This is a genomic window from Chryseobacterium sp. sg2396, assembly GCF_042610505.1.
Classification (GTDB): Bacteria; Bacteroidota; Bacteroidia; order Flavobacteriales; family Weeksellaceae; genus Chryseobacterium.
Window position 1 is genome coordinate 115343 of the sequence record NZ_JBHGAQ010000007.1, and the last position, 57671, is coordinate 173013.

Here is a 57671-nt window from a genome sequence, read left to right on the forward strand (position 1 = left end):
CGCTTCTTTTGAAGCGGCAATATAGGCTAAAAACGGGTTAAGCCCTAAAAAATAAAAGTATCTCCCGTAATAATCGGCAGGTTTTATGGTATAATCTGCTCCTTTCACCTTGATTAATTTTACATGCAGTTCCGGCAGTACCACTTCTTTCCAGCCTAAGTTCTCCAGCAGGATGGCATCGATATTATCCCAGCCTAACGTTTCCCGAATTCCTTTCATCTGAACGAAGCATTCTTTACGGTACGCCTTCATCGGACCCCGGACATGATGTTTGTTGGAGTTCCCTTCATATACCCACTGCTCATCTTTTTCCACATACAATAAGCCGCCGACCAGTCCGTATTGCGGATTCTTCTGAAAAGAATCTTTAACGGTTTCAAGATAATCTTCTGGTAAAATAATATCGGCATCAAATTTACAGATAATATCAAATTCATCCATGTTCTGACTCTGAAGCCCGTTCTTAAATGCATTAACTACTTTAGAACCCGGCTGATGCAGAGACTTCTGAAGAGAAACCGATGTGAACCGGGAATCTTTATCCGCGTATTTGCTGATGACCTCCTGGGTGCCGTCCGTTGAACCGTCATTCACCACAACGATTTTAAAATCCTTCCAACTCTGATGAAGTAAGGAATCGAGGGTAAACGGAAGGTTATTTTCTTCGTTGTGGGCCGGAATGATGATTAAAAATTTCAAAAATTATTTGGTTTTATATTGTATCTGACTGAAACTAATGATTATTTAACCACAAAAGAGACAAAAGATAATTGTAATGTTTACGCTATTAGATAGTCAAAGTACTCAAAAGAAAAAATCACAGATTTTTAATTATTTTATCCATTCCTTATGTGTACTCATTAATTCCATTAAAAGCATTTAAATCTTTTGCTTCTTTTGGCTCCTCAAACTTCGGTTTGTATTTCATGATAGCATAAAATGATTAAATCTGAAAAATACCTTTCATCAATAATAACTTATCACTTATCACTTATATTATTTATTGTGCGGTTTCAGCATATTTTTAGGATCGAGGATCTCATCCAGCTTTTCCTGAGAGAGAATTCCTTTTTCCAACACCAGGTTGTAGACGCTTTTTCCCGTTTCCAAAGCTTCTTTTGCAATCGCAGTAGAATATTTGTACCCGATGTAAGGGTTCAGCGCCGTTACGATGCCGATGCTGTGCTTCACCATATTCAGGCAGATCTCTTTATTGGCCGTGATGCCTACGATGCACTTTTCACGCAGCGTGTCCAAGGCATTTCCTAAAAAGTGGATGTTTTCCATAATGGCGTGAGAAAGCACGGGCTCCATAACGTTGAGCTGCAACTGTCCGGCCTCTGCCGCAAACGTTACCGTAAGATCGTTTCCGAAAACTTTAAAGCAAACCTGGTTCACCACTTCCGGAATCACAGGATTTACCTTCCCAGGCATGATCGATGATCCCGGCTGCATCGGCGGAAGATTGATCTCCGAAAGCCCGGCTCTCGGCCCTGAAGCCAGCAGCCTCAAATCGTTGCAGATCTTTGATAATTTTACGGCAAGACGCTTCATCGCCGAAGAATAGATTACATACGATCCGGTATCCGGTGTCGCTTCTACTAAATCCGGAGCAGAAACTACCGGAAAGCCCGTAAGCTCTGCTAAATTTTTCGCACAAAGCGTGGCATATCCGACAGGCGCATTAATCCCCGTTCCGATGGCCGTTGCTCCCATATTGACTTCTACGAAAAGACCGGCATTGTTATTCAATTTGGAAATATCTTCTTCCAGCGTTGCGGCAAATGCTTCAAACTCCTGTCCTAAGGTCATCGGAACCGCATCCTGAAGCTGTGTTCTTCCCATTTTAATAACATCCTGAAATTCGCGGCCTTTTTCTCTGAAAGCCTCTACAATTTTTTCCAGCTTTTTAACCAGCGTAGTATTCATCTGCAGCAATCCCATTTTAATGGCTGTAGGATAGGCATCGTTGGTTGACTGGGAAAGGTTGATATGATCATTCGGCGAGCAGAATTCATATTGTCCTTTATTTTTTCCCATTTTTTCAAGGACTCTGTTGGCAATAACCTCATTGGCGTTCATATTTATTGAAGTTCCTGCTCCTCCCTGGATCATATCCACCGGAAACTGGTCGTGCAGTTCGCCGTTAATTAATTCATCACAGACTTCCGCAATAGCAAAGTATAGTTTCTCATCCAGCAGCCCCAGTTCGTAATTGGTCTTTGCCGCGGCCTTTTTTACGAAAGCAAGCCCCCTGATGAATTCAGGATAGGAGGATAAAAGCTGTCCTGAAATTTTAAAATTATCAATTGCCCTTTGGGTCTGTACTCCATAATAAGCATGTACCGGGACATTCAGTTCGCCCAATAAATCGCTTTCTTTTCTAAAATCTTCCATAATTTCTTAGTTAATGTAACAGTTTAAAAATGTAACAATTTAACAATAAAAGCATCGTATAATTCTTCTATTGACAGATTGTCTCATTGGTAAATTGATACACGGTTACATTTATTTTACCGGATATTTCTGGTTTAACGCCTGTAGGATGGAATACGTCTCCGCATCCATGATTCCGTCATAATTCTGCGGGCGGAAATGGTACTGGAAGGCTTCAATTGTTTTTTTCGTCGCATCGTCCCATTTCGCACTCAGATCCAATGCATAACCAAATTTCTGTAATTGCGTCTGTACATTCATGATAAAGGCCGCATCATTATAGGTTGCCTGAAAATCAGTAGAAGTTGCCAGGTCATAATACCCCTGTTTGATGGCATCATCGTACCACATTCCGATCTGGTATTCGTCATACAGTCTTTTCCACGGAAATAAAGGTCCGGGATCCTGCTTTCTGGTAGGAGCAATATCCGAATGGGCCAGGATATTTGTTGCCGGAATATTATATCTTGCCACAATATCTTTCACCAATGCGGCTACCTTCTTTACCTGTGCCTCATCAAACGGCATAAAAACCCTTTTTCCTGAAGCATCGGTCGTGAAACCTGCATTTACAATTTCGATTCCGATAGAGTTATCGTTCAGATTACGGTCGTTTCTCCAGGCACTTACTCCGGCGTGATAGGCACGTTTGTTTTCGTCCACCAGCTGATAAATTTCGTTATCCCCGGTATTGTTCACCAGGTAATGCGCACTCACCGACTGTTGGGAAAGCACCGTAATGGATTTATCATCCGGCAGAGCGGTGTAATGCAGGATCAGGTACCGCTGTCTGAAATTCTGTGCAATGGCCGGGAAATAGGTTTTCACCACTTTGTATCCTGCCGGCTTTGCAGAGACGATGGAACCGTAGCTTGCAGTATTGTCGTTTTTGGTAATATCAGCGATATTGGTCATGAAAAATTCCACACCGTGATCGGTAGTAATTTTCGGTTTAGGCTTATCTGCAGGAGTTGTTTTTCCGGCCGTTTTTGCCTGTACCACAGGTGTTCTCGGGATATACTGTTTATTTTTCGCATTCTGCCGGGAAGTACAGGAAAAAACAAGGGTGCTTAATCCGATGATATATAATGTATTACGCATAAGTTTAATTTTTTTGCCGTTTATTACCTCAAAAATACGGAAATTTTTCTTGAAAAATATTTGGTAAATAAAGAAATCTGTTCTATATTTGCACTCGCAATAACGGAGTAACGATCATTAAAAAACAAAGATAAACAGGAGGGTTGCCGGAGTGGTTAACGGAGCAGTTTGCTAAACTGTCGACGCGAAAGTGTCGCAAGGGTTCGAATCCCTTACCCTCCGCTTTCTTATATATCTTTTCGGGGCGTAGCGTAGTCCGGTCATCGCGCCTGGTTTGGGACCAGGAGGTCGCAGGTTCGAATCCTGCCGCCCCGACTTTTTTAAACGCGCTTAATTACTTACTAAGCGGGAATCAACTTTATAATGGGTGCGTAGCTCAGCTGGATAGAGCATCTGCCTTCTAAGCAGACGGTCAAAGGTTCGAATCCTTTCGCGCTCACAAAACCTTGCAACTTTGTTGTGAGGTTTTTTTGTTTTATATTATCTCTATGTGCTATTGTTATATTCTTTTTTCTGAATCTTTAAACAAATATTATGTCGGGCATTCCTGTGAAAATTTACAGGAAAGATTGCGAAAGCATATTTCTGATCATAAAGGATTTACTTCCAAAACTAAAGACTGGATCATTATCTATTATGAACTTTTCAATTCAAAATCCGAAGCATACGAGAGAGAACGAGAAATAAAAGCTTGGAAAAGCAGTTCTAAGATCAAAAAATTATTCAATAATTCAGCTGAATAAGAGCATCCCGATCGCAATCGGGACGGTCAAAGGTTCGAATCCTTTCGCGCTCACAAAACCTTGCAACTTTGTTGTGAGGTTTTTTTGTTTTATATTATCTCTATGTGCTATTGTTATATTCTTTTTTCTGAATCTTTAAACAAATATTATGTCGGGCATTCCTGTGAAAATTTACAGGAAAGATTGCGAAAGCATATTTCTGATCATAAAGGATTTACTTCCAAAACTAAAGACTGGATCATTATCTATTATGAACTTTTCAATTCAAAATCCGAAGCATACGAGAGAGAACGAGAAATAAAAGCTTGGAAAAGCAGTTCTAAGATCAAAAAATTATTCAATAATTCAGCTGAATAAGAGCATCCCGATCGCAATCGGGACGGTCAAAGGTTCGAATCCTTTCGCGCTCACAAAACCTTGCAACTTTGTTGTGAGGTTTTTTTGTTTTATATTATCTCTATGTGCTATTGTTATATTCGGATCAAGCATAAAAGTTGGGGACTAAACAAAAATGTTTAATTCAATCTGAAAAAAGGAGCAGATCATGTGCAAAAAGCCATGAGATAATAGTTTTTCCCCAACGGGGCTATTAAAATCAATGCTCTTGTCTGTATTCCATTAAAGGCAATCCCTATTTAAAGTTCCTTACTACTCCCTACTTTTTTCTCTTTAAATAAAATACCGAAAACAAATTAAATGCCCCAAATTTATATTCAATTACAGTTTTGAAATCCTTTGATTTTGAATAAAAAATCAAAAGGGTGATAACTGACAATTACTTTCAAACATTTTTTACGATTCGTAATGTAAATCGTTTTGTTCTGAAAAAGATAAAAATAGTCCTTTCTCACACGAAAGCTGCATTCATCAACATTCATTGTGATCAGTTCTCTTTTTAAATTTTCACCGATATTTTCGATTCCATATTTATAAAAATTTTTGTTGGATGTCTTTTCTAAATCCCGGGTGTTATCAACTTTCAGGCATTGGAAAACATGATTTAATTTATATTCAATATAAAAGTTGATACCAAAAGAAGCGGTAAGGCATCCCAAAACCCACCTGTAAATGTTATTTTTTATCATTAGAAATATAAAAGCAATTCAATCTTTGTATATCAGAATTTACATCAATCCCGCCCTGACGGCCTTCATAATAAGCTCAGCCAAATTCTTTACCTCAAATTTCCGGATCAGGTTCCGGCGGTGGGTATCTACCGTAAGGGAACTCAGAAATAATTCTTCTCCGATCATCCGACTTGTTTTTCCTTCCGCCAAAAGGGCCAGGATTTGTTTTTCGCGGCGGGTAAGCTTGAGATTATTTTCATATCCGTTCCTGGAGGGACGGCTGATCATTTCGATCACCTCACGGCTGTAGCAGATGTTTCCTTCCAACGCACCTGCAATACAGTCCCTCAGCTCATGAAGCGAACTGTTTTTTAAGAGGTAGCCGCTCGCGCCGTTCTGTATCGCCTGCAGAATAATACTGCGTTCCGTATGATTGCTGAGGATGAGTACAATAGTGCTTTCGGATATTTCTTTAATTGCAAGACAAAGATCTATTCCACTGATATCCGGCAGGCTGATATCCAACAGAACAAGGTCGACACGATGGTTTTTTAAAAATCCGAGCAGCTCTGTGCCATTGCAGAATCCTTCGAGAATTTCCAGATTGACCTCATGAGAAAGAAGGTTTTTAAGCCCTTCAATCACAATGGGATGATCATCAACAATTACGGTACGTAATTTATCCATCTGTAACAGTATTAAGTTCAATATTAACCGTTGTTCCCTCGCCGGGCGAAGAAACGATTTCGAGCTGCCCCTTCAGGTAAGCAATCCGGTTTTTCAGGTTTTCGAGACCCATTCCTTTGGTGTTCTTAAACGCGGAAGGATCATATCCGGCTCCGTCATCCTCAAAAGTAATAAAAATAACAGATTCGTTCTGGCTGCACTGCACCAGAATCCGGGCAGCATCCGCATGGCGTATGGCATTGGAAACGAGTTCCTGGATGATGCGGTAAATATTCAGCTGTACATTCAGAGGAATATCCTTCCTGATATCAAAAAATTCACAGGAAATTTCCAGCCCGTTCCGCATATAAAATTCGCAAAGGTCTTTGAGAGCGGTTTCCAGTCCGAATTTCAAAAGGGTTTCGGGAACCATATTCCGGGCAATGCGCCGGAGCTCAGTGACAGCAGAATCTAGCTGGTCTACAGTTTTCCTGAAGCGTTTATTTTCCTCTATTTCAGATTGATCTTCAGCCCATGAAGAAAGGCTGATCTTTACGCCGGCGAGCATTCCGCCCAATCCGTCATGCAGGTCACGGGCTACGCGTTCACGTTCACGCTCTTCTCCATCCAGCATGGCTTTGGTAACTTTCAGCTGCTGTTTTCTTTCCAATTCCTCGAGCTGCTGCCGGTAATTGATTTCTTTCTGTTCGGCAAGTTTTCGCTTGCTGCGGGCATTCACAATGGCAAAACCGAGTATGGCAAACAGCAGGAGACATCCGATGGCCAAAATCCCGCTGTACAGCCGTTCGTTTTTCGAATTCAGCGCGGCCTGGCGGTTCTGCGACTGAAGGTTCGCAATTTTCCGCCTGTTCTCCGCCGTACGGTATCTGGTTTCAAGCTCATTGATCTTCAACCGGCTTTCACCGGAATTGATACTGTCGTTTAATTTTTTCTGCACATCCAGCCAGGAATAAGCGGACCGGTAATCTTTCAGGGCGGCATTTGTTTTGGCAAGTTCACCGTAGATCATGGCTTTATCGATAGAATTACGCATCAGTGTCCGATCTTTAACGATATCCATGAGGATATGACGTGCATTCTGAAAATCTTTCTGACGGCTGTAAATATCATATTTCCGGAACAATAGCTGCTGAACCATCTGTTCCTGATGGTACTTTTCTGCCATGACAATTCCCATACCTGCACTTACCAAAGCTTTATCCAAAGCATTAACCGTTGTATAATATAAAGTTTCATTATAATAATAAAGGGTATTGTTCACCGAATCCGGATATGGTTCCAACAGTTTTTTTGCCTTGTGAAGCAGGTACAGCGCTTTTTCGCTCTGCTCTGTATAACAGCAGACACTTACCCCGTTTAGATAAGCAAATAACATCGCACTCGACTTCGGAGCTGCCTTTTCAAGAATGGAGACCGCTTTCCGATTATACATCAGGGATTTGGAAAACTGGGCATTATTCATGAGTATAGTCGCAAGCTGGGTATAATAATGACCGACCATTACGGGATTACGGGCACGCTCTGCATACGGAATGGCTTTTTCCAGCGTGATTTTGGTAATGAAGTCATATCCTTTCGCATCTTTATTCATCAGTGCGTAATTGTACCATGCAGCGGCCAGCTTTTCATAAGCTCTTTTATCACGGAAAGGAGTCAGTTTACGTATTGCCTCCTTAAACGCTGCCGAGGCTTTTCCCGGATCTGAATTAAAATAGTACTGCCCTTCATAAAAAGGAATCACCGCCTGTTCATAAGAGGATCTTCCGGCCAGCTTTTTTCCTGCAGCCAGATGGATTTTGCTTTTAAGGGCATCTTTAAATTTCCAGTAATCCACCAGCGTAAAATGTGCTTCAGCTTTTACGGTATCAGCGGCCCGATCCGACAATAAAACTTGTTCCAGGCTGTCGACATATCTTTTTTCATCCAGCGGAATCTGCTGCTGCGCAGACAACCCAAAAGGCAAGCAAAGGCAGATCAGAAGCCGATAATAATTTATCATTCTTTTTTTAGTACTTCTCAGCATGTGAGCATGTTTATATTTAAGAGTAATTCCTGAGCAGATGAAGATCTTAATTTTGCTCATCAATTTACATTTGGTAATAGGTTAAACGCTTAAAGTTCATTTTAAATTTTACTTTGATTTTATTTATTAACATTTTTCTTTTACTTCATTCAAATCCTGTGGGCATTTTATACCGGGATTACCGTTCATTACTGGTTTTATCTACAATGTAAAGATGCAGCAAAAATTATTATTATCCCTCATTTTCATGGTTTTCGGCTAAAAACTACTCAAAAACCAGTAGAAAAAAATTACATATAAACGGGTATTTTATGTCGTTTTTCAACCGCTTAATTTTGTGTAAACCTAATCCAAATACGCAAAAGTATGAATGTATTTTTTTTAACCGGCAGGGTATCCAGAATCTTTTTCCTGCTGATCTTATTATGCATGGGATTATCTTCCTGTTCAAATAATGACGAAGTTTCGGATCATTCCGAGGACTATTATTTCAGAGCCTCTTTAGACAACAGAAAGGTAGATTTTCATTCCGTAATATTTCAGGGTGGCGGAAATGATAACCGCTGGGAGCATATCGTTATCGGAGGGAATGAAAAATCTTCTCCTACCGATGGCAGCCTTCCTTCACCTTCGCTCGATTTCGAAATATGGAAACAGGGCGGTGATATCAAAGCGGGTACATATGCCACTCCGGAAGAACAGGGAATGATTGCACGCTACGCCGTACAAACCAATAACGGAACCTTACTCTACAATACCTCCACCGCTAATGATGTTTTTACGGTTCATATAGAAGCAATCAGTAAAGACGGCATTAAAGGAACTTTTTCAGGAAAAGTAAGATCCATGGAAGGCAATGTGATCAATATTACAGAAGGATCTTTCAATCTTCCCTATGATAAAATGATCAATCCTTAATAAAAACACCATCACATGAAAAAGATATTTTTAATCCTGCTCACCGCCGCAGGTACCGCCGCTCCACTGACTGCGCAATATAAAGAACCGGAGAAAAAAGATAAGAAAGAGGTTTTTTATCCTCAAGCCGTTTTCGATTCCCTTGAAGCTAAGAAAATGTTGGCCAGGGGCAAATCCACTATAAAAGGAATAGCATTTACGAAAACCCGAAACAATATGGGCATCAAGGCGGGAAACCGCATTTACGCCAATCAGATCAAAGTGGTACTGCTTCCGGTAACGCCTTATTTTAATGCATGGTACCAGCTACGAAAGGAAAAAGAGAATGCAAGGAAAAGACGGTATGTCTATCTTTCGGACAATGCTTACCGATACCGGCTGGAAGCGGTTACCAACAGCGACGGAGAGTTTACTTTTCCGGAAATGAAACCGGGAAAATATTTTCTGCAGGGTTTCCTTCCCTACACCAAAAACGGCTACTACCATGAATACACCGGTGCAGGATACAACAGCTACGGAGGCCGTACCAATTATTACGAGCTCAAACAGTATGCTGTTAACCATGAAGACCGGATTGAAGAGTTTGTTGAAGTAAAAGCAGACGGAGAAGTCGTAAAAGTACGGCTGCATTAAAAGTTGTCTATCATTTCTTTCTCAATATTTTTTTTGCCGGTTGCGCAGATCTTACAGTCTGGATACCAACTGAAATCTGCGTAACAGGCAAACCTATCCATTCCACCAAACCATCACTACATATATTTTAGTTACACCTCCAACACCAAATCACATTTATTTATGCTACATCCGAAGTTTCAGATCCGTATCCTGTGTTTACCGCTTATACTTTTACCACTGCAATCCCAGGCACAGCTGAAAGAATTGTGGAATAAAGCAAAGGAAAAAACAGAGAAAACCGTTGATCAGCTGATTACCAAAAAGAACAGCCAACGCGTTGAAGAAATCCGGGTCTCCGAAAATTTCATTACGGGAAATATTCCGGTTTTTTCAGAAGATTTTTCGGCTTACAAAGCGGGCTCCTCCATTTCTTCGATAAAGAGCAACGGACTGGCCGCCGTAAGCATACTGAAAGGATATCCGGGAAAATGGATGCCGCTTGAAGATAAAGCGACATATAAACTTTCAAAAGCCTTATCTTATCCTGATCATTTTACGGTAACGTTTGACCTGCTTGCAACAGGGGATCAGATAAAAGATATTGCCCCGCTGTCTTTTGGCTTTGCGCCGGACAACAGCACGAAGGAATACATGGGGATTTCCGGCACCTACGTAGAGCTGCAGTATTATGACAGCAATATGGTGAATACCGGAAGCAAAAATCCTGAAAAATATGCCAATCATACGTTTGATCTTGAACCCTATCTCAATAAAATCCTGCATATAAGTCTTGAAGTAGAAGGAGAAAGGATGACGGTTTACCTCGGCAACCGGAAATTAGCGGACGGAATATTCTTTGCTCCTTCGGCAGCTAAAAATTTTTACCTGTCTGCTCCCTGGGAATACCATAACGGTGCAAAGGTATTTCTGGGAAATATTAAGATCTCAGGTTTCGGTAAGTAAATTCCAGACGATTTGTCTATACTCTGAAAAGGACAAAATAATGAAAGTCATGAAACGAGTCCGTTTTCGCCCTGCTTGTGCTGATTATATCTCAAGAAATCTCAGGCATTCCTTTTTCTTAATATAATGGTAATGAATCAGGTAAAGCCGTTAAAATAATACTGTGAAAATATTATCTAAAATTTACCCTAAAATTATTTTCATAATTCAAAAAAACATTATACATTTGCAACCACAAAAAACAAGGTAATCTTCCTTGTTTCGATGACCTCAATCGGGGCGTAGCGTAGTCCGGTCATCGCGCCTGGTTTGGGACCAGGAGGTCGCAGGTTCGAATCCTGCCGCCCCGACTTCAAAAACACTTTAGGGTGCGTAGCTCAGCTGGATAGAGCATCTGCCTTCTAAGCAGACGGTCAAAGGTTCGAATCCTTTCGCGCTCACAAAACCTTGCAACTTTGTTGTGAGGTTTTTTTGTTGTAGGCAGAATGATTCAGCTGGATAGAGCATCGCGATTTCAACCGGAACGTTTAAAAATTCGAAATCGGAGATTCTGTGAAATCAAAGCAACTTCTGTTTCGAAATTCTCATTTTTTAATGGTTTTAAAATATCCGGTTTTTAGAATCAGTATAAGGACAGGACCAGTTTTTAAATCAATAAATTCAGTAGATAATAAACGTAACGGGCCTTTGAAACCCGTTAGGTTTGTGGCCGTCAATCTATATTTTTTTACTGATATTTTATATATTTATCGACTCTGCAGCAATTCGGCTTCAATAAATTGCAAAGCATCTTCATATTCGTTATCGGACCAATAACCAATTTCAATCTGTTTGTTTTCATTCCATAATATTATTTTTTCACGTAACGGATCAAGCTGAATACAAAATGAACTTTGACCATTATAGTATACGGCATAACTGTCTTCTGTCTGGATATTTATCCGTTGGTAATACTGAAAATCTTTGAAAACATCAGGCAACCGTTGTTCGATCTGTCTGTAAAGGTCTTTCCCGAAACCTGAATAACGCCTGTCAACTGCTTCAGGATTTTCAGGAACAAAATCTTCCATTATTCCCAGCATAGAATTTTTCATATTTATGACTTCGTTTTTCTTAATCCGGGCAAAAGATCAGTTCTTACATCATGTTTAATTTGGCATACATTTCCAGGCTGATGAATTTGCCGTCTTTCAGTTCACAGTCTCTCATGATGCCTTCTAGCTCAAAACCCAGGCGGGCCATTACTTTCTTGCTGTTGTTGTTTTCCGTTTCTACGACGGCTTCGATCCGATGGAGCGACATTTCCCGGAAGGCATAGTCACAGGCAGCCTTTCCTGCCTCTACGATGATTCCAGCACCCCAATATTCAGGCAGCAGCCAGTAGCCCATTTCGATTTTCCTGTGCTCTTTGCTCCGATTATTGAATCCGAGCCCGCCTAGAAAAGTTTGATCATATTTATTGCAGACCGCCCACCAGATTCCTTTTTCTTCTTTTTCGATCAAGGCAAACCAGTCCATCTGTTCCTGGGTAGCTTCCAGGCTTTCATAGCTTACCCCGTAATGTCTGATAACCTCCGGATGTGACAGTCCTCTGTATACGGATTCAATATCATCCTGTTGAAATCTCCGCAGCAGCAGTCTTTCGGTAGTTAAAACCGGGAAAAGATCTACATGGCCTTGGTTCATATTGTTTTTCATTAGTCTGTTTTCAAATTAACAGGTTTATTTCAGCCGGTAAACCGTACCGTCCCAAAGGTAAGTTTTTGAAGCTTTTTTCTTTTTCTCGCGGTCTTTTTCATCTTTTTCCATTTCCTCCATTTTAAAGATGAACGCATTGGGAATTCCGCCTTTATCGTTAGGAAAAACAAATTCTTCGTGATGGTAGTATACATCCGCATCACCTACGCCCATCAGCTGAGGCAGGGCAACGAGTTTTTTACCGGTACATAAAATATACTGATCATACCCGGGTATTCCGCAGGCTTCTCCGGAGATAGCGGCCTTTAAGGTAAATTCCACATTTTTGAGTTTGTGGTTGCTTTCCACCGTAAAAGTTCCGTAGCTCAGACTTTCTCCTGAGCCCGTTTCAAAGGAAACTTCATCGATCAGGGTATTGCCTTCCATCATCTTGACTGCAGCGATGTTTTGCTGAATGGTCTCAGCAGGAAACTGCGGATCTTTTTTGGAAATGGTCTTTGTAAGACCCAGCAGGAAGTCATAGCCGTTTTTACTCAGGTAACCTGTACAGAGGTTCCCACCCCAGATATAACCTTCGGAATTCCGGCCGTTTTTATCGTAAGAAATTTTGTACCAGCTGGCCACCCTCTCGCCCAGCTTCAGGACCTTTTCTTCTTTTTTGAGGATCAAAACCTGTTGATTGGGCTGCAGAGAATCCAGGATCTGTGCATTTACTTCAGGAGCCTGCCGGATCCTTGCACAGGTGGTAAATATTTTCTGCGGTTTATTTTGATCGAAATTAAAAATTCCGTCGGCATACATTTCTTCCTGCGCAAACACGAATTGAACGATAAGCAGAAATAAAGCGGTAAAAAAGGTTTTCATATTAATATTTTGTTGGTGGTGTTTATTTTTCGAGAAGCAGGCTCACCCACTCTTCCCGCTGCAGTTTTCTGGTAAGCTCAAGCCCGTTTTCTTTACAGACTTCAAGAATATCGTCCACATCAAAAAAACACAGTCCGGAAAGCAAAAGTTTCCCTCCGTCGTTCAGTACGGTCACATAGGTCGGAATATCTGAGATCAGGATATTTCGGTTGATATTGGCCAGAATGATATCGTAATGTTCCTTTCCTAAGTTTTCAGCGGTTCCTAATTCGATGTCCAGCTCTACGTTGTTCCGGGCAGCATTCTCTTTTGAATTTTCTACGGACCATTCGTCGATGTCGATGGCTTTCGTTTCTCCGGCTCCGTTCTGCTTGGCGTAAATGGCCAGCACGGAAGTTCCGCACCCCATATCCAGCACTTTTTTATCCTGGAAATCAATATCCATCATCTGCTGGATCATCAGGTGGGTGGTTGGGTGGTGCCCCGTTCCGAATGACATTTTCGGCTGGATCACAATTTCATGCATTCCCGGAACCGACTCGTGGAATTCAGCACGGATCAGCACTTTATCGTCGATATTGATCGGCTCGAAGTTCTTTTCCCACTCTTCATTCCAGTTGATGTTGGGCATTTCTTTGAAGGTATATTCGATTTTTACTTCTTCGTTTTCAAAAAGCGGCAAGACCTTCAGTTGCTCTTCATTAAAAAGGTCTTTCTGAATATATCCTAAAATTCCCTCCAGCTCTTCAGTGAAACTGTCGAAACCGATTTGGATCAGTTCGGCCATCAATATTTCGTTCCACGGCTGAAGCGGTGTAATTCTGAAATCGAATTCTAAATAATTTTGCATGTGAATAATTTGCTGCAAAAATAAATATTTAAAAATTGAATTTTTAAGATTACGGGTTTAAATTGCAGATTGACGTTTTTGAAGGTCTGTAGAAATGAAGTAAGCCGGAGAAGAACTTTAACACATAAGACACATGAGATTGAAGAGATTCTTATTGCGCATACTTTAGAGCACATTAGATTAAAAAAATCTCTGATTTTTTTAATCTATACAATTGCTCGGTGGCTGAGCGGAGTCTAAGCCACGCCTCATTTATGCAGATCTGTTTAAAATGAACGGAAATTTAACCACAAAAGAGGCAAAAGACATTTATACTTGTATAAAGAAGATGAATGATTCATGCTGAAGAAAGCGCACAAAAGTTTTAAAAAATCTTTGATTTTTTCTGCTGACATGATGAACAATTGAAGTATTTAAACCTTTGATTTAGTTCATTATAACACATCCAACACACAAAAAAATCCGTGAAAATCTGTGTCCATCTGTAGTTACATTTAACAAAAAAAACGGGCCGGAGCCCGCTTAAGATATGCAATCAGGTTCTTAAGATAAAACTTTGAACCTGAAACTTTGAACTTTAAACCGATTACGGGTTCGTTGAAAAAATAGAGCCGTTGGCGATCAAAGCGCGTCTGTTCATTTTCAGAATGTCTCTTACCCATTCGGCAAAATCTTCCGGCTGAAGAACTTTCTCAGGATTTCCGTCTGTTAATCCGCCCTGGATGCTCATATCGGAAGCGATGGTGCTCGGTGTTAAGGTAATAACACGGATGTTCTGTTTTCTCCATTCCGCCATCATCGACTGTGATAAAGAAACTACCGCTGCTTTGGATGCGGCATAGGCCGACATGTTCGGACCGCCTTTTAGACCGGCTGTTGAGGCCACGTTTACGATATCACCTTCCCCTTTTGATTTCATGAAAGGATATACCGCTTTGGCCGCATAATAAACTCCGAAAAGATTGGTTTTGATGACCTGTTCCCATGTTTCGGAAGGCATTTCTTCGATGGATCCGAAATCGCCGATCCCCGCATTATTGATCAGGATATCCACACCGCCCAGCTGCTCAGCTGCCAATTCGATTCCCGCTTTTACCTGGATTTCATTATCTACGGAGAAGACCGCATAGGTTGCATTGACTCCAAATTTTTTGATCTCTTCAACGGTCATTTTAAGGTTTTCCTCATTTCTTCCCGTGATGGCTACGTTTACGCCTTCAGCAGCTAATGCTAAAGCCACCGCTTTTCCCAGTCCTCTTCCGCCTCCGGTAACGATGGCATTTTTTCCGTCTATATTCATTTTTTAGAATTTTTTATTCGTACGGCAAATTTACGAAAGATGATTTGGAAATACAGGTACCGGACGATATTGTGATGATTGATATAATAAATTTTTAAGATTTAGATTTAGGTATAGGTTAAAATTAAAACCGACTCAATAGGAGCCGGTTCCGTTGAAAGTATAGTAATAAATGAAAATTAAGGAATAAGGATCTGGTTCTGCACCTCAAATTCATCCATCGCGGAGAACTGGTTTCCATACATATCGGTTGCTCTTACCTCAACTTTATGCTTTCCTAAAGAAAGTTTTTTCGGAAATTCGCCTGTCCAGATGTGCTTTGAACTTTCCGGGTTGGAAGGCCTTCTGCCGGTCAGCATATTTTGCGCGGTATCCCATTTATAAACCGAAAGGGCAAAATTCGGGTCCACTGTTTCATCATACTGCATTTCTTCCCATTTGTCGCCATCGATTCGGTATTCCACCTTGTCTTTTTTGCTTCCCATAAAGAAGTTCGCCAGCACTTTGGCAGAGGTTTTTGAAGGGAAAGGAACCACCTTCGGAACGTATAGATTAATCTGGTAATCTTCCGGTTTTCCGGCGGTTTTGTATTTCACTTTATAACCGTTATCGCTGAAGCTGATGAAAGAATATCCTTTGGTGGTACCGTCTCTCATAGTAGAGGTCGGAAGCCCCATATCATCGGAGGTTCCGGACCACCAGTCGCCGCAGGTTGTCCCGACGTTGTATTCATGAAGGTCTTTGAAACCGTTCCAGCCCGCTTCTTTGCCATAAAACAGCTGCTGCTGGATGTGGGTGTGTGCCGATAAAAGCAAAGCATTTTTAAAAGGCGCCAGGTTATCGAACAGTTTCTGACGGTCTGAATTCCTGAAGTTATCTTCATTCTTATGCTCCAATGGAATATGGAAAGAAACGACGATCAGTTTGTTTTTATCCACCAGTTTCAGGTCGTTCTCGATAAACTGCAGCTGGTCTTCGCGGAAGCCTCCCCAATAGCCTTTTCCGTCACGTGGGTCCGGGTACAGGATGTCATCCAGCACCATGAAGTGGACATTTCCGTAATTGAAAGAATAGTTGGCCGGACCGAAATTGGATTCAAACGTCTCGTCGGAAAGCATATCTTCTTTTGCATCATAATTCATGTCGTGGTTTCCCATCACATTGTACCAAGGAAGCCCGACCTCTTTCATGACATCGGCGTAAGGTTTCTGAAGGCTCAGATTGTCCCCTACCAGATCTCCGAGGCTAATTCCCAGCACCGCGTTTTTCTTGGTATTTTTCACTTCATTAATGATGGCTCTTTTAAAATAATCCAGTTGTTTCTCAGTGTAAGGCTGCGGGTCCCCGAATACCAGGATATCAAAATTCTTGCTTTCGTTCTGCCTGTTCAGGGCAAAATTGATTTCTTTCGGAAGTTCCCCGGTTGGTGCGGAACCTTTGTATTTAAAATCAGCCGGTGAGCCTTTCGGTTTGTACTGGTAGTAGTATTGCGGAAGATTGTTTGCATTTACCGGTGTCATATATCCGGAAGGCTTGATGACAAAGATCGTCTGCCCATCCTGAACCGGCAGGCTGTACCTTCCGTTTTTATCGGTAAGTACGACCTGAGCGCCGTTGGAAACCGCTACGCCTTCGATTCCCTTTTCCCGGTTTTCTTTCTTCTGGTTTTTATTCCCGTCTTCATATACATATCCAGAAACGGAGGCCTGAGAGAATGCCATGGCTGAAATCAGCATGCATGGCATTAAAAATTTTATGTTCATTATTTTATTCTGTTGAATTATTTACTTTAAATATCTGTTGCTTGGCACATGGCTTTCGGAACCCGGAATTCACCAAGTTTTTTTTTGACTGCAACACTGTTTTTAATTTTCACAAAGCCGTTCTACTTATAAGAGAACACAAAGGTTGTTATTGGCAAATCTTTAGATAATCAGCTTTTGAACAATTGAGTTTTTACGCTTTGATTATTTATTCCACCAAACTTTTACGTTGATATTGTCGCCGCCCATCTGCTGTACGGCTGCCTGGTAATTGGAGGTATTTAAAACTCTTGGGTTTGGTGGGTACATCAATCTTGACGGCATGATTCCGTTATTCAGCAATCCCCCGTTGTTCGGAAGTACCGGGAATCCGGTCCTCCTTTTTTCAAACCACTGCTGCTGGTCTACGAAAAACAGGGCGACGTATTTCTGCAGCATGATCCTTTCCAGAGTTCCGTTGTAAGCCACTTTAGGATTGGAGAAATAATTGGAAGGCATTGTAGAACCCCATTGTTCAATGGTTGCTTTTACCCCGTTCTCATAAAAGGTTTGTGCATTTCCTGAAATAATCCCTTTAAAAGCCAGCTCCGACAGAATAAACTGCAATTCCGCATAAGGATATACCAGAATGTTCAGCGGCGCTTTGGCCAGGTTCTGGTTCATGTTGGAAGGCTGATAATCGAAGACCATTCCGTAGGCATATCCTGAGGGAGCGCCTTTATAACCGATATTCGATCCCTGAAGGTTTTTGGCCTGGCTGAAAAACAAAGCCATTCTCGGATCATTATTTCCTTTCAAAGTTTCAACAAAAAATTCTGAAGCGGCACGCCCGGTGGTAAAATCCTGCGGCCTTGCGATCGGCGGCATCAGCGGAGCCACTCCGGTAATATTCAGTTTTGCCGTTTCCGAATTGCTCTGGAATACAGGATAAACGGTAGGGTTATTCACGATTTCCTGGATTCTTTCATATACATTCACTTCACCGTTTTTTGCCATGATCCTTGTAAGAAGCCTTAAGCTGAGAGAATTACAGAATTTTTTCCAGCTCGTTATTCCGTTGACGTCATTGTTTGCATTGTAGAACAGATCGGGTCCCGTTAAGGTTTTTGTGGTAACGAAAAGAGAATTTGCTCTTTTAAGATCATCCAGCATCTGGATGTAGATGTTTTTCTGCTGATCGAATTTCGGCTGGCTGATTCCTTCATCCAGTCTCGACGCTTCGGTAAAAGGTACGTCTCCGTAGGTATCGGTGAGGTTGGAATAGGCCCAGGCATTCAGGACCAAAGCAATGGCTTCATAATTTTTATCGTTGCTGCTTACTGCAGATTTTTTCATTTCATAAATCTGCTTGGCCCATTTGTAGCTGTTGTTCCAATAGCCGGCTCCCGTATTTTCAGTAATATTGTACCGGCTCAGGGTATTTCCTTCGTTGGGAAAATCCAGGGAAACCTGCATGATATCGAAGGTAAAATCATTCGCTCTCGAATATCCTATGGAAGCCAGGTTATATTGCAACGGCGCCAGAAAGCTGGATACTTCAGGCTCGTAGATCTTGCTGTCGTCTATATTTATTTCATCAGAAGTTCTGTCGCAGGAAGCGGCTGTAACTGCCAGGCCTGCCAGAAGCATATATTTAACTATTGTTTTTTTCATGTCTTAAGATTTAAAATTTTACATTAAGCTGGAAACCGATCGTACGTGATGCCGGCAATTGCCCCATTTCCACACCCGGCGTGATGGTGGCATTGTCCAAAGTAGCTGCTTCAGGATCAAAAAGCGGGAATTTGGTCCACATCCAGAGATTCTTCCCGAAAAGCGCCAGGGTTAAGTCTGTAATTTTTAACGGCCCCGTCACCGATTTCGGAAACGAATAGGCAATTCTGGCATCTCTCAGTTTAATAAAGGAAGTATCGAATGTATTGGTTTCTACGTTGGCCCTTCTGTAATAGTCGGCATAGTAACTGGATACCAGGATTCCTTTTGTATTCGGCACATACGAACCGTCGGCATTCTGTACAACGCCCTGCCCGACAATCATCCCTCCGGGGTTGTCTCTTCCTTCCAGTGTATGAGCGAGCTTGCCCTGTTCGGACATTTTGTGGTGCGACTGAGAATAAGCCATTCCTTTGTACTGTCCGTCGAAGGAAAAGCTTATGGAAATATTTTTATACCTGAACTCGTTCTGGATTCCGGCCCTCCACTTCGGATAGGCATTTCCAATTTTTTTCATCTGCGCCGGCTTTGCCGTCAATCCGTCGCTTCCGTATACGACCTGTCCGTCCGGAGCGTACATCAGCCCGTATCCATAAAGATCTCCGAGTGATCCTCCTACGACTGCATTGTAGTATACCACTCCCCCGACACTTGCGTAAGTGTAGGGCTGCCCGCTGAATTCTTCAGGGAGGGATAAGATTTTGTTCCTGTTCATCGACCAGTTTGCCGATACATTCCACATGAAGTTTTTATTTTTTATAGGATAGGCGTTCATCATCATTTCGATCCCCCGGTTCCTGATTTCTCCTGAATTGATTACCCGTTGGGTATATCCCGTTTCCCAAAGCACCGGAACGTTTCTGATGATCTGGTCTACCGAGTTACTCTGGTAAGCAGTAATATTATAGGTTAACCGGTTGTTGAAAAGGCTGAAATCCATACCTCCTTCTATGTTAGTGAGCATTTCCGGGCGTAAGTTCGGGTTGAGGTAACGGCTGGAAACTTCAACAGACCCGGGAAACGCAAGACTCGGATTATAATAATTCTGCAGCTGGTAAGGTTCGGTATCGTTTCCGGTCTGTGCCCATGAAGCTCTGAGTTTCCAGAAATTGAACCGGTTGCTCTTCAACCCGAAAATATCGGAAAGAATGAATGAAGAAGATACCGACGGGTAAAAATACGATCGATTTGCTTTAGGTAAAGTACTGCTCCAGTCGTTACGGGCGGTTACATCCAGGAAGATTTTATCTTTGTAGCTTAATGAAGCCAGCCCGTATACGCTGCTTACCATTTTATCGTAAGGCTGCGGGATATCGAAACGTTGCGATATGGCATTGGTGAGGTTATAAACGCCTGCCTTTTTAAGACCCAGCGCATAATAATCCTTGGTCAGCTGTTCAAAATACTGGGTAGAACCTCCAGCCGTTGCGGAGAAGTTGAAGGCACCGAATGTATTTTTATAATTGATCATCAGATCATTATTAAAATTGAATCCGTCCACATACTGCTCTCTGTAATATCCCTGAAGGAAGTTTGCTGAACTCCAGGGCCTTTTCTGGGTACGGAACTCATCATTGATCGCCATTCCGGATCTGAGCAGTACATCAAAATGCTTATCGATCTGATAGGCCAAGCTTACATTCCCTACGATATTCTGCTTGTCCAGGCTGTTAGTCATTTCGTAAGCAATCAGATAAGGATTATCGATATAGGAGCTGAAAGGGTGAATCTGGTCAACCTGTTCCTGCCCGTTTTTCCAGATCGGCCGGTACCATGCCAAATCCACATTCGGATTCTGGAAGATCATGAAATAGGAAATCGATTGGTTATTGTATCCCGTAGCAGGAAGATTATCGCTTTTCGTCTGGTTATAGGATAATTTGATGTTGGCCTTGAAACGTTCATTGATTTTATGGTCGACGGAAATAGCGGCTCCCCATTTTTCAAGACCTGTATTTGGCATCATCCATTCATTTTTGAGGTAAGAAAGCGATGCCCTGAATGCGGTTCTCTCATTGGAATTTTCGATGGAAAGGTTGTTTGAGAACGTGCTTCCCACTTCCCAGAAATCCTTGATGTTGTTTGTATAAGGCCTCCAAAGCTGTCTTTCCTTACTTTGCCCCTGTACGGTAGGATCATACTGGAAAAAAGACTGTCCCTGGAATTTCGGTCCGAAAGCACTGCTGGTAGAACCCGTATTTACCCCATCCGGCGATAAACCGTAGGAATAATAGTAATTCCCGTTTTTATCCTTCTGCAAAGTTCCCTGGCCATATTCGTACTGATAGTCGGGCCATTTCAGAACCGATTCAAAACTGGTATAAGAGTTGAGCGTTACCTGAATCTTCCCGTTTTTTGTTTTTCCGGATTTTGTCGTAATCATAATGGCTCCCAACGCACCTCTGGATCCGTATAAGGCGGAGGCACTCGGCCCCTTTAGTACAGTGATACTTTCAATATCATCAGGATTGATGCTGCTCAGGTCGTTTCCGTAATCGATCGGAACATCTCCTCCCGCACCCGCACCGTAGGCCGGCGTTCCGGTACCTACCGTTCTGGAATTCAAAGGCACACCGTCCAGAACAATCAGTGCCTGGTTATCAGCCATGCTGCTCATAGAAACATCTCCCCGTAAAGTAATTCTTGGGGTGGCAAGAGGTCCGGCCCCGGCAGTCTGAATTTTGAGTCCGGCAACCTTTCCTTCCAGCGCACTGGTCCAATGCGTGTTCTGTGTTCTTAACAGTTGGTCCGAATTGATGGTTTCGGTAGAATATCCAAGGGCTTTGTTCTTTCGTTTGATTCCCAAAGCGGTTACTACAACCTCATCAATGTTTTTAATAGTGTCTTTTTTTGCCTTTTGCTGGGCAGCTACTTCTACACTGACGAGTCCTAATAATGATAAGATGAGTACTTTTTGTGTTGCTTTACGCATATCCTTATTGTTTGCGCAAAAATAAAACGACAATATGAGTAAGGGTTTAACGCGATTTTAACAGATATTAAAGAATTATTAAACGAAATATTAATTTATGTTTAACAGAGAAAGATATATTTTTGATTAACAGCCAATTAAAACGATTAAGCATTTTTAATATGATAAGGTCAGCTAATTTACCTAATTTTATTGTCTTTTTATGAGAAATTAAAACATACCACAAGGGTACCACAAAGCATTTCGTGTTTAAAATTAATACGTATTTAAAGAATTTTACGCATTTTCAAAAAATACCATAGCCGCACAAATTATGATAAGCGCAATATGCATTGAATTCCATTCACATTGTTGTAATTTGAAAGATGCTTTGTATGCGTATGCAATAAAAACAGTCCGCCCCAAAGAGACAGACTGTTATAAAGGTTATGTAAACCGGATTTATTTTTTAAGCTGATCCGGAATATTGGTCGTAATAAATCCGATGCCCTGCTTTTTCAGCTCGTCTGCAATGACAATGTCATTTACCGTCCAGGCGTTGGTAATCAATCCCAAAGCTTTCGCGTCTGCAATCCAGGTCGGGTTTTTCTGGAAAATACTGTAATGGTAATCCAGCCCGTCCAGTCCCTCGTCTTTGATCTGCTGCGGAGAAAGCTCCCCTTTCAGGTACTGTACTTTAAACGAAGGCTCCAGCTTTTTAATTTCCTTACAGATATTCAGGCTGAAAGAAATAAACTCGCACTGCGATCCCAGCTTCATGTCTTTAATCATTTTAATCGTTTTTGCCGTAAGCTCATCTTCTTTTTCCTTGGTCTTGTCCGGCTTGATTTCAACGATCAATTTCAGGGTTTTGTCCTTCTTTCCCTGTTTCAGATAATCTTTTAAAGTAGGAAAGTCTTCGCCGTTGGATAATTTTACTTTTTCTAACTCTTTGAAATCGGTTTCGGAGATTTCCATTTTGGCGTGGTGTTCGTCATGGTTAATGACCAAAACCCCATCCTTCGTCATCCGTACATCGAATTCGGAGCCGTAGATCTTTAACTGTTGTGCATTCTCCAGCGACTTCAGGGAATTTTCCGTGGTCGGTGGCTGGGTCTGCCAATAGCCTCTGTGGGCGATAATCCGGGTTTGTGCCTTCATTACAACGGTGCTTAAAACTGCCAACCCTAAGATAAAATTTTTCATAATATAAATTAAATATTAAACTAAAAAGCTTTTCAACTTTCAGATAAAGGTATATAAATTTAGGTGAATGGTCAATTTTGCTTCGCAATTGAATGGTCAATTTTTTAAAATAAGTTGATCCATTCAAATAAGAAAACAACAATGGCCATTCAACATTCACATTATCAGAACGAGTATTTCGCTCCGATCTGGATCTGGTACGGATTTCCGCTCAACGGCTCCAGACCGCTGGTATTAAGGCTGTACTTGAACTGCTTGGTGGTCTGGTCGAATCCGGTAATCCTGTACAGCGAGGTATTACCATAGGATTTGTTCACGCCCCATTCTTTATTCAGCAGGTTCGCCACGTTGAAAATATCCACCGAAAGTTCAAAGGCACCGATCTTCTCAAATTTGATCTTTTTCGCCACCCGAACATCCCAGACTCCGTAGAACCCGTTTTTTCCGCCGTTTCTCTCAGCAATTTTATTGTTGTAATCGGTGATGTAATTTTTCAGGGCCGTTCCCACTTCAGGATTATCGATCAGAGTTTGCGTAAGGTTCGGGAAAATATACGCCAGGTCATTGGAATCCACAAAATCCCCGTTTACATTTCCTCCGGCCAGGACGGAGAAGCGCGTTCCGCCCATTCCGGCATATCTGATTCCTAAAGTAAAGCCGGCAATCGTCGGCGAGTTACCATAGATCACCACTTTGTTTCTGAACTGGTTATCGGAATATGACATTCTCAGGTTTCTCGGATCCCCGGCTACCGGTGTGGATAAAGTGGCCGAATTGGCGACATTCCCGTTATAGGAAGTATTGTCTTTGATATCCGCCCAGGTATAACTTGCCGTTATTTCCCCGTCTTTCCAGTAGCGGTAGCTGGTATCTGCCACAAAAGAGAACTGGTTGACTTTTCCGTCACTCACCAGTTCCAGCACTCTACCGAAATTTTTGTTGATCCTTCCGTCTTTCCAGTTCAGGGTTCCGTTGGCGGCGATAGTCGCTGCAGGAACATACACACCTCTTCCGCCTTCGTTATCCAGCGTGAAATACGGATTGGCCACCATATTCCGGTCGTAATAGAAATAGTTGTTTCTTCCCAAAGCCATGTAAGCGGCAACGCCTGCCCTGAATCTTTCATTGAAGAAATGCGTGTAGGAAATATTTGCTTTGTAAACTACCGGAATTTTAGCATCCTTTCCGGTGTAGTTGATGGTCGGAAGCTGATACTGGGACAGCGTAGGAACCGTTCCGTAATCTTTTCTATAGCTATTGAAGTCGGGAACAGGAACATCTTTACCGGTCACATCCACCGTTGCCAAGTGCCTGCCATCAAACACCAGGTTGTTGATGATCATGTAATTGTTGATATCGGATGAAAATATCCCGGCTCCGAATCTTAAGAAATCCTTGTTTCCTTCGTTGATGTTCCAATCAAACTGGAATCTTGGCTGAATGATGAATGATTTGATCTGGTTATCTGTTCTGATGCCCATTTCATCATACAGCTTCTGGTTGAATCCTGCTTTTGGGTAACCGCCATAATCCAATCGTAAACCGGCCATTAAATCCAAACCTTTTGCCACTTTCGTCTGAATCTGTCCGTATACGCCAAGATTATAAATATTCGATTTTACCGACGGATCATCCATCAGAGGAACTTCCCTGTAAAAACGGTACGCGATCTGATTGTTGAAATTATACAGGTTATCCCCGGTCTGCGTCGGGTTTTCCCTGAAATGGAACCTTCCGTTCACCTCGCTTCCGTATACCGATCGGGCCATCGTATACATTAAATCGGCCCCGAAAGTATATTTAATTTTATCCGTATTGTAGTATAAATTGTCTACCAGCTGGAATACATTGTTTCTGAAGCTTTCCTGCGCGAAACGGTGGCCTCCGATCTGGATGTTGGTTGCTTTGTCCTTCCCGTCAATGCTGGTAACGATATTTTCAACGATGGCTCTCGGTACCGGATGTCCCAGCTGATCGTTCTGGTAGCTATTCTGGAACGTGTAAAGATACTGCGCCTTCAATTCGTTGGTCATGTTCGGCTTCAGGTTAGATCGTAAGGTCAGCAATAAGCTATTGTCCAGGTTCTTATCGTTTCCGTACGATTCAAAAGCCGTGATGGCCGTGTTGTCCGCCAATCCGTTTTTATTTAAATCATAGGTGAAATTATTTCTCAGGGTTAATAGGTTTTTCTCGTTGATCTGCCAGTCCAGACGTAGAAATGCCGCATCGGAATTTCTTATTTTGTCAAAGCTTCCGAATTGAGGACTGTTGGCCACGCCGTATTTCGCTCTTGCAACATCTAAAAATTTATTCAAAGTTGCGGTGGTGGTATTCAGTCTCAGCTCATCTTCGTGCGACTGGATGTCTGCGATCTGTAACGGTCGGGAATCCAGCTGGTGATCCCACGCAACGAAGAAATGCAGCTTATTTTTAATGATCGGTCCGCCTAAAGAGAAACCGAACTGCGAGGTCGAGAAATCAACGTTTCTTTTGTTTCCGCGGATGTCGTACGGACTGGAAAGCCAGTTTGTTCTCAGATATTCCCATACGCTTCCCGAAAATTGGTTGGTCCCGGATTTTGTAACGGCACTGATGGTTCCGCCGCCGCTTCTTCCCAATGTCACATCATATTGGTTGGTCGTTACTTTAAATTCCCTCACCGCTTCAATGGAAATGGAAAACGGCGCATTGCTTCGGCTTGTGGTTGCGCCAGCAGAGGTCGGGTTTTTAGCTGTCATCCCGTCAATAGTAAAGTTTGTGGAAGAGCCCAGCTGTCCTGAAATACTTCCGTTTTTACCGCTTAAAGGGGATAATTCCGCAAGATTGGCGAAATTCCTTCCGTTCACCGGCAGTATCCCGATATTTTTTGTCGTGATGGCGGTTGCCGCTCCTAAATTTCCGATTTTATTCTTCAGGTTTCCTACCACAACCACTTCTTCTATAGATTTTTCACTCGCCAGGTCCATGTTTACCGTTACCTGGTCGCCAAAGTTGACGTTATAGCCCTCTCTCTTTTCATCATTTACAATTACGGTGTAAGGTCCGCCCAAAGGGATTTCCTTGAAGATATACTCTCCTCTGGAATTGGTTTCCGTTTCCGTTCTGAATCCTGTGGATTCATTAACTATCGTAACTTTTACCTTTTCCTGCGGGGCTTTTCCGGTACCGGTTACTTTCCCGGTAATGGAAGCTTGTGTGGTCTGTGCATAAGCCAGTGTCCCGAAACTCAGGAACAATAATCCTAATACAATTTTTACTCTTTTCATATTTTTCAAATTAGCTGCATGCAAAGGTATCCAGCCTTATTGAAGCCTGCGTTTAAGGGAGTTTTAACATTTTTTAAACTTTATCGAAACATTATGTTAAATAAGTCTTAACACTCAATTTATTTGATAGATAGTCAGTTTGTTGAATGATGTTACGTTTTTTTAATTTTCTCAGAATGAGTAATTGCCTTATTTTTTACATTGGATTTAGCTATTTTTGCTGAAAAGATAGAAACCCGATGTCCGAAAATATCCAACAGAAAATAGAAGACCTCCGCAAGGAACTTCACCAGCACAACGAAAATTATTATCTCCTCGACATGCCGACCATTTCAGACTATGATTTCGATATGCTGCTGGAGGAACTTCGCGACCTGGAAGCCAAACATCCCGAATTCTATGATGAAAATTCCCCTACGGTACGCGTTGGCGGCGGCATTACCAAAGTATTCCCGACGATCCAGCATAAATTCAGAATGTATTCCCTGGACAATTCCTACGATTTCGACGATCTTGAAGACTGGGAGAAAAGGATCATCAAGACTACCGACGGACCCGTGGAATTTGTTGCGGAACTGAAATATGATGGTGCTTCGATTTCTATTCTTTATGAAAACGGAAAACTGGTACAGGCCGTTACGCGTGGCGATGGGTTCCAGGGCGATGAAATTACAGGGAATGTCCGCACCATTTCTGATGTTCCCTTGAAACTGAAAGGCGATTTTCCGCAACATTTTTTCATGCGGGGCGAAATCTATTTAACCCGTAAAAATTTCGACAAAATCAATAAACAGCGTGAAGAAGACGGCCTCGATCCGTTCATGAATCCAAGAAATACCGCCAGCGGCAGCCTGAAGATGCAGGACAGCGGCGAGGTAAGGAAACGCGGACTATCTTCTGTATTGTATCAGTATATTTCAGAAGAAGTTCCTGCCGAATCGCACTGGGAACTTCTGGAAAAAGCGAAATCCTGGGGTTTTAAAACCTCACAACAAGCCAGATTGTGCAAAACCATGGCTGAAGTACAGGAATTTATTACCTTTTGGGATCTGGAGAGACATAATCTTCCGTTTGAGATCGATGGTATCGTTTTAAAAGTCAATTCATTAAAACAGCAGCGACAGCTTGGCTACACAGCGAAATCACCACGATGGGCGATGGCTTATAAATTTAAAGCCGAAAAAGTGGAAACCCGGCTGGATAAAGTAACCTATCAGGTCGGAAGAACAGGGGCGATTACCCCGGTAGCCAACCTAAAACCTGTCTTGTTGGCCGGAACCATTGTAAAACGGGCATCCCTGCACAACGAAGACATCATCAAAAAGCTGGATCTGCATGAGCATGATTTTGTGTATGTTGAAAAAGGCGGTGAAATCATCCCGAAAATAGTTGCGGTAAATACTGAAAAAAGAACTGAAGACAGCAAAGAAATCGAGTACATTAAAAACTGCCCGGAATGCGGAACAGAGCTGGTAAAAATTGAAGACCAGGCGATCCATTTCTGCCCGAACGAACTGCATTGTCCGCCACAGGTGGTCGGGAGAATGATCCATTATGTTTCCCGGAAGGCACTTAATATTGAAAACCTCGGAAGCGAAACCATCGAGCAGCTTTACCGCGAACGGCTGATTGAAAATCCTGCCGATTTTTATGTACTGACGAAAGAACAGCTTCTGCCATTAGAAAGGATGGCGGAGAAATCGGCGCAGAATATTATTTCAGGAATTGAAAAATCAAAAGAAATCCCGTTTGAAAAAGTATTATACGGCATCGGCATTAAGCATGTTGGGGAAACCGTTGCCAAAAAGCTGGTGAAAAACTTCCCGACCATCGATGAGCTGAAAAATGCCACCGTTGAGGAACTCTGCCAGGTAGAAGATATCGGAACTAAAATCGCGGTAAGCCTTTACGATTTCCTGCATAATTCCGAGAACATCTTAATGCTCGAAAGATTAAAGTCTTACGGAGTGAAACTGGAAAAAGGCGAAAGTACGAATGAAGTATTATCCCATGTTCTGGATGGAAAAACCTTCTTGTTTACCGGAAAACTGTCCCTGTTCACGAGAGAAGCTGCAGAAGAAATGGTGGAAAAGCACGGAGGAAAGAATATCTCGGCCGTTTCCAAGAACCTGAATTACCTGGTGGTAGGCGAAAAGGCCGGCAGCAAGCTGAAAAAAGCGCAGACCATCGGAACGATTGAAATTTTGGATGAGCAGCAGTTTCTGGACTTGGTGGAGAAACAGTAATTCTAAAAACCAAAAAATATTAAAAGACGGTCTCCGGACAGTTTTTTTTATTCAAATAACTACAGTCATAAAATAGCCGTTTTTTTTCATGTAACTTTAGGTAAGAAGTAAAGATTTTAATAATGGAATTTCTAAATGATCATTCGATTCAGAACGAACTGCTGCTTATTTTCATTTCCGTGGTTCTCGGAATTCTGATCGGTGCCGAACGTGAATACCGGAATAAATCGGCAGGACTGCGTACCTTTATTCTGATCTGTTTCGGCTCATGCCTGTTTACGATTCTTTCGATCAAGATCGGCGTTGATGATCCGGATCGTATCGCCGCCAACATCATTACCGGGATCGGATTTCTGGGAGCAGGAGTCATCTTTAAAGATGATTATAAGATCGACGGGATTACAACAGCCACAACAATCTGGGCAACAGCTTCCATCGGGATGGCGGTCGGTTCAGGATATGTTTACCTTGCGGTTTTGGGAACGTTGCTGGTGCTGGTTATTTTAAGTTTTTTAACCTATTTTGAGAAAATGATCGACAGAGAACATAAAATCCGCGAGTATAAGATTACAGTTGCCAACGGTCATGATCTTGCGCATTGTGAAGCGATTTTCCAAAATCACCATTTGCGATTCACGGTTTCAAAACAAAAATATACCCACGGGAATCTTACAATTTCCTGGATCGTTGTTGGGAAAAACACATCCCATCAGGCGCTGACGGAAAGCTTAATGGGGGACAAGAAAATTATCAGTTACGAATTTTAGGTCCTTAAGATTTGCTTTAATAAGCACTACTGTATTTAGTTTAAGAAAGATTAAGGTCCTGTTTATGTTTTTCAGACCCAAAGTTTGCTTTTCCTGGTATAGAATTAAACAGGCAACGCAGGATAAGCAAACTGATCTGAGAAACATATGATAATTGACATACCTGGTTGTTATTCTGATCAGGAAAAACTTTCCGAATCCCTCTTCCAGCCTTTTGATCCGAATTCTCCATCAGGGTCACTTGCTCTGTAAACTTTGAACCCAAAACTTTAAACCTTAAACTTTAATTTAAACCTAGAATTTTCTTCGTAAATTGGGACAAAATTTAGATTATGACAAAAAAGATACTCTTATCTGTATTTCTTTTGCCGGCTGTAATGACGTTTGCACAGCAATACGGCGGAATGTGGATTCCGACAGAGCTTAATGAAAAGGAGATGAAAGATTTAGGAATGAAGATTTCTGCGAAAGACATTTTCAATCCGCAAAAACCAAGCATTAAAGATGCCGTGGTACAATTCAACGGCGGGTGTACGGCTGAAATTATTTCGCCGAAAGGTCTTTTGCTTACCAATCACCACTGTGGCTACGGGCAAATTCAGGCACATTCAACGGTTGAGAACGACCTTCTTTCCAACGGATTCTGGGCTAAAAACATGACGGGTGAGCTGTCGAATCCGGGATTAACCGTAGATTTCATTGTGGACATTAAAGAAGTCACTCCACAGATCTTACAGGGAACGGATAATCTTCAGGAGCCGGAATTGTCCAAGCAAATTGCCAAAAATATCGAGATTTATAAAAACGCGCAGAAAACCGAGCCTTATCAGTCGATTTCCGTGAAATCCATGTATTATGGGAATAAGTTTTACGCTTATACGATAGAAACGTTTAAAGATATCCGCCTGGTAGGTGCACCACCGCAGAGCATCGGGAAATTCGGTTCCGATACCGACAACTGGGTGTGGCCGAGACATACGGGAGATTTCTCCATGTTCAGGATTTATGCCGATAAAAACAACAAGCCTGCGGAATATTCCAAAGACAACGTACCGTATGTTCCGAAGCACTACCTTCCGGTCTCCATCAAGGATAAAAATGAAAATGATTTCACTTTTGTTTTCGGATTCCCGGGAAGAACCACGGAATACCTTCCAGCGATTGCCGTTGAAAAGATCATGACGGAAATCGATCCTGCCAGAATTGCAGTACGGGACGTAGCTTTAAAAACATTGGACGAAAAAATGCGTACGGATGCGACCACGCGGATCCAGTATGCTTCCAAGTACGCTTCCGTGGCCAACTACTGGAAAAAATGGATCGGCGAGGTAGAAGGATTGAAAAAATCCAATGCCGTACAGAAAAAAGTAATGTACGAAGGCACGCTGGCGGCAAAAAATCCGGAGATCAAATCCACCATCGACCAGATAAACAGGCTGTATGCCGAACAGGCACCTTATGCCTTAAACAATGCCTATTATTCGGAGACCGTCAGAAATGCGGAAACCTTAATGCTGGCCAACCTATACTACGGATATATTACCGCAGTGGAAGCCGGAAGAGCCGACGAAAAAAGCACCGCGGCCTTCAAAAACAGGCTGACCTCTTTTTACAAAGATTACAATGCAGAGCTGGATGCCAAAGTGACGGCCAAACTGCTTGCTCTTTACGCCAATAAAACGGCACCGCAATTCCTGCCGGCCGGGTTTGATCAATATAAAAATGAAGCTGAAAATATCAAGACCCTCGAGGATATTTCCAAAAACTCAGTGATCACAGGAAGAAGCGAAGTGAACGGTGCTTCCTTAAGCAAAGATATCGATAAGGCGTTTTCCAATCAGGATAAACTGATCAAATCCATCAAGAAAGATCCGGCTTACCAGCTGTACCTGATGATGAGAGACACGTATATGACGAAAGCAGATCCTCAGTTTACGGCATTGCAGACGAAGATCGATGCTTTACAGAAAACCTATATGGCGCAGCAGATCAAAACGGATAAAGACCGTAAATTCTTCCCGGATGCCAATTCTACGCTTCGTGTAGCCTACGGAAAGGTAAAAGGTTCTTCACCGAGAGATGCCGTTTCCTACAACTACCAGACGCACCTGGCCGGGGTGATGGAAAAATATGTTCCGGGAGATTACGAATTCGATGTTCCTAAAAAACTGATCGACCTGTACCAGAAAAAAGATTTCGGCGTATACAAAGATAAAACGGGTGACGTTCCGGTAGGATTTACTGCGACCAACCATACCACCGGCGGAAACTCCGGAAGCCCGGCACTGGATGCTTACGGAAACCTGGTGGGGCTGAACTTCGACCGTCAGTGGGAAGGTACGATGAGCGACATCAATTACGATCCCCGCTTCAGCCGGAACATCATGGTGGATACCAAGTATATCCTTTTCATCATCGATAAATTTGCCGATTCCAAATGGCTGGTGGATGAGATGAAGATTGTGAAGTAGATATTCGGAAACGGTTTTCCACCCATCTATTGATAAAAAACAAAAAAGTCCTGAAATTGAATTCAGGACTTTTTACTTTATAAATACATTCCTATATTCTTAATGTCCAAAAATATCTTCAAGACTTAATTCCTTAAAGGTTCCCATCTGCCCGGCAGCTTCCATGTTCAGATTTTCTTTTTTGCCGATAATGGCTGTATTGAAATTTACCGGTTTGAGGTAATTATCGTAAAATGTTTTGAGATCCTCAAACGTCAGGCTTTCGATCTGATGATAAATATCTTTCCTGAAATCATGATAAATATTCAGTTTTCTCAGTCGTAAGGTATTGAAGAAAATATTGGTTCTCGTTACCCTTTGGGAAGCGATTTGCTTCAGGGCCGAATTTCTTGCATTTTCAAACTGTACCGGAACTTCGGGAAGCTCTGCCATGAGTTCCGTCATCGTATCCACAGCGATCCGTAACTTGTCCGGCTGTGTCCCGACATAGGTGGTGATGTAATCCGGATGGTTCAGCTCCGCATTGGCGGCGTAAGATACATACGCAGAGTATGCCAGGCTTTTGCTCTCCCGGATCTCCTGGAAAACGATTGATGAAAGGCCGCGTCCGAAATATTCATTGAATACATTGATTTTTCCGAAATTTTCCGGATTAACGTCCTTTCCTTTTCCTACTTTGCTCATTTCCATCTGCACCATATCGTAATTGGTAAAGTAGACATTTCCTCCGGTCTCCGGCTCTGTATATTTTCTCGGTTCCGGGATCTGAAACGTCTCCGGCTTTGTATATTTTCCGATAGATTCAGTGAAACGTTCAAAATTCCTTCCGTAGAAAAAGATCTCGTACGGAAATTTGAACAATTTTTTCATCCGGTCGGCAAACACCTCAACGCTGCTGCTTTCCAGCTCATTTTTTGAGATAACATCCGTAAAACGGGAAACAGGTCCCAGCTTCGTATAATTCGTTAAAGCAGTCATAATCCTGCCTTTGTCCTTCTTCATAGCCGCACGGTTTTCGAGTACGGTCTGGACGAAATCCTTATAAATTTCCTGATCGGGCTTTACGTTCTCCATCCAGTGCTGAAGCAGCGCAACTCCCGCTTCGATATTCTCTTCGAGTCCGGTTAAAGAAATCAGCAGTTGGTCGTTCGTGGTTTTGAAATCATTGGTAACACCAATTTTGAAAAATTCCTTTTTCAGTTCTTCAGGCGCGTAACGGTCTGTCCCCAAATATTGCAGCACCTGCGTGGAAATTCCCAGATCGCGGTCGTTATCGCTGCCAAAAGGGAAAATGAAATGCACCTGGGCAATATCATTGTATTTGTTTTTAACGAAACTTATTTTCTTGCCTTTAACAGAATCTGTTTTAATTTCCTTCTGATACTCAATAAATGCAGGCTGAATATCTTCCGTTTTTTCTGCAAGAATCTCTTTCAGGAACTCCGACTGTGCCTCGCGGTTTATTTTAATCGGCGTAATCCCCGGATTCTCTACCCGGATCAACTTATCGTTAATGCCTTTTTCTTTATAAATAATGACATAATTATCCTTAAAAAACTCATTGGCAAAAGTTACTACCTCTTCTTTGGTAAACGCTGCGTATTCGTCCAGCTCATTCAGCTCCTGCTCCCAGCTTCTGCTTTTGATGTACGTATCGTAGAGATTAGTAGCAAGTCCGTCTGCTGTTTCCAGAGATTTCATCCGCTGCAGCCTGAAATCCTTGATGATGGCAGGAAGCATCCAATCCGGAAATTCTCCTTTTTTCAACAGTTCAACCTGTTCCAATACCAATTCTTTTGCTTCATCCAGCGTCTGGTTTTCTTTCGGAACGGCCACAATGGAAAAATAACCGTACTGTTTCAGCCCTACCGAATAGGCCTGCCCCCAAAGCAGTTTCTGCGTCTGGTTGATGTTTAAATCCAATAATCCCGCTTCTCCCCTGTTGCTTAAAAGATTGGCGGCAATATCCGCCAGCATCGCTTCCCGGGTTCCATAGCTTTCCGTTCTCCAGGCCAGTTGCACCCGCGGGGTGGTCGGGCTTTTTACGGTCCTTTTTACAATTTCCGTAACCGGTTTTTCGATCACCGGTGTTTTTTCCGGTAATTCCCGGTAAGGAATCGTCCCGAAATACTGGTCTACCACCTGAATGGTATCCTCAAAATCAAGATCCCCTACCAGCACCATGGCGTAATTGTTGGGAACGTAATATTCGTCGAAATACTTATGGATAGCTTTCATGGAAGGATTTTTCAGATGTTCCGCCTTTCCTAAGGTTGTCTGCTGACCGTTGGCATGGGTAGGAAAAAGAGCGTCCATCATTTCGTACTGCACCAGCCTCGAATCATTATCCTGTGCCCTGTTGAATTCTTCGTACACCGACTCGAGTTCCGTATGGAACAGCCTTAACGTCAGCTCCGAAAAACGTTCTTTTTCAATTTTCAGCCATTTTTCCAGCTCATTGTTCGGAACATTATTTTTATAGACCGTTTCATCAAACCAGGTATGGGCATTGGTTCCCGTGGCACCCAGCGAAGAAATTGCCTTGTCATATTCATTCGCAATCGCGTACTGGCTGGCTTCCTGGGAAAACTCATCGATTTTACGGTAAATTTCTTTCTTTTTCTCAGGATCCTGTTCTGCTTTATGCTTTTCATATAAATCTGAAATCCGGTTCAGCAGCTCGCTTTCCTGCTCCCAGTTTTGGGTTCCCAGTTTTGATGTGCCTTTAAACATCATGTGCTCCAGATAATGCGCCAGGCCGGTATTATCGGCAGGGTCATTATTACTTCCCGTCCTTACCGGGATGTAGGTCTGTATTCTCGGAGCATCAAAATTCTGGGCCAGGAAAACCTTTAATCCGTTTTTTAAAGTATAAATCCTTACTTTATTTTCGTCTTGGGAAACGCTTATATATTCGTAACTATTTTTATCGGTATGAATTTCTTCCTTAAATCGTTTTTCAATCATAAATCTCAATTTTCGCCCTTATCATCAGAGTGAATACAAATGTAAGCAATCGTAAAGGAATCCTTCTATTTTATAAATACTAAAATCTATGATCGAGATTCGCTTTTTATATTTAAGTTTGCATAGGTTTTCCAAAATACCCTATCATGCACGGAAACATTCTGATCATCGATGACGAGATCAAGCTCCTGAAATTATTAGGAATGATTCTTTCCCAGGAAAATTTTAACGTAAAAGAAGCTTCCACCGCACGCTCGGCCCTTACGATGCTGGAGCAGCACGAATTCGATATCGTCCTGAGCGATGTCCGGCTTCCCGATGCTTTCGGAGTTGACCTGGTAAAATCCATTAAGAATAAATATCCTCACCTGGAAATTATCCTGATGACGGCTTTCGGGAATATCACCGATGCGGTTCAGGCGATGAAGAACGGTGCTTACGATTATCTCGTCAAGGGAGATGATAATGATAAAATTATTCCGCTGGTCTATAAAGCCATGGAAAAAGCTCAGGACAACGCATTAAGAAAAGCACAGAAAAGTACAGCTCAGAAAGGATTTGAAGCCATCATAGGAAATTCACCGCTCATTCAGCAGGCTAAAAAGCTGGCCGAAAAAGTTGCGGTAACTGATGCAACGGTATTGCTGACCGGTGAAACGGGAACCGGAAAAGAAGTTTTCGCCAATGCCATCCATCTGGGCAGCGATCGGAAAAAAAACAGTTTTGTCGCCATCAACTGTTCTGCCTTCAGCAAAGAAATACTAGAAAGCGAACTCTTCGGACATAAAGCAGGAGCTTTTACCGGAGCCATTAAGGATAAAAAAGGACTGATTGAAGAAGCCCACGGCGGGACCCTGTTCCTCGACGAAATCGGGGAAATGCCCATTGAGCTGCAGGCCAAACTGCTGCGGGTACTCGAAACCAAGGAATTTATCAAAATGGGAGAAACCAAAATTTCCAGATCCGACTTCCGGTTGATCGCCGCTACCAACCGGGACCTGGAAGAAGAGATAAAACAGGGGCATTTCCGCGAAGACCTTTATTTCAGGCTGAATATTTTCGAGCTCCGGCTTCCTGCACTCCGTGAAAGAAAGGAAGACCTGAAAGCTTTGGCTAAAAATTTTGTGGACGTCTTTGCCCAAAAGCTCCATCTTGCCGACGTCAGAGTAAGTCCGGAATACTACAAAACCCTGGAAAAGAACGACTGGAAAGGAAATATCCGCGAACTGAGAAACACCGTGGAACGAAGCCTGATCCTGATGAACGGCCATATCCTGGATGCCGAAAGCCTGCCGCAATACTCCGAAAAGACTTCTTCCGACACAGACTCACTAAGCATGAAAACCCTGGAAAAAGAGCACATCCAGAAAGTTATACAATACACGAAAGGAAATAAAGCCGAAGCCGCAAGACTGCTGGAAATCGGGATTGCTACGCTGTACCGCAAGCTTGAGGAATATCAGTTGAGATAACAGAAGGCTAAGGCTGAAATTGCATATGATTTTAAGTTTCGGCTAAATCCATCTGAGGATGCTGTTTTATAAAACCGGACTTCCGAAAAGCTCAGGATTACGTTGCCCGTTCTATTGATAACCAGGGCTTAAATAACATGAATCCGATGGTATTTAGCTTACTTTCAATGCTTTAAACTCGTTGAAGTGCTTGTTCAGCCCTGAAGGGGCGATATCAATAGCCCCGGGCATCGCCCGGGGTTAAATGATTTATAGGTAGATTCAAGCCCTGCAAGGGCGTAATCATTAAACACAGATTGTTGTCCGGATCAGCCTGCGGTATTACACCCCCTTTCCTTTCTATAAAAAGGTTTCGCCCCTTCAGGGCTTGGGCTGTCGTCCGCTTTTGTTAACACCGGGTGAAACCCGGGGCTATGATTATGATGCCCCGCTGGGGCAGATTTACTTGCTGTTCCTTTCTAGTATATTTATCCTGTTAATATTATCTTTTATCCGAGTTCACGTTAAATAGCTTGTCTGCCAAAGACACTCCTCCCGTCGCCCGGCGTGAACCTCTCCCACCGGAGCACGGGCATACCTCCCATCGAGCGGCGGAAACACCTCCCATCGGAGGACGGGAGCTGCTCCCGGTAGCTTCCATTCTTATGGAAATCTCAAACCAAGTTTAAAAAATCCCAACATTTTTTTAAGCCAGACATCCTATCATTTTAATAACAGCCCTATCATTTTGATAGGCTTTTTTGTTTTCGCAACCTTTCCCAAAACCATACAGAAATCTATTTATCAACTAGTTAAATTAAAATACAGGAGAATGGAACTTGTTTTGGCATTACCGTTCAAAATAAAATATTTAGAAATGACCATTTCAAGAAAAACATTTAAAAAGCCCGAGTACCCGAAACTGAGTCTGCTGATGGTATCGTATGCCGTTTTTACCCTTTTAACCCTAAGTGTTGCGATATGATGCTGATAAGTTTGGTGGCCCTCAGTGCCGCACTGTTCTGGATCTCATACAAATCCGTAAACTTTTTTGATAAAATATAAAACTATGTGGATTTTATTTTTCCTGTCCGTCCTCGCATTTGGGTACATCTGCTACGTCCTGATCAAACCCGAAAAATTTTAAACTGAATCATGAATACAGAAATTTTAGGCCTTGTGGTCATGTTTGCCATTACCGTGGTGATCGGTATTTTCCTCGGAAAGTATATAGCCGGTGTGTATGGCTATAAAAAAACTTTTTTAGACAAAATCTTCCAGCCTGCTGAAAACCTGATCTATAAAATATCCGGAATCAACCCCAATAAGCAGATGACCTGGAAGCAGAATATGTTTGCGATGCTTACCATCAACCTGGTGTGGTTCGTGATCGGATTTTTCCTCCTGATGAACCAGTTCTCGCTTCCTCTGAATCCCGACGGGAACCCGGACATGTCGCCGGATCTGGCCTTCAACACAGCCATTTCATTCCTGGTAAACTGTAATTTGCAGCATTATTCCGGTGAAACGGGAGTAAGTTATTTAAGCCAGTTGTATTTAATGTTCCTGCAGTTTGTAACGGCAGCAACGGGAATGGCGGCGATGGCCGTGCTTTTTAAAGCCTTTAAAGACAAAACCACTACGGAGCTGGGTAATTTCTACGATTTCTTCACGAAATCCATGACCCGGATCCTGATCCCCATCAGCATTGTTGTGGCTTTTATCCTTTCTGCTAACGGAAGCCCGATGACGTTTGAAGGCAAAGATCACATCACAACGCTGGAAGGACAGAAAGCGGATGTTTCAAGAGGTCCTGCAGCGGCTTTCATTGCCATTAAACATTTGGGAACCAACGGCGGCGGCTTTTTCGGAGCCAATTCGGCTCATCCGCTGGAGAATCCGAATTACCTGACGAACATCACAGAGATGGTGACCCAGATGATCATTCCTTTTGCGATGGTTTTCGCGCTTGGTTTTTATTTAAAGAGAAGAAAGCTTTCATGGACGATCTTCACCGTGATGACCATCGGTTTCCTGGCCCTGACCGTCCCGAATGTCATCAACGAAACCCACGGGAACCCGCTGATTACCCAGATGGGAACCGATCCTCACCTCGGCGCGATGGAAGGCAAGGAAATCCGCTTCGGAAGTGCTTCGTCAGCGTACTGGAGCATTGCAACGACCGTTATTTCTACCGGTTCCGTCAATGCGATGCACGACAGCACCATGCCGCTTTCGGGAATGAACGAGCTGCTGGCCATGATGATCAACTGTTTCTACGGAGGCTGCGGCGTCGGGATCCTGAACTATTTTATCTTCATCATCCTGGCCGTATTCATGAGTGGGCTGATGGTCGGAAGGACTCCGGAATTTTTAGGAAAGAAAATCGAAGCCAAAGAAATGAAAATCGCGATGATCGTCGCTTTGTTCCATCCGTTCCTGATCCTGGTAGGCACTGCCTTAACAGCCTATATGCCGGAATTCGGTGCCAAAACACTGAATAATCCCGGATTCCACGGCTTCAGCGAAATGCTGTACGAATTTACTTCTTCTTCCGCCAACAACGGGTCAGGGTTTGAAGGATTGGGCGATAATACCCCATGGTGGAATATTTCTACGGGAATTGTGCTGATGCTCTCCAGGTTCATCCCGATCATCGGCCCTGTGGCCATTGCCGGATTGCTGGCTCAGAAAAAATACATCCCGGAAAGTGCAGGAACCCTTAAAACGGATACTGCAACTTTCGGATTCATGACCTTAGCGGTCATCCTCTTGATCGCCGCGTTGTCTTTCTTCCCGGCGCTTACTCTAGGCCCGATTGCAGAACAATTACAGTATTTCAATAAATAAATTATTAAAGCAATAGAGATTTGAATGATTAAGGCAGATTAATTATCGCAAAGATAAACAGGGAACTAACCTTCAGGAATGCTTTATTCAAGATAAACAAAGGCATTACACTTATCAAAGTAAAACTAAGTTTTCGCCATTCCATGAATAAGCAAACTGATTTTGTCTATGCCGGCTTTGCGATCTATTCGGATGATTTAAAATCATTCTGAGATAAAAAAGCCCTGTCATTCAAATTAAATACAACCATTCAAAGCAATGAAAAATCAATCACAGACATTGTTTCAGAAAGATCTGGTTAACGAAGCCATCCTACAGTCTTTCGTTAAGCTGAATCCGAAAATCATGTTTAAAAATCCCGTGATGTTCCTGGTGGAAATCGGAACGGCGGTCATGCTCATCGTAAGCCTGTTCAGCCTTACCGGAGACCGATCCCAGGGAAGTTTCGCCTATAACTTTTTGGTATTCGTTATCCTTTTTTTCACAGTACTTTTCGCTAATTTCGCCGAAGCCATCGCTGAAGCAAGAGGAAAAGCCCAAGCCGATACGCTGAGAAAAACCCGTGAGGAAACACCTGCTAAAGTAGTAATAAACAACAAGCAGGGATTCCAGGTGGAAACCATCCTTAAAAAATCAGCCGATATGACCCTGGGAGATATTTTCCTTTGTGAAACCGGGGACCAGATCCCGATGGACGGTGAAATTATTGAAGGATTGGCCACCATCGACGAATCGGCCATTACCGGCGAAAGTGCTCCTGTGATCCGTGAGGCCGGTGGTGATAAAAGCTCCGTGACCGGCGGAACGAAAGTCCTTTCCGACCGGATCAAAGTGAAAGTGACCACCAGACCCGGAGAATCTTTCCTCGACAAGATGATTGCCCTGGTAGAAGGCGCATCAAGACAGAAAACACCCAACGAAATCGCACTCACCATATTATTAGCCGGATTTACGCTGACTTTCATCATCGTAACCGTTACCCTGAAACCTTTTGCAGATTATGCGCAGACGCCGATCACCATCGCAGCATTCATTTCACTTTTCGTTTGCCTGATTCCCACTACGATCGGCGGTCTGCTTTCTGCGATCGGAATTGCGGGAATGGACCGCGCCCTGAGAGCCAACGTGATCACCAAAAGCGGTAAAGCGGTAGAAACTGCCGGCGATATTGATGTGCTGCTTCTGGACAAGACCGGAACCATCACCATCGGAAACCGTAAGGCTACCCAGTTCCACCCTTCCAACACTATTAAAATGGAAGAATTCATCAAAGCATCTGCCCTGAGTTCGGTAGCCGATGAAACCCCGGAAGGAAAATCCATTATTGAACTAAGTCAGCTGCAGGCTGAAGATTTGCTGGTTGCCAATCCTACCTACATCGATTTTTCGGCAGAAACCCGGACTTCGGGTATCGATTTTGAAAACACAAGAATCCGTAAAGGAGCATATGATACGATTAAAAAACTGACGGAAAAAGCAGGAAATATTTTCCCGCAGGAAACCCAGGAAGCCGTTACTAAAATTTCCGAAAACGGGGGGACGCCTTTAGTCGTTTCAGTCAATGAAAAAGTATGGGGCGTCATCGAACTTCAGGACATCATCAAAACCGGGATTCAGGAACGTTTCCAAAGGCTGAGAAAAATGGGTGTAAAAACCGTCATGGTTACCGGTGACAATCCTTTAACCGCGAAATTCATTGCTGAAAAAGCAGGTGTGGATGATTTTATTGCCGAAGCCAAGCCGGAAGACAAGATGAACTACATCAAAAAAGAGCAGCAGGCAGGAAAGCTGGTTGCCATGATGGGCGACGGGACCAATGATGCGCCCGCCCTTGCGCAGGCCGATGTGGGCGTTGCCATGAACAGTGGAACCCAGGCGGCCAAAGAAGCCGGAAACATGGTGGACCTTGATAACGACCCGACGAAACTGATCGAAATCGTGGAAATCGGGAAGCAGCTGCTGATGACCCGCGGAACGCTTACTACCTTCAGTATTGCGAATGACGTTGCCAAGTATTTCGCCATCATCCCGGCATTGTTTATAACCTTCATCCCAGCCCTTCAGAAGCTGAATATCATGAACCTCCACAGCCCTGAATCTGCTATTTTATCAGCAATTATTTTTAACGCGATCATCATTCCGATACTGATTCCATTAGCTTTGAAAGGTGTGGCCTATAAACCGATCGGTGCCAGCGCCCTGCTGAGAAGAAATCTCCTGATCTATGGCCTGGGAGGAATTATCGCTCCGTTTATCGGCATTAAACTTATTGATCTGGTGATCAGTCTGTTTTTTTAGAAAGGCTGGAAGATGGGTGCTGGATGCTGGAAGTTTGATAGTATACTGTTTTAATTTATTAAATGATAATAAAATAAGAAGGCTTCCTATATTAATTATAACTAAAGTGACTTCCATCACCCCGCTCCCAGCACCCATCCTTTAAACAGATTAATGTAACTTAAGAATACCGGAAACTGATAACAGGACTATTTTGACACCCATCGTCCAGCTCCCAGCTTCCATCCCTCCCCTACAATAATAAAAATTTAACTCCAATGAAAAATCATATTTTATCTGCCTTGCGACTGACTTTGGTTATGCTTGTCATCGTCGGAATTTATTTAGGCATCGTATACGCAGGTTCCAAGGTTTTGCCTACTCACGGAAATGCGGAAATCATCAACTATAAAGGACAAAAATTTTATGCCAACATCGGCCAAGAATTCAAATCCCCGAAATATTTCCACGGCCGCCCTTCAGCGGTAAATTACAACGCCGCCGGAAGTGCCGGAAGCAACAAAGGACCTAGTAATGAGGAGTACCTGCAAACGGTTCAGAAAAGAATCGACACGCTGAAAATGCAGAACCCGGAAATGCAGGACGTAAAAGTTCCCGTCGAACTGGTGACCGCCAGCGGAAGCGGACTGGATCCCGACATTTCACCCGAAGGTGCCGAGTATCAGGCTAAAAGAGTTGCGAAAGAAAGAAAGATCCCGTTGGATAAAATCGAAAGTCTTATCGCCGGACATACAGAAAAATCAGCTTTCGGTCCTTCAAAAGTGAATGTCCTGAAACTGAATATTGCACTGGACGAGCTGAAATACTAAGTCTTGCCCATATTCAGATTATCATCAATCTTATCCTGAAGACAGAAAGGACTAAAAATTTCAAGGCATCATTTAGTTGTTTTTTTAACGCAAAGTTTTTAATTGCTGAATGCATAATGCGAGGAAGCAAAGAAAAGATCAGCCTGCTGATCTGATGAAGCGGACTTATTCTTTCGCTTCATCAGCGGCTTAGCCGCCACGCTTTGCTCCCTTTAAATATAACGGAAACAAGCATTATCCTATGCGTTAATTAAGATAGAAGAGATCTGGAAAACAAACCTTTCAAACCTTTTAAATTAACCCAAATATGTACAGTATTTGCTGTACTTCCATCAACCCATGAAAAAATATATAGTTGCCAGTATCATCTTAGGAACCTTTTTCCCAAAAGCACAAACAGCGGATTCCGTAAAAACGAATAACAAAATTACGTTTTCGGCATACGCAGAACTTTTTTACACCTATGATTTCAACGAACCGGCCAATCATATCCGCCAAAATTTCCTGTATTCCTACAACCGCCACAATGAAGTAAATCTGAACCTGGGATTGGTAAAAGGCTCTTATCAGGCCGATAATTTCCGGGCCAACCTGGCTTTAATGGCCGGAACCTACGCCCAGGATAATATGGCTGCCGAGCAGGAAGCTTTACGTTACGTGAACGAAGCCAACATAGGGGTAAAAATCTCCAAAACAAAAAACCTCTGGATCGATGCCGGAATCATGCCTTCGCATATCGGCTGGGAAAGTGCCATCGGGAAAGACAACATCAACCTCACCCGAAGCTTAGCCGCTGAAAATTCGCCGTATTTTGAAACCGGAGCCAAAATTTCCTATACTTCGGATAACGGCAAATGGTTCCTGAGCGGACTTGTGCTCAACGGCTGGCAGCGGATCGCCAGACCGGAAGGCAACCAGACAATTTCATTCGGCCATCAATTGACCTACAAACCGAATGAAAAGATTACTCTCAACAGCAGCTCGTTCATCGGAAACGATAAAGCAAAAGCCGAAAAAAGAATGCGGTATTTCCATGATCTTTTTGGAAGTTTTCAGCTGACCGATCAATTTTCTACCACCCTCGGATTCGACATTGGTGCTGAACAGAAAGAAAAAGGCAGCGAAAGCTATAACCTGTGGTATTCCCCGAATGTCCTGTTGAAATACCAGATGGATAACCGTTGGGCACTGGCCGGAAGACTTGAGTATTACAACGATAAAAACGGAGTGATCATCAGTACCAAAACCCCGAACGGATTTCAGACTTTCGGCTATTCCGTGAATGTGGATTATGCCGTTTCCAAAAACGTTGTGTTCCGTACGGAAGCAAGAAGCTTCAGTTCCAAAGATGCGATTTTTATGAAGGATGGTGAGTTTAGGAAAGGGAACTTTTTTATTACGACGAGCCTGGCGGCCTGGTTCTGATAAGCTGGGAAGCTGTCTCATCTAAACCTCATAGGTTTTGAAAACCTATGAGGTTTGAAATTCCAACTCAAAAAAATAAAATCCATGTCTTCAGCGAAAGATTTTTTAGAACTGATCCAGAAATCCCGGAAAGGGAAATTCAAGATTTATATCGGGATGAGCGCCGGTGTGGGAAAAACCTTCCGGATGCTGCAGGAAGCCCATGCGCTGCTGCGAAGCGGTATCGATGTGAAGATCGGCTATATCGAAACGCACGGCCGGGAAGAAACCGTAGCCCTTACGGATGGCATTCCCGAAATTCCCAGAAGGTCATCGTTCTATAAAGGCAAAAACCTAGAGGAAATGGATCTTCAGACGATCATCAACACCCATCCGGAAGTGGTTCTGGTGGATGAGCTGGCCCATACCAACATCGAAGGGTCCAAAAATAAAAAAAGATGGCAAGACGTGCTGGAAATCCTCGACAACGGGATTAACGTCATCAGTGCGATGAACATCCAGCATATCGAAAGCCTGAACGAAGAAGTAAAGAAGATCACCGGAATTGAAGTTGCGGAACGCGTTCCCGACAAAATCCTGGCCCTTGCCGATGAAGTAGTGAATATCGATTTAACCGCCGACGAACTGCTGACAAGGCTGAAGGAAGGAAAGATTTACAAAAAAGAAAAAATCCAGACCGCGCTGAATCATTTTTTCCAGAGCGGACATATCCTTCAGCTCCGGGAACTGGCTTTGAAAGAAGTAGCGACCCACGTGGAAAGGAAAGTGGAAACCGAGATCAAGACCGAAAGCTTTAAACCTGTAAAATTCCTGGCCTGCATCAGCAGCAATGAAAAAATAGCCAGGAACATTATTCGTAAAACCGCCAGACTCGCCAGTTATTATAACAGTCCGTGGACGGTGCTGTATATCCAGAGGCCTTCGGAGAACCCTGAAAAAATCGCCCTGAACAAGCAGCGTTTTTTAATTAATAATTTTAATTTAGCACAGGAATTGGGCGCGAAGGTGGTCCGCGTGAAGGAGAACAGCGTCCATAAAGGGATTCTGGATTATGTGATCGAGCATAATATAACGACGGTCTGCATCGGAAAGCCCCATGAGAATCTGCTGCAGCGGATCTTCGGGTACAGCTGGATCTATACGCTGATGAACCGGCTGAATGAAAGACAGATCGATATTATTATTTTATCTTAAAAGACAATGAAACTTAAAACAAAGCTCACCCTCGGCGTAGGTCTTTTATTCGTGCTGATCGTCCTGCTTTCAGTGATCGGCTCCGTATATATCAATAAATTAAAATCCGACACCGAAAAGATCCTGACTGCCAATTATAACAGTATCGAATTTTCCAAAAACATGCTGCTGGCGCTGGATAAGATAGAAACCGACAGCGCCGTGGCCATTAAAGATTTCCAGAAAAATACCGCCCTGCAGGAAAAAAACCTGACGGAATTCGGGGAAAAGGAAGCCACACAGAACCTCAACCTGCATTTTAAAAGCTATCTTCAGCAGCCGACGGATAAAAAGGAAAAGCTGATCCGTGAAGATCTGGTAACCATCATGTCCCTGAATATGAAAGGGATCGAAAGGAAAAGCGATATTGCCATCATTACGGCCGGAAACGCCACTTTCTGGATTGTCAGCCTGGGAACCGTCTGCTTTCTGATCGCTTTTGTCCTGTTGTTCAATCTTCCGCGTACGATTGCGGAACCGATCAGCCAGCTTACGTCCAGCATCCGGCAGATTGCCAATAAGAATTATAATGAAAGGGTGCATTTTAAAGGAAGCGAGGAATTTAACGATCTTGCCCATTCCTTTAATGTGATGGCGGAAAAGCTCCAGGAGTACGAAAGCAGTACTTTATCTAAACAGCTGATGGATAAAAAACGGATCGAGACGCTGGTGAACAATATGCACGATGCCGTGATCGGGCTGGATGAGAACAACTTCATCTATATGATCAACGATGAGGCTTTAAAAATCACGGGACTGAATAAAGAAGACATTATCGGGAAAACGGTCCATGAAGTGGCAATAAACAATGACCTGATCCGTGAACTGCTGAAAAATGTCGATGCCCCGGCAAAGGAACCGATTAAGATTGTTTCTGACAATAAAGAAAATTATTTTGAACAGGACATCGTTCCGATCAATATCGTAAAAACGGGTGAAAGGGAGAAAAAATACATCGGAAGGGTAATCCTCCTGAGAAACATTACACCTTTCAAAGAGCTTGATTTTGCCAAAACCAATTTCATCGCCACCATTTCCCATGAGCTGAAAACCCCGATCTCCGCCATAAAAATGGGGGTCCAGCTGCTGGAAAACCAAAAATTCGGGGAGCTGAACGAACAGCAGAAAGAACTGCTGAAAAGCATTAATGAAGACGGGCAGAGGCTGCTGGATATCACCGGCGAGCTGCTGAATTTATCCCAGGTGGAAACCGGGAACATCCGCCTGACGATCGAAAACTGCCGGCCAAAAGAAATGGTTACCGCCGCCATTAAAAATGTTGAAAAACTCGCCGAGCAGAAAAACATTTCAATCATAACTGAATTTTTTACCGATGACCGGGATATGATCATGGCCGATTTCGATAAAACCGTCTGGGTGATAAACAATTTTCTGAGCAACGCCATCAAACATTCCTTCCAGGATGAAAGCATCAGTATCGTCGTGGAAAAGACGAATGAAATGATCCGGTTCAGCATAACGGATACCGGAAAAGGAATCGATGAAAAATACCACCGTCAGGTTTTCGACCGCTATTTCCAGGTGCCTGGCGAGCACCAGAACGGTACCGGTCTCGGCCTGGCCATTTCCAAGAATTTCATTGAAAAACAACATGGCGAAATTGGAGTTAAAAGTTCGCCAAACCAGGGAAGTACTTTTTATTTTGCGCTGCCTATGGTTTAGATAAATTTTTTATATTTGAAATTGAAATTCATTTGATTTAAATTACGCTGTCAAATACTTTTTTTCTTCTTTTTACCGCAGCAATTTTCATATTCGCTATCGGTAAAAGCATCTATTACTTTCTTGAAAAAAATAAAATTCTTAAAATCTGCAGGCACACAAATAGCATTGAACTGAAAAATATAAGCGGAACCATTTTTACCAATGAAGGAACTTTTAAGAAAAAATATGAATGGTGTTCTTTTGATATTCTGATCAATGATAACTCCATATTTTTGTTTTCAAAAGGTTTCAGTGTAATTCCTTTTCCAATTCCAACAGGAAAAATAACAGAAAGCCAACTCTGCTGAGGGAGTATAAGATAAGTTCAAATGCAGTACAACTGGTTTATTATCGTGAGTATCTTAACGCCAGAAGCAGAGAGATAACACTACAAAATCTCAATACCGAACAGGTATCACTTTTTGAAAGCTTATTAGAAGGCAAAAGCAGAAGATTTTATTGATATGAAAATAAAATTAATACCCGTTATTGAAATCGAAAATTATATTGAGGAAATACCCTTTCCCCCGTCCGGTCCTTATTGGGAATTTGCGGATGAATGGGAAGATTATCATCTTTCAACAAATTTACAAGCAGGCTTTTCTAATAACTTAAAATCCTATTCGAAGGGGTGCTCTTTTTACAGAATTAACGAGATCCCGGATTCCGATCTTTTAAAAGTTGTTCAAAAAGAAATCGATAGACAGAAAGATGAGGATTATCCTGAAATTGTGGAATTGGCCTGTCCGCTTACCGGAGGGTTAATTTTAAATATCGATGATGTTGATCTTTATTATCCGCAATGTTGCGGAGATTTATCTGCTATCCGAGATTGGAATAATCTGCTGTCTGATAAAGATTCTTACTTTTATATGGGACACCCTTCGCCAAGAATTATAAAAACGGAGAAAACCATTATTTTTGATTTTCTGAATTCTGAAATTCAGGAGCATTATGCACCACCCGTAAAGGAAGATCAGATTGAAATAGATAAGGATGCTTTAAGGATTGCGTTGGAAAAGGTAAACCAGGAGCTTCATCATTTTGCTGAAAGACTTGTTAAAATCAATGAGACCCAAAATCTAAATATTCCTGGTATAGACCGAACATTGGTTTATGGCAAGAATGATCAGTAAAGATATATTCTGAAAATTTTCTAAAAAATACTATCCAGAAAATAACTAATTTAGTTGACTGTATTAAATCTTATGACAACAGACCTGGCTCAACAATTAGCTGACTTCTGCGAAAAATTTAAACTTAAAGAAAGGACTTTTGAAAGCTTTGATGAGCTTTACCTGAAAAATTGTGAAGACGAAAACTTTTTCAACGGATACGAGAAGTGTGAATTAAAACCGGTTTTCGATGGCCATCGATTTAATATCCGGCATTCATTTCTTCCGCCTACAGTTGATACAAAAATCAGTCTGTATCCTGAAAACTCACTGGTTCCGGTAGGCTATTATACTTTACAGGTAGATTTCAACGGAGAAATCGTTGATGACTTTTTTGTCATTGAAAAAGAGAAATATGTGGAGTCGATCAATATGTTCAGTCATTTTCAATATTTAAATGAAAGTCTGCCGGTGGGCTATTTAAGAAGAAACATGCCCCAGTACCCATATGTTTCGTATCTTTCTCTGGCCGGAACCCTATTTATGAGTAAAAAGTTTGAAGCCTCAGGACGCTTTGTGCTCCGCGCTTATGTAAATCTTGAAGAGACAGGGGAAGCGTATTTTGAAAAGAATTTCCTTAAAAAATCCAAAAAGTTTTTGAAAATGCTGAAAAATTATTACATTGAAAAACAGTTGATTTCCCCTAAACTGAAGGCTGATTTTGAAAGATGGGGAAAATAAGCATTAATTATGGATCACTTTCAACTTATACTTAAAGAAAATATTAAAGTAATGATTACTTCCATTCATCAGGAAATCACTTATGATGGGCTGTTGGAAGGTTATCCGTGTGAAAAGGTCAATACCATGATCCTGCACAATACAAAAATAAAAGCCGGAAACCTGTTTTTTATGGATGAAATTTATATGATTGAACCCTTTATAAAAGTAAATAGGAACCAATCCGGTTCTTTCGGTAAAATGATGGAACTTCCAATGGTTACCTGCATGGCTACATTGATGTGCCGGGATGTGTTCCGTGATCAGGATAAGCATTTTTCAGCTCTAACCGTCATCTGGTTTCAGGATCAGTATGCGTTTCCCATTCAGGAAAATATACTGGAAAAAATAACGGCCGTACCTTTTAAAGAAGTTTGCCGCGAATTTGATTATTAACAAAACCATGAGTCTACAGGATATTTATCAAAACACTATACAATTCGCTGCACAGAAGCATACCGAGATTAATCAGACCATTCCGGGGACCAACCTTCCGTACGTTGTCCACCTCAGCAACGTAGCGATGGAAATTCTGGTAGCTGCAGGACAATCGGAATCTTTTAATACAGGGTTTGCCATTCAGGTGGCTTTGCTTCATGATGTTCTGGAAGATACCGGCGCTACTTTTGAGGAACTGAGTGAAAAATTCGGGAGAACGGTCGCCGAAGGTGTTTTGTCGCTGACTAAAAATGTAGAGCTTCCGAAAGATGAAAGGATGGCCGACAGCCTCAAAAGAATCAGGCAGCAGCCACGGGAAGTTTGGGCCGTAAAGCTGGCCGACCGGATCACGAATTTGCAGGCACCTCCTCATTTCTGGATTCCGGAGAAGATTGAAAAGTACAGACAGGAAGCCACGATGATTCTTAAGGAACTCCGTGGCGGAAACACTTATCTGGAAAACCGGCTGCAAAGGAAAATTGAAGAGTATAACGCAGATTAATTAAAATGAAACCTACCTTCTTCCCTACTCCTCAGGAATTCAGGCAGTGGCTTGATCAAAACCACCAGACCGAAAAAGAACTGCTGGTGGGATTTTACAAAGTCGGAACCGGGAAACCTTCGATAACCTGGCCGGAATCGGTAGACCAAGCTTTATGCTTCGGATGGATCGACGGGGTGAGAAGATCGATTGATGAGGAAAGCTACAGCATCCGGTTTACCCCCAGAAAGCCGACCAGTATCTGGAGTGCCGTCAATATCCGGAAAATGGAAGAACTGACCACCACCGGACTGATGACTGAAGCCGGTCTGAAAGCTTTTGCCTTACGAAAAGAAGAAAGATCGGCAATCTATTCCCATGAAAAAGAATCTGCTGTACTCGATCCGACATTTGAGAAACAGTTTAAGGCCAATAAGAAAGCCTGGGAATTTTTCAACAGCCAGGCTCCGTCCTACAGAAAAGTGATGCTGCACTGGATCATGGGTGCCAAACAAGAGAAAACCCGGGTCTCAAGACTGGAAAAGACGATCCGGGAAAGTGAAATGGGAAAAAGGGTTTTGTAAAGATGAAAGTTTTATCATATATGTTAATTGCTTTGCTGCTGTCCTGTTCTAAGGAAAAGGTCATCACCATGCAAAAGGTAGACATCGGAAATGTTCATTTTGAATACCCTTCCGATTGGAATCTAACTACCCTGAAAGGGATCGACTCCTACATTTCTTATCTATCAAAAGATGAAGATACCCTGTGGATAGAATACGGCTGGTATAACGCTAAGATATACAATTATCCGCTGAAGAATAATCTTTTTAAACAGATTACTATTGATGGCAGAGAAGCGATTTTGGAAACTTCCAGAAACAGCATAGGAGGATTTGCTTCTCTTTATATTCCGAAGACCGACTCTTTAAGCGGACTTTATATACGTAACAGAAAAGGAAATATAAAAGAAGTCTTGAATATTTATAAGACAGTCCGAATCGATAACCCTAAGAGAAAACAGTTTTTAAATTTCGATTCAAAAAGTTATAAAACCAAAAGCTCACCGCCAGGAATTGTTGTATACGAGAACAACTGCCTGAATTGTCACTCCGAATACCGATATATGATCGGTCCCGCATTAGACTTTAATTTAATACGTTCAAAAAGTAAGCAGTGGATGAAACAGTATATTGCAACTGATAAAAAATCCGGTGAAAGCGCGACCGAATGTTCGCAAATTAAAGATTCCCATCAGATCAATGAAATAATGAAATACATATACAGGGGTAATCTGTCAGATTAAACCTCATAGGTTTTGAAAACCTATGAGGTTTGTAGAACTCCAATCGATATTGTTGGTAATTGTCTGGTTTTTCCCTTAGATTGTCATACATTTGAAGCTTTAAATAAGCAACCGACAGATATGGAAACATTAGATTTTTGGGTAGGGAATTTTCAGAGTGAGGAAGATTTTTATGATTTTGTAGAGGAAGATGAAAACTATTATCTCCTTGAAGAATCCGATGACATCCATATTTCGAAATTTGCGGCTTCGCAGGATACGGTCTGGCTTGACCATGACTTTGTAGAATATGGTTTTGAGGCCGGAAACCGTACGATTTACGAAAAGTTCGCCGATTATTCCTTTGCTGAGCAATGGCTTCCGATCCTTGTCAACAGGCTGAATGAAATCAACCTGAAATTTGAAGTGAACTGCATTATCTTTTTAAACCGCGGGCAGGTTCCGAAGCCGGTTTCGGTAGAGGATGACTTTTTCTCGCTGGCCTATGTGGGCGGTATTGAATTCAGTGTCTGAGCATGAAAGAAAATATTGCTAATCATCAAAATCTCCTGAGCGTTTTTGCCATACTCAGAAAATATGGAATCATCACAAATAAAGAGATTACGGATTGGGCGGATGCTGTTCTGGCTTCGGAAGCAGCTTCTGACTATGCATTCATTGAAATTTCCACCTCAGCCAGCACCCACAACCTGATTAAAATTCTTGAAAAAAATGCGATGAATAAAAATACTGAAATGGTGTGCCGGGTCATTTTAGGAATTATCTATCATCTGCTTACAGAGAATTTGATAGCGTTTAAAGACAGCCTGCGGGTTATCTCCGAAATTTCCTATGAAGAAGGACTCACGGAAGACGAACAGTTCCTCCTGTACGGTTATTCAGAATTTTCGTCTTATGAACTCCAGGGTGAATATGACGGCTTCCGCCTCTACAGGGAAAACTTTTTTGAATTTCTAAGTCTCTATAAAAATTTTACTTTAACAAACCACAGGGAATGGTCTTCCATCCATGAAACACTATTGACTGAACTTTCCGAAAAACTTGAAATGGTAAAAGGAAATTATCCTTACTAAAAGTGTTTCACCGTCTTTTGTGATCCGGAAATAGTCAGCTTTCAAAAGACAGCAAAATTACGGTATTGATGAAGCAGTAAAGCAGTTTACCCCCGATCATCAAAATGGTATTTTATCAGACGGCCTAACGGGTTGATTCTTTTATTTCTAGTTAAATTTTAATCCAACTATTTCAGATACGTTAACCGCGATAGCAAAATCCGTATTTTTGCGGTTCCATGAATATTTACTCTGCCTTACAGATCGGCGATTACCACCTCAACCACTGTGAAGATTTCCTGATCATTAAATCCATTGGAAGTCATAAATTACTCTGTGCCGTAATGGATGGCTGTTCTACTGCTATGGAAAGCCAGTTTGCATCTGCTCTCACCGGAAAAATCCTCCGCAAAATCTGTACAGGCAAAAGTTATGAAGAAATGTATCGCAAGAATGGCCAAAATCCTCTCGAAGAAGAACTGAAGGATATCCTGAAACATCTTTTTAATGAAATGGCAGCAGTAAAAAATGCATTGCTTTTGGATGAAAAGGAACTGCTGACTACACTAATTCTTCTTCTGTATGATCAAAAAGAAAATCAGGGAATGGTCTTGTGCATCGGAGACGGATTGGTCTGCATCAACGGAAAAATCACTGAATTTGAAAATGGCAACAAGCCTGATTATTTTGCCTATCATCTTAAAGAAGATTTTGAAAACTGGTATCAGAAACAGACCCAGATCATTATTTTTGATGACCTTCAGGACGCTTCCATTGCCACCGATGGCATCGGTACATTCTCTAAGATGAAAAAAGCAGATGCAGAGGAAAACATTCATCCGGTTGAGTATCTTTGTATTGACAATGAATATTATGATTCCAGGGAAATGCTTTTCCGGAAACTGAAAAAACTGGAACATCATTACGGAATGAAACCAACGGATGATCTGGCTGTGATAAGAATCATAAAATAAACACCCATGAAAACATTTACCCTCACAGGCGGGGCGAGGATCGGAAGAGCCAATGCCACCTATCCTTTTGCAAAACTGTATGCTGATGAAAATATGCTGAAAATAAATGCCTCCCTCGTAGGAAATCTTATTTTTCAGCCACAGGATATTATCTCAATAAAACCTTATGCTTCGGTTCCTGTAATCGGAAAAGGCATTAAAATTCTACACAGGGTTGACAATTACAACAAACATGTGATTTTCTGGACCATGACCGATCCTGAGACTGTTATAGGTGAAATTGAAAAGACGGGATTTCTGGAAAAAACAAAATTTCCTTTATCTGAAAAAGATATACATATCATTCAGCAGCAAAAACAGGGTGGATTTCCGTTGAAGCCGTGGGTGAAAGTTCTTTTTCCCATCGTCTTGAATTTCCTTTTCCTGTATGATTTTATCCCTTTCTTTTTGGGCAAGGATGAAGGAAATCCTTTTGGTTTCGGAGTGTATTCAGCCTTAGGTTTGCTTTTCGCCGCCGCTTTGCTCACCTTAATTCCGGAAGGTTTCCGGAAACTGATTTTAAAGGAAGGCAAAACACTGGATGATGTAAAAAAGTCTGCGGTTTTCATCGTATTGATTAGCGGAGTCTTGTTTGCTGCTTTTCTTACCATTGCTTTATCTTAAATCATCGGAATGGTTTCAAAGAAACTGATCATGATCAACAGTATGATTCTGATGCTTATTTTTTGCGCTTATATTTCGGCAACCGTTTTTATAAATTATCCTTGATACATAAGTTTCTGGAATTATATCGAATGGCGTGATATTCTATACTTTCTGATAGTGCTCGCTTTCCTGGCTTTGGTTTCCCGGATGATCAGTACCTTGAACATCAAAAATCTTACTGCCCATAATTGATTTCTTCTAGTTTACAGCATATTGTGTAGTTTCTTAAGAGCCGTATCTTGAAAAAAGAAACGGAAAATGCTGGAAAGAGAGAATGTAAAAAGAGATTAAGGAGATAAAAAATTGACTATAATTGAAACATTACGGAATCCCATAAGTATATTGATGATCCGCAATATAAATTTGTGGCATAAATAAAACTATATGTCATTAATTAAGTGTCCTGAATGCAGTAATCTTATAAGCGATACTGCTTTACAATGTCCCAAATGTGGCTATTCTATCAAAGATAATCCCAGTAATATTCAAAAGATTATTCCCAAAGCCAATAATAACCAGTATCCCAGTACGCAAAAACCAAATAACGGTTGTGTAATAGCAGTATTAATTTTTATTGTTTTTGGATTTTTGGTCTTTATAGTTGATAAATGTTCAAGTTCCACAAGCAATATCAACAAAGATTCCGCTACGGCTATTGAAACAAATGTTTCCAGAGAAGACAGCATTAGAAATCAGGCCCGGATGGATAGCATTAAAAAACAGGAAAAAATTGAGGAAGAAAAATTTATGAAAACCAAAGCAGGAAAAATTTATAAAAAACATCCCGAGTGGTCAAAAGAAGATTGCATCAATGTCTCAAAAAACAGAATATGGATTGGAATGCATTATGACATGTTGGTATATGAACGAGGCAGGCCAGATGATGTAAATACATCAAATTATGGAGATGGACCAAGCTATCAGGCGTGTTGGCATGATTACCAGGCATCCTGCTTTTATTTTGATGAAAGCCAAATTATTACTTCGTATAATTAAAATCATAAAAACGTGTGAAGCTCAGAAAATAACATGCCCATAAAATTTAAAAATGCTTTTATGCTGGGAAAAAGCCAATAAATAATAAGAGACTGCCAATTTTCCGACAGTCTCTTTCTTATATTTTAAATGCAATTAATGCGCTTCCAGCCAGTTCTCTCCCACTCCTACTTCCACCAATAGCGGAACCTGGGTTTCAATGGCATTTTCCATTTCCATTTTGATGATGTTGATGGCCAGTTCCACTTCTTCTACCGGAGATTCGAAAACCAATTCGTCATGAACCTGCAAGAGCATTCTGGTCTGCAGCTTTTCTTTTTCAAATTCTTTCTGGATCTTGATCATCGCCATTTTCACTACATCGGCGGCACTTCCCTGGATCGGAGCGTTAACGGCGTTCCTTTCGGCATGGGCACGAACGACAAAGTTACCGGAACTGATGTCTTTCAAGTGGCGTTTTCTTCCCAGAATGGTTTCTACGTAACCTATTTCACGGGCCTTTTTCACCTGATCCGCCATGTACGCTTTCAGCTTGGAATAGGTTTCGAAATAGGCTTCGATCATCTGTTTGGCCTCACTTCTGGATAAACCGGTCTGCTCTGCCAAAGCAAAGGCACCCTGTCCGTATAGAATCCCGAAGTTCACGGTTTTGGCCTGGCTTCTCTGGATTTTGGATACTTCTTCCAATGGAATATTGAAGAGTTTCGCCGCAGTAGAAGCATGAATATCTTCCCCGTCCTGGAAGGCTTTGATCATATTATCTTCGCCGGAAATTTCCGCAATCAGGCGCAGTTCGATCTGCGAGTAATCGGCAGAGATAATCTTTTTCCCTTCGCCAGCCACAAATGCTCCCCGGATCTGCTGGCCTCTTAACGTCCGGATCGGGATGTTCTGAAGGTTCGGGTTGACACTCGCCAGACGGCCTGTCGCAGCTGTGGTCTGGGAGAAATTGGTATGTACCCGGTTGTCCGATTTTTCAATCTGGGACGGCAGGGCATCCACATAGGTTGATTTCAATTTCTGATACGTCCTGTATTCTAAAATATGCTGGATGATTTCATGCTTGGTGGCAAGTTTTTGAAGGATATCTTCCGAAGTGGCATACTGTCCCGTTTTGGTTTTCTTGGCTTTCGGGTCCAGCTGAAGCTTTTCAAACAGGATTTCACCGAGCTGTTTTGGGGAGTTGACGTTGAATTCTTCTCCGGAAAGTTCAAATATTTTGGCTTCCAGCTGTCTCAGGTCGTTTTCCAGGTCAATACTTTCCTGTGCCAGCCACTTTTCGTCCAGGGAAATTCCGGCAAGCTCCATTTTTGCAAGGACTTCCATCAGTGGCATTTCGATGTTGAAGAAAAGGTCTTCCAGGTTTTCCTTTTTCAGCTGTGGGGCGAAAAGTTCATACAACTGGAAAGTAACGTCGGCATCTTCTGCTGCGTAATCGGTTTGGGTTCTCAGGTCCGCGTCCCGGAAGTTGCCCTGGTTTTTGCCTTTCTTTCCGATGATGGTCTCAATGGAAACCGGTTTATATCCCAAATAGATTTCAGAAAGGTAATCCATTCCGTGTCTTCCGTCCGGGTTCAGGAGGTAATGGGCGATCATGGTATCGAACATGGCTCCTTTTACCGTGATGTCATACTTCCTGAGGATCTTATAATCGAATTTCAGGTTATGAGCGACTTTAACGAGGTCTTCCTTTTCAAAGAACGGCCTGAAAATCTCCAGGGTCTGCAGCACTTCTCCCTGATCTTCAGAAAGCGGAACATAATAGGCCAGCCCTTTTTTGTAGGAAAAGCTCATGCCCACCAGTTCGGCTTCCAGTTCGTTCAGTGAGGTAGTTTCGGTATCAAAACATACGACCCGCTGCTGTAAAAGATTTCTGACAAGCATTTTCTGGGCTTTCGGATTATCGACGAACTGATACAGATGGTCATTGTGCTCAATGGTTGATTTCGTTCCGGCTGCCTGGTCCATTTCTTCGTACGTCGCAAAAAGGTCCAGCTGGCCGACTGCCTGTGCTACTTTTTGTTGTGGTGTCGTTGTTTCGGTAACGGCTTGTTCCTGTGCCATATTTACGCTTCCGGTAACCACCGGTGCAAAAGCCCGGAACAAATTATCGTACAGCCTTCTGAATTCGATTTCATCAAAGACCTCTTTTACTTTTTCAAAATCCGGGGTTTCCAGGTCATACTGTTCCTGGTGGAATTCTATCGGTGCATCACAGATAATAGTTGCCAGTTTTTTGGACAGGATGCCGCGCTCTGCCGAAGCTTCCACTTTTTCTTTCAGCTTTCCTTTCAGTTCGTGGGTATTCGCCAGCAGGTTTTCGATGCTGCCGTATTCTTTCAGGAATTTCATCGCCGTCTTTTCTCCGACGCCTTCCAGTCCGGGAATGTTATCGACGGCATCCCCCATCATCGCCAGGAAATCTATAACTTGTTTAGGCCGTTCGATCTGGTATTTGGCTTTTACTTCATCCACTCCTAAAATTTCCACTTCGCTTCCTTTCAGTCCGGGTTTGTAAATTTTTATCTTATCGGTCACCAACTGGGCAAAATCTTTGTCCGGCGTTACCATAAAGGTCGTATAACCTTCCTTTTCAGCTTTGCAGGCGATGGTTCCGATCACATCATCCGCTTCATAGCCTGGCACACCCAAGATCGGGATGTGCATGGCCTGCAGAATCCGGTGGATGTAAGGGATCGCTGCAGTAATGGCTTCCGGTGTTTCGCTCCGGTTGGCTTTGTACTCAAGAAAATCGGTGGTTCTGACACTGGCTTCCCCTACATCGAACACAACGGCAAGGTGGGTGGGTCTTTCCCGGCGGATCAGTTCGATCAGTGAATTGGTGAAACCGAAAATAGCCGAGGTATCCAATCCCGCACTCGTAATCCGCGGGCTTCTGATCAATGCGTAATATCCCCTGAAAATCATTGCATAGGCATCGATAAGAAAGAGCCTTTTATCCTGTGTTGCGTCCATATTTTCCATAAGGAACAAAGATAAGGAATTAGTTTTCTTTTTATCCAACTGAAACCGGAAATTCGGGGAATATTGAACTTGGTTGAGGGTCGTTTGTTTTGATTTTGTTTATATTTAAACCACAGATTACACGGATTTTCACAGATGATTATGTTTAAATTTTCAATAAGGGCTTTCTATTTTTTTGTGTAGGTATTTTGTTCGTAATGAAATTGATTACTAAGATACTGCAACAAACAGTCATAAAAAAACCCGGATTTTTAGCCCGGATTGAACGGCCTGTCTGAGCTCTTTTTGTAAGCCCGGAAAAAGCCCCGGCACAAAAAAGCGAGTAGTGAAAGCCGGAAACAGCTCCTGAAAAAACAGGTATTTGGAGAGTGAGCGGTGAATGGTAAAAATAACAGCCAGTAGCCAAAATTAAAAAAGACCCCGGATGAGGTCTAGTATGGTTGATTAATCGATTTCGGCTTTCAGGAAGAGAT

General features: G+C 42.3%; 46 protein-coding genes and 5 tRNA genes (2 of these 51 running past the window's edge). 33 read left to right on the forward strand and 18 right to left on the reverse strand.

Annotated features, from left to right (window positions below):
- The 3 genes from ACED20_RS09495 to ACED20_RS09505 all read right to left on the reverse strand — a co-directional run.
- On the reverse strand, positions 1-699 hold the 5' portion of the coding sequence (locus ACED20_RS09495; RefSeq protein WP_378104281.1) for a glycosyltransferase family 2 protein. Its footprint begins 156 nt before the window's first position; 699 of the gene's 855 nt are visible here — the first part of the coding sequence; the start codon lies at positions 697-699; its stop codon lies off the left edge, out of view.
- Between the two features lie 297 nt (positions 700-996).
- Positions 997-2397 carry an aspartate ammonia-lyase gene (gene aspA, locus ACED20_RS09500; RefSeq protein ID WP_378104283.1) on the reverse strand — a complete coding sequence of 467 codons (1401 nt, stop codon included), beginning with the start codon at positions 2395-2397 and terminating at the stop codon, positions 997-999.
- 111 nt (positions 2398-2508) lie between these two features.
- A complete protein-coding gene (locus ACED20_RS09505) occupies positions 2509-3537 on the reverse strand; it encodes an N-acetylmuramoyl-L-alanine amidase (RefSeq protein WP_378104286.1) in 1029 nt (342 codons plus the stop codon).
- Between the two features lie 137 nt (positions 3538-3674).
- On the opposite strand from ACED20_RS09505, the gene ACED20_RS09510 reads away from it, so the two are divergent.
- The 5 genes from ACED20_RS09510 (at position 3675) to ACED20_RS09530 (ending at position 4637) form a co-directional block, all read left to right on the forward strand.
- Positions 3675-3759, forward strand: a tRNA-Ser gene (locus ACED20_RS09510).
- Between the two features lie 18 nt (positions 3760-3777).
- Positions 3778-3852 (forward strand) — tRNA-Pro (locus tag ACED20_RS09515).
- Between the two features lie 50 nt (positions 3853-3902).
- A tRNA-Arg gene (locus ACED20_RS09520) sits at positions 3903-3976 on the forward strand.
- A 49-nt stretch (positions 3977-4025) separates the two neighbouring features.
- Entirely contained in the window at positions 4026-4280 is a 255-nt protein-coding gene (locus ACED20_RS09525; RefSeq protein ID WP_295220957.1) for a GIY-YIG nuclease family protein, read from the forward strand.
- A gap of 102 nt (positions 4281-4382) precedes the next feature.
- Entirely contained in the window at positions 4383-4637 is a 255-nt protein-coding gene (locus ACED20_RS09530) for a GIY-YIG nuclease family protein (RefSeq protein WP_295220957.1), read from the forward strand.
- Between the two features lie 767 nt (positions 4638-5404).
- On the opposite strand, the gene ACED20_RS09535 is transcribed toward ACED20_RS09530, so the two are convergent.
- On the reverse strand, positions 5405-6034 hold the full coding sequence (locus ACED20_RS09535) for a response regulator transcription factor (protein ID WP_294322551.1): 630 nt from the start codon (positions 6032-6034) through the stop codon (positions 5405-5407).
- On the reverse strand, positions 6027-8033 hold the full coding sequence (locus ACED20_RS09540; protein WP_378104290.1) for a sensor histidine kinase: 2007 nt from the start codon (positions 8031-8033) through the stop codon (positions 6027-6029). The genes ACED20_RS09535 and ACED20_RS09540 overlap by 8 nt, the downstream gene beginning before the upstream one ends.
- 390 nt (positions 8034-8423) lie before the next feature.
- Here ACED20_RS09540 and ACED20_RS09545 point away from each other — a divergent pair, with 390 nt between their 5' ends.
- The 5 genes from ACED20_RS09545 to ACED20_RS09565 all read left to right on the forward strand — a co-directional run bounded on the left by ACED20_RS09545 (position 8424) and on the right by ACED20_RS09565 (position 10993).
- A complete protein-coding gene (locus tag ACED20_RS09545; RefSeq protein WP_294199525.1) occupies positions 8424-8975 on the forward strand; it encodes a hypothetical protein in 552 nt (183 codons plus the stop codon).
- A gap of 15 nt (positions 8976-8990) precedes the next feature.
- Positions 8991-9608, forward strand: a complete 618-nt coding sequence (locus tag ACED20_RS09550; RefSeq protein WP_294199526.1) for a carboxypeptidase-like regulatory domain-containing protein — start codon at positions 8991-8993, stop codon at positions 9606-9608.
- Between the two features lie 162 nt (positions 9609-9770).
- Complete coding sequence (locus ACED20_RS09555) at positions 9771-10553, forward strand: hypothetical protein (RefSeq protein ID WP_294199527.1); 783 nt, start codon at positions 9771-9773, stop codon at positions 10551-10553.
- A gap of 275 nt (positions 10554-10828) precedes the next feature.
- Positions 10829-10903: transfer RNA gene (locus ACED20_RS09560), tRNA-Pro, on the forward strand.
- A gap of 16 nt (positions 10904-10919) precedes the next feature.
- Positions 10920-10993: transfer RNA gene (locus ACED20_RS09565), tRNA-Arg, on the forward strand.
- Between the two features lie 306 nt (positions 10994-11299).
- Here ACED20_RS09565 and ACED20_RS09570 read toward each other — a convergent pair.
- The 10 genes from ACED20_RS09570 to ACED20_RS09615 form a co-directional block, all read right to left on the reverse strand.
- Entirely contained in the window at positions 11300-11623 is a 324-nt protein-coding gene (locus tag ACED20_RS09570) for a hypothetical protein (protein ID WP_345767460.1), read from the reverse strand.
- A 67-nt stretch (positions 11624-11690) separates the two neighbouring features.
- Complete coding sequence (locus tag ACED20_RS09575; RefSeq protein WP_294294901.1) at positions 11691-12251, reverse strand: GNAT family N-acetyltransferase; 561 nt, start codon at positions 12249-12251, stop codon at positions 11691-11693.
- Between the two features lie 24 nt (positions 12252-12275).
- Positions 12276-13115, reverse strand: coding sequence for an SH3 domain-containing protein (locus ACED20_RS09580; RefSeq protein WP_378104297.1), 840 nt, complete (start codon positions 13113-13115; stop codon positions 12276-12278).
- 22 nt (positions 13116-13137) lie between these two features.
- On the reverse strand, positions 13138-13965 hold the full coding sequence (prmA, locus tag ACED20_RS09585; RefSeq protein WP_294230765.1) for a 50S ribosomal protein L11 methyltransferase: 828 nt from the start codon (positions 13963-13965) through the stop codon (positions 13138-13140).
- 586 nt (positions 13966-14551) lie between these two features.
- On the reverse strand, positions 14552-15265 hold the full coding sequence (locus tag ACED20_RS09590; protein WP_294230767.1) for a 3-ketoacyl-ACP reductase: 714 nt from the start codon (positions 15263-15265) through the stop codon (positions 14552-14554).
- Between the two features lie 179 nt (positions 15266-15444).
- Positions 15445-17028 (reverse strand): calcineurin-like phosphoesterase C-terminal domain-containing protein, encoded by a 1584-nt coding sequence (locus tag ACED20_RS09595; protein ID WP_294241279.1) that lies wholly within the window; start codon positions 17026-17028, stop codon positions 15445-15447.
- 204 nt (positions 17029-17232) lie between these two features.
- Positions 17233-18681 carry a SusD/RagB family nutrient-binding outer membrane lipoprotein gene (locus ACED20_RS09600; RefSeq protein WP_378104301.1) on the reverse strand — a complete coding sequence of 483 codons (1449 nt, stop codon included), beginning with the start codon at positions 18679-18681 and terminating at the stop codon, positions 17233-17235.
- Between the two features lie 10 nt (positions 18682-18691).
- Positions 18692-21673: a SusC/RagA family TonB-linked outer membrane protein gene (locus tag ACED20_RS09605; protein ID WP_378104304.1), complete on the reverse strand. Its 2982-nt coding sequence runs from the start codon at positions 21671-21673 to the stop codon at positions 18692-18694.
- A 441-nt stretch (positions 21674-22114) separates the two neighbouring features.
- Positions 22115-22858: a glycerophosphodiester phosphodiesterase family protein gene (locus ACED20_RS09610; RefSeq protein ID WP_294241273.1), complete on the reverse strand. Its 744-nt coding sequence runs from the start codon at positions 22856-22858 to the stop codon at positions 22115-22117.
- A 164-nt stretch (positions 22859-23022) separates the two neighbouring features.
- Positions 23023-26124 carry a carboxypeptidase regulatory-like domain-containing protein gene (locus ACED20_RS09615; RefSeq protein WP_378104307.1) on the reverse strand — a complete coding sequence of 1034 codons (3102 nt, stop codon included), beginning with the start codon at positions 26122-26124 and terminating at the stop codon, positions 23023-23025.
- Between the two features lie 239 nt (positions 26125-26363).
- On the opposite strand from ACED20_RS09615, the gene ligA reads away from it, so the two are divergent.
- From ligA to ACED20_RS09630, 3 genes are all read left to right on the forward strand, one after another.
- The gene (gene ligA / locus ACED20_RS09620; protein ID WP_294230778.1) at positions 26364-28370 is read left to right on the forward strand and encodes an NAD-dependent DNA ligase LigA; all 2007 of its coding nucleotides are present in this window, start codon (positions 26364-26366) and stop codon (positions 28368-28370) included.
- Positions 28371-28492: 122 nt separating this feature from the next.
- Positions 28493-29137, forward strand: a complete 645-nt coding sequence (locus ACED20_RS09625) for an MgtC/SapB family protein (RefSeq protein ID WP_294291171.1) — start codon at positions 28493-28495, stop codon at positions 29135-29137.
- 332 nt (positions 29138-29469) lie between these two features.
- On the forward strand, positions 29470-31608 hold the full coding sequence (locus ACED20_RS09630; protein ID WP_378104310.1) for a S46 family peptidase: 2139 nt from the start codon (positions 29470-29472) through the stop codon (positions 31606-31608).
- 99 nt (positions 31609-31707) lie between these two features.
- Here ACED20_RS09630 and ACED20_RS09635 read toward each other — a convergent pair whose 3' ends face one another.
- A complete protein-coding gene (locus tag ACED20_RS09635) occupies positions 31708-34575 on the reverse strand; it encodes a M16 family metallopeptidase (RefSeq protein ID WP_378104312.1) in 2868 nt (955 codons plus the stop codon).
- Positions 34576-34721: 146 nt separating this feature from the next.
- Here ACED20_RS09635 and ACED20_RS09640 point away from each other — a divergent pair, with 146 nt between their 5' ends.
- The 20 genes from ACED20_RS09640 (at position 34722) to ACED20_RS09735 (ending at position 54213) form a co-directional block, all read left to right on the forward strand.
- The gene (locus tag ACED20_RS09640) at positions 34722-36047 is read left to right on the forward strand and encodes a sigma-54 dependent transcriptional regulator (RefSeq protein WP_294307475.1); all 1326 of its coding nucleotides are present in this window, start codon (positions 34722-34724) and stop codon (positions 36045-36047) included.
- Between the two features lie 811 nt (positions 36048-36858).
- Positions 36859-37011 carry a hypothetical protein gene (locus ACED20_RS09645; RefSeq protein ID WP_294318598.1) on the forward strand — a complete coding sequence of 51 codons (153 nt, stop codon included), beginning with the start codon at positions 36859-36861 and terminating at the stop codon, positions 37009-37011.
- Between the two features lie 84 nt (positions 37012-37095).
- A complete protein-coding gene (locus ACED20_RS09650) occupies positions 37096-37173 on the forward strand; it encodes a potassium-transporting ATPase subunit F (protein WP_363315526.1) in 78 nt (25 codons plus the stop codon).
- An 8-nt stretch (positions 37174-37181) separates the two neighbouring features.
- A complete protein-coding gene (kdpA, locus tag ACED20_RS09655; RefSeq protein ID WP_378104315.1) occupies positions 37182-38876 on the forward strand; it encodes a potassium-transporting ATPase subunit KdpA in 1695 nt (564 codons plus the stop codon).
- A gap of 258 nt (positions 38877-39134) precedes the next feature.
- A complete protein-coding gene (kdpB, locus tag ACED20_RS09660; protein WP_378104317.1) occupies positions 39135-41174 on the forward strand; it encodes a potassium-transporting ATPase subunit KdpB in 2040 nt (679 codons plus the stop codon).
- A 257-nt stretch (positions 41175-41431) separates the two neighbouring features.
- Positions 41432-41983, forward strand: coding sequence for a K(+)-transporting ATPase subunit C (kdpC, locus tag ACED20_RS09665; protein WP_294322581.1), 552 nt, complete (start codon positions 41432-41434; stop codon positions 41981-41983).
- 339 nt (positions 41984-42322) lie between these two features.
- Entirely contained in the window at positions 42323-43408 is a 1086-nt protein-coding gene (locus tag ACED20_RS09670) for a porin (protein WP_345767447.1), read from the forward strand.
- Positions 43409-43492: 84 nt separating this feature from the next.
- Positions 43493-44602: a sensor protein KdpD gene (locus ACED20_RS09675; RefSeq protein WP_294221749.1), complete on the forward strand. Its 1110-nt coding sequence runs from the start codon at positions 43493-43495 to the stop codon at positions 44600-44602.
- 6 nt (positions 44603-44608) lie between these two features.
- A complete protein-coding gene (locus tag ACED20_RS09680; protein WP_378104321.1) occupies positions 44609-46324 on the forward strand; it encodes an ATP-binding protein in 1716 nt (571 codons plus the stop codon).
- A 506-nt stretch (positions 46325-46830) separates the two neighbouring features.
- On the forward strand, positions 46831-47502 hold the full coding sequence (locus ACED20_RS09685; protein ID WP_345767446.1) for a hypothetical protein: 672 nt from the start codon (positions 46831-46833) through the stop codon (positions 47500-47502).
- Positions 47503-47574: 72 nt separating this feature from the next.
- Positions 47575-48222 carry a hypothetical protein gene (locus ACED20_RS09690; RefSeq protein WP_345767445.1) on the forward strand — a complete coding sequence of 216 codons (648 nt, stop codon included), beginning with the start codon at positions 47575-47577 and terminating at the stop codon, positions 48220-48222.
- 9 nt (positions 48223-48231) lie between these two features.
- Positions 48232-48657 (forward strand): hypothetical protein, encoded by a 426-nt coding sequence (locus ACED20_RS09695; RefSeq protein WP_378104324.1) that lies wholly within the window; start codon positions 48232-48234, stop codon positions 48655-48657.
- Positions 48658-48664: 7 nt separating this feature from the next.
- On the forward strand, positions 48665-49201 hold the full coding sequence (locus tag ACED20_RS09700) for an HD domain-containing protein (RefSeq protein ID WP_345767443.1): 537 nt from the start codon (positions 48665-48667) through the stop codon (positions 49199-49201).
- 5 nt (positions 49202-49206) lie between these two features.
- Positions 49207-49764: a YdeI/OmpD-associated family protein gene (locus ACED20_RS09705; RefSeq protein WP_345767442.1), complete on the forward strand. Its 558-nt coding sequence runs from the start codon at positions 49207-49209 to the stop codon at positions 49762-49764.
- Positions 49765-49766: 2 nt separating this feature from the next.
- On the forward strand, positions 49767-50486 hold the full coding sequence (locus tag ACED20_RS09710) for a hypothetical protein (RefSeq protein ID WP_294229891.1): 720 nt from the start codon (positions 49767-49769) through the stop codon (positions 50484-50486).
- A gap of 120 nt (positions 50487-50606) precedes the next feature.
- Positions 50607-50999, forward strand: coding sequence for an immunity 22 family protein (locus tag ACED20_RS09715; protein WP_294314350.1), 393 nt, complete (start codon positions 50607-50609; stop codon positions 50997-50999).
- Between the two features lie 2 nt (positions 51000-51001).
- A complete protein-coding gene (locus ACED20_RS09720; RefSeq protein ID WP_378104327.1) occupies positions 51002-51559 on the forward strand; it encodes a hypothetical protein in 558 nt (185 codons plus the stop codon).
- Positions 51560-51777: 218 nt separating this feature from the next.
- Positions 51778-52512 (forward strand): protein phosphatase 2C domain-containing protein, encoded by a 735-nt coding sequence (locus ACED20_RS09725; protein WP_345767440.1) that lies wholly within the window; start codon positions 51778-51780, stop codon positions 52510-52512.
- Positions 52513-52518: 6 nt separating this feature from the next.
- Positions 52519-53175 carry a hypothetical protein gene (locus ACED20_RS09730; RefSeq protein WP_345767439.1) on the forward strand — a complete coding sequence of 219 codons (657 nt, stop codon included), beginning with the start codon at positions 52519-52521 and terminating at the stop codon, positions 53173-53175.
- Positions 53176-53601: 426 nt separating this feature from the next.
- The gene (locus ACED20_RS09735) at positions 53602-54213 is read left to right on the forward strand and encodes a zinc-ribbon domain-containing protein (protein ID WP_294229878.1); all 612 of its coding nucleotides are present in this window, start codon (positions 53602-53604) and stop codon (positions 54211-54213) included.
- Positions 54214-54348: 135 nt separating this feature from the next.
- On the opposite strand, the gene polA is transcribed toward ACED20_RS09735, so the two are convergent.
- Together polA and ACED20_RS09745 are read right to left on the reverse strand one after the other, a co-directional pair.
- On the reverse strand, positions 54349-57189 hold the full coding sequence (gene polA, locus ACED20_RS09740) for a DNA polymerase I (RefSeq protein WP_378104330.1): 2841 nt from the start codon (positions 57187-57189) through the stop codon (positions 54349-54351).
- 453 nt (positions 57190-57642) lie between these two features.
- Positions 57643-57671, reverse strand: partial view of an immunity 51 family protein gene (locus ACED20_RS09745; protein ID WP_294197606.1) — the 3' portion only. It continues 322 nt past the right edge of the window; only the last 29 of its 351 coding nucleotides appear in the window; its start codon lies off the right edge, out of view; its stop codon occupies positions 57643-57645.

Excerpts from the sequence above, each read along its gene's own strand:
- aspA (WP_378104283.1), bottom strand. The coding sequence starts at position 2,397 with ATGGAAGATTTTAGAAAAGAAAGCGATTTATTGGGCGAACTGAATGTC.
- ACED20_RS09505 (WP_378104286.1), bottom strand. The coding sequence starts at position 3,537 with ATGCGTAATACATTATATATCATCGGATTAAGCACCCTTGTTTTTTCC.
- ACED20_RS09525 (WP_295220957.1), top strand. The coding sequence starts at position 4,026 with ATGTGCTATTGTTATATTCTTTTTTCTGAATCTTTAAACAAATATTAT.
- ACED20_RS09530 (WP_295220957.1), top strand. The coding sequence starts at position 4,383 with ATGTGCTATTGTTATATTCTTTTTTCTGAATCTTTAAACAAATATTAT.
- ACED20_RS09535 (WP_294322551.1), bottom strand. The coding sequence starts at position 6,034 with ATGGATAAATTACGTACCGTAATTGTTGATGATCATCCCATTGTGATT.
- ACED20_RS09540 (WP_378104290.1), bottom strand. The coding sequence starts at position 8,033 with ATGATAAATTATTATCGGCTTCTGATCTGCCTTTGCTTGCCTTTTGGG.
- ACED20_RS09545 (WP_294199525.1), top strand. The coding sequence starts at position 8,424 with ATGAATGTATTTTTTTTAACCGGCAGGGTATCCAGAATCTTTTTCCTG.
- ACED20_RS09550 (WP_294199526.1), top strand. The coding sequence starts at position 8,991 with ATGAAAAAGATATTTTTAATCCTGCTCACCGCCGCAGGTACCGCCGCT.
- ACED20_RS09555 (WP_294199527.1), top strand. The coding sequence starts at position 9,771 with ATGCTACATCCGAAGTTTCAGATCCGTATCCTGTGTTTACCGCTTATA.
- ACED20_RS09570 (WP_345767460.1), bottom strand. The coding sequence starts at position 11,623 with ATGGAAGATTTTGTTCCTGAAAATCCTGAAGCAGTTGACAGGCGTTAT.
- ACED20_RS09575 (WP_294294901.1), bottom strand. The coding sequence starts at position 12,251 with ATGAAAAACAATATGAACCAAGGCCATGTAGATCTTTTCCCGGTTTTA.
- ACED20_RS09580 (WP_378104297.1), bottom strand. The coding sequence starts at position 13,115 with ATGAAAACCTTTTTTACCGCTTTATTTCTGCTTATCGTTCAATTCGTG.
- prmA (WP_294230765.1), bottom strand. The coding sequence starts at position 13,965 with ATGCAAAATTATTTAGAATTCGATTTCAGAATTACACCGCTTCAGCCG.
- ACED20_RS09590 (WP_294230767.1), bottom strand. The coding sequence starts at position 15,265 with ATGAATATAGACGGAAAAAATGCCATCGTTACCGGAGGCGGAAGAGGA.
- ACED20_RS09595 (WP_294241279.1), bottom strand. The coding sequence starts at position 17,028 with ATGAACATAAAATTTTTAATGCCATGCATGCTGATTTCAGCCATGGCA.
- ACED20_RS09600 (WP_378104301.1), bottom strand. The coding sequence starts at position 18,681 with ATGAAAAAAACAATAGTTAAATATATGCTTCTGGCAGGCCTGGCAGTT.
- ACED20_RS09605 (WP_378104304.1), bottom strand. The coding sequence starts at position 21,673 with ATGCGTAAAGCAACACAAAAAGTACTCATCTTATCATTATTAGGACTC.
- ACED20_RS09610 (WP_294241273.1), bottom strand. The coding sequence starts at position 22,858 with ATGAAAAATTTTATCTTAGGGTTGGCAGTTTTAAGCACCGTTGTAATG.
- ACED20_RS09615 (WP_378104307.1), bottom strand. The coding sequence starts at position 26,124 with ATGAAAAGAGTAAAAATTGTATTAGGATTATTGTTCCTGAGTTTCGGG.
- ligA (WP_294230778.1), top strand. The coding sequence starts at position 26,364 with ATGTCCGAAAATATCCAACAGAAAATAGAAGACCTCCGCAAGGAACTT.
- ACED20_RS09625 (WP_294291171.1), top strand. The coding sequence starts at position 28,493 with ATGGAATTTCTAAATGATCATTCGATTCAGAACGAACTGCTGCTTATT.
- ACED20_RS09630 (WP_378104310.1), top strand. The coding sequence starts at position 29,470 with ATGACAAAAAAGATACTCTTATCTGTATTTCTTTTGCCGGCTGTAATG.
- ACED20_RS09635 (WP_378104312.1), bottom strand. The coding sequence starts at position 34,575 with ATGATTGAAAAACGATTTAAGGAAGAAATTCATACCGATAAAAATAGT.
- ACED20_RS09640 (WP_294307475.1), top strand. The coding sequence starts at position 34,722 with ATGCACGGAAACATTCTGATCATCGATGACGAGATCAAGCTCCTGAAA.
- ACED20_RS09645 (WP_294318598.1), top strand. The coding sequence starts at position 36,859 with ATGGAACTTGTTTTGGCATTACCGTTCAAAATAAAATATTTAGAAATG.
- ACED20_RS09650 (WP_363315526.1), top strand. The coding sequence starts at position 37,096 with ATGTGGATTTTATTTTTCCTGTCCGTCCTCGCATTTGGGTACATCTGC.
- kdpA (WP_378104315.1), top strand. The coding sequence starts at position 37,182 with ATGAATACAGAAATTTTAGGCCTTGTGGTCATGTTTGCCATTACCGTG.
- kdpB (WP_378104317.1), top strand. The coding sequence starts at position 39,135 with ATGAAAAATCAATCACAGACATTGTTTCAGAAAGATCTGGTTAACGAA.
- kdpC (WP_294322581.1), top strand. The coding sequence starts at position 41,432 with ATGAAAAATCATATTTTATCTGCCTTGCGACTGACTTTGGTTATGCTT.
- ACED20_RS09670 (WP_345767447.1), top strand. The coding sequence starts at position 42,323 with ATGAAAAAATATATAGTTGCCAGTATCATCTTAGGAACCTTTTTCCCA.
- ACED20_RS09675 (WP_294221749.1), top strand. The coding sequence starts at position 43,493 with ATGTCTTCAGCGAAAGATTTTTTAGAACTGATCCAGAAATCCCGGAAA.
- ACED20_RS09680 (WP_378104321.1), top strand. The coding sequence starts at position 44,609 with ATGAAACTTAAAACAAAGCTCACCCTCGGCGTAGGTCTTTTATTCGTG.
- ACED20_RS09685 (WP_345767446.1), top strand. The coding sequence starts at position 46,831 with ATGAAAATAAAATTAATACCCGTTATTGAAATCGAAAATTATATTGAG.
- ACED20_RS09690 (WP_345767445.1), top strand. The coding sequence starts at position 47,575 with ATGACAACAGACCTGGCTCAACAATTAGCTGACTTCTGCGAAAAATTT.
- ACED20_RS09695 (WP_378104324.1), top strand. The coding sequence starts at position 48,232 with ATGGATCACTTTCAACTTATACTTAAAGAAAATATTAAAGTAATGATT.
- ACED20_RS09700 (WP_345767443.1), top strand. The coding sequence starts at position 48,665 with ATGAGTCTACAGGATATTTATCAAAACACTATACAATTCGCTGCACAG.
- ACED20_RS09705 (WP_345767442.1), top strand. The coding sequence starts at position 49,207 with ATGAAACCTACCTTCTTCCCTACTCCTCAGGAATTCAGGCAGTGGCTT.
- ACED20_RS09710 (WP_294229891.1), top strand. The coding sequence starts at position 49,767 with ATGAAAGTTTTATCATATATGTTAATTGCTTTGCTGCTGTCCTGTTCT.
- ACED20_RS09715 (WP_294314350.1), top strand. The coding sequence starts at position 50,607 with ATGGAAACATTAGATTTTTGGGTAGGGAATTTTCAGAGTGAGGAAGAT.
- ACED20_RS09720 (WP_378104327.1), top strand. The coding sequence starts at position 51,002 with ATGAAAGAAAATATTGCTAATCATCAAAATCTCCTGAGCGTTTTTGCC.
- ACED20_RS09725 (WP_345767440.1), top strand. The coding sequence starts at position 51,778 with ATGAATATTTACTCTGCCTTACAGATCGGCGATTACCACCTCAACCAC.
- ACED20_RS09730 (WP_345767439.1), top strand. The coding sequence starts at position 52,519 with ATGAAAACATTTACCCTCACAGGCGGGGCGAGGATCGGAAGAGCCAAT.
- ACED20_RS09735 (WP_294229878.1), top strand. The coding sequence starts at position 53,602 with ATGTCATTAATTAAGTGTCCTGAATGCAGTAATCTTATAAGCGATACT.
- polA (WP_378104330.1), bottom strand. The coding sequence starts at position 57,189 with ATGGACGCAACACAGGATAAAAGGCTCTTTCTTATCGATGCCTATGCA.